Raw genomic sequence first — 57,671 nt, 5'->3', positions numbered from 1 at the left:
ATGTCGTGGCCCGACCAAAGCCGTAGCTGCGTCGAAAGGTTTCGCGTCCCAAGTACTGACACTCCTTGACAGCAGCCAGCACTCCTGCGCGCGTCACTTCCCCAAGTCCCATCCCAGGAAGGTTAATAGGAAGATATGACAGACCTGCTCCACACTGGATTCCCAGGCTCCATCACCTCCCTGCGGCGATGCGGTCCACGCCCGCTGGGGCGGATTGGTCACGCGCCGGGCGTCCTCGGCCGGCCGATTCTTGAGCCCGCGGTCCTCGTGGGTCTCCTCCGAGTCGGTCCACCACTCGCCCACCGAAGACCGGGTCCGGCGGACAAGCCGTTCATGACGCCAGCCCCGCCACCAGCGACTTCCCTGAGGTCATCGCACGCGTAACCGGCAGCAGCGCTGTGATGGCTGAGATCTTGGCATGGCCGCCCTAAGGAGGGGCCTGCTATAGATCGTCGGCATGCATATTTTCGGAGGAACGGTAGCCGAGGCGGCCGCGCGAGTCGCCGATCCAGCCTTCGTGGCCGAGTGCGCCGAGAGGTACGCCGGAAGCTACGGTCGTCTCCCGGGGGAAGCCGAGCAACGCAGTTGGTCGCGGAGCTGGCCCGCGCTGCTCCGGATCCTGTCGGCGGCCGAGCTGGGTGATCTGCACCTCTTGCTGGAGTACGAGCTGCCCGGCACGAGCAAACGCGTCGATGCGCTCCTGCTCGGACACCAGGCCGCTGGTCACCCGGCCGCTGCCAAGGGCTTGACCAGCGTAGTCATCGAACTCAAGCAGTGGACACATGCCCGCCCCCATGCCGCGGGGACCGGGTTGCTCCAGGTCGGGGACAGAGCGGTGCTGCACCCGGCTCGTCAGGTCGGTGGCTATGTGAACTACCTCACCGGTTGGGTACCCGCAGAGCTGGATTTGGAAGTGGAAGGCGTCGCGCTGCTCCACGAAGCACCTCCGGATCTGATAGCTCACCTGCGTAAGCACCTCAGCTCGGGGCCCAGCGCCACCTACCCCGTACTCGGTGCGGAGGATCTTTCCCCGGATGCCGCTCCCCACGTGCTCGCTGAACGCCTGCGCTGCTCGGGTCTGCGCCCAGCAGCACCAGAAGAGATCACCACGTTCCTGGACGCCCGCCACCGCCCGTCCCCGAAGCTTCTGACGAGGGTGGCCGCCAACATCGCCGGCAGCGAATCGTTTCGTCTCATCGGAGAGCAGGACAAGGCGCGCCAGATGATCCGCAAGGCCATCGACACCGGACGTGGCACTTATCGTGGGCACGTCGTCGTTGTCACTGGCGGGCCGGGCACCGGAAAGACCGCCATCGCCTTACGGCTCCTGGGCGATCTCTGCGGAACCCCCAGAGCGAACCCACGCCTTCTGTCCCCCTCAGCCACGCTGACGCAACAACTCAGCCGCGCCGCAGGTGAAATGGCCAAGGGCCTGATCTCCACCTGGACCACCCGTCTTCCAGGCGAACTGGACACGGACAGGAGCGTCGTGCTGCTTGATGAAGCGCATCGGGCGCGCACCGACCGCGCCTGGCGCAGAACCGAGTTCTCTGATGCTTTGGCCAAGCTGCTGAAAAGCTGCGCCGTTCTGGTTCTCTTCCTCGACGAAGGCCAAATCGTCCGTCCCGGCGAGGGCACCACCGTGGACGAGCTGCGGCGTATGGCCGCCCGTGAGGAGTACAGCTTCGCACGCATCGACTTGCCGACCCAGTTCCGGTGCAGCGGTTCCCGGGCCTACATGGACTGGTTGGCTGCCCTCTTCTCTCCGGGAGGACATCCGCCGCGCTGGGGTGGTGCCGACTACGACCTGGCTCTGGCCGACAGTCCCGTACAGCTTGAGGAATGGGTCGCTGGTCACATCCGCCGGGGACACACCGCACGCATCTCCGCAGGGTATTGCTGGCCCTGGGATTCCTCGCCCGAACCTCCCTTGTCGCCTGAGGTGTCCATCTCCTGGAGCGACGCCGCCGGTGAGCACCTGTGGGAACGTCCTTGGAACTCCAAGGCCGACCGGCTCATCGCGGGAGAGGGGGTGCCCGGTCGCGCCTTCTGGGCCACCGACGACGGTGGACAGCATCAGGTCGGATGCGTCTACACCGCCCTGGGGATGGAGTACGACTACAGCGCGGTCATCCTCGGCAAGGACATCACCCGTACCGCCCACGGGTGGCAGGCGCGCCCAGAAGAAAGCCATGATGCGCCTCTCAAAGGGCTCACCGCTCAGGAGTACTTGCCCTACGTGCTGAACACCTATCGGGTCCTCGCCACACGCGGAGCGCGCGGCACACGCTTCTACTCCGACGATCCCGCGACCCAGCAGTACCTCCGGACGGTACTACCGAGCGCCCCGTCCTGACGCACGCGGTCCGATGGCGGTTCCTGACGGCAAACTACACATCCGATCACTCGGATGGCATTTATTGTCACTTCCGAGTCGAGTGCGTACACTTTCTGACGACCTTTTGGCAACGACAAGGCTTCCAGGTTCTGCCCGGACACGCCTTCCCGCCTACTCCCGGAGCGCATACGTGCTTTCTTCCTGGTCCGACGGCCCTCGCGCAGGCATGACTCGCCTCCCTTCTCCGTCGGCAAGCGCACAGCATCCAGGCAGCAGTGGCTGCACCACCTCATCGGTTCACCCGCACCACGCCCCTGCCTGATCCAGCCTCGTCACGTCGCACCTGCGCCCGACCGCGGTGAAACGTTCTTCCCCGTGTGACGGCGCATGCGCTCGAAGGGATTGCTGTGCTCTCCGCCCCTGTCCTTCTCGCTGTCTGTGTAGCTGCGGTAGCTGCTGTGATCTGCTGCGCTGTCGTCTGCACCACCCTTGCCAAGATCGCCAGCTCCGCGCTCCGGGACAGTCACTCCACCGACCGCCCCCGGATCCTCGAGGCGCTCGGCACGGTCTTCCGTCACTTCCTCAGGCCGTGGTGGCGACGCAGATAACCCTCGCCAGTCGGCGCGAGGGGCGCGTGCCGCCGAGCACCGCCCCTCGCGCCCAATCGGCAGAAAGCACCGCACATGACCGAGCTAGAGTTGACGTCGAAATCCACGCGGCCCGCCGGGCTTCCGCTCCTGACGGAAACCACCCGTCGGGGACTCGAAGGACATGCCCCCACCCGCTCCAGCGACTCCGTGCTGCCTGGGGGCCTTCCTTGCTGATCCGCGAATCCGCCGCCTCGGTCGCCGCCGAGATCCTTTCCGGAGGGCTGTACCTCCGCCTGACCGACCGATTCATCCATGTACACGGGTACACGCCCAGTCAGAGTGAGAGGCGCTCATGGGAGCACTCCATTCCGGCCCTCGTGAACGCGGTCATGGATGCGGGCCTCGGCGAGGTCGAGATGATGTTGGAGTACACGCTGCCGCTCACCAGCCAGCGGGCCGACGCCATACTCGCCGGCGTGCATCCGAAGACCGGTGAACCTTCCTACGTGGTCGTCGAGCTCAAGCAGTGGACCGAAGCGCATCCAGACGAGGAAGCGCCCAATCTGTGCCAGATCGCGGGAGTAGGCCGTCCGCGGCTGAACCCGATCGAACAGGTCCGGGGATACTGCGACTATCTGGCCCAGTTCAACGGCGCGTTGGACGGGCACGAGCACCGGATCACCGGTGCCGCGTACCTTCACAACGCGACCGAGTTCGGAGCCGGCGCCCTGGACGTCGCCGGGCAGAGTCCGCGCGGTCGGTTCTTCACCGGGGACAAGCGCGGCGAGTTCATCACGTTCCTCCAGGAACAGCTGGCACCGCAGTCCGGTGCACCGGCGGCCGACGCGCTCCAGGCGGGTCAGATCAAGCCGTCCACCCAACTCATCGCCGTCGCCGCCGACGAGATCCGGAATCGGGAACAGTTCACACTGCTCAGCGAGCAGAAGCTGGCGTACGAGTTGGTACTGAAGGCCGTACGGAACGCCCGGCAGGCGGACAACAAGGAAGTCATTGTCGTCATGGGTGGCCCCGGCAGCGGGAAGAGCGTCATCGCCCTGTCCCTTCTCGGTGAGCTCTATCGCCAGGGACGGTCCGCGCTGCACGCTACCGGGTCGGCGTCCTTCACCAAGACCATGCGGAAGGTCGCGGGAACCCGAAAGCGCGAAGTGCAGGGCCTTTTCAAGTACTTCAATAGTTTCATGACCGCCGAACGCAACGGTCTGGACGTGCTCATCTGCGACGAAGCACACCGCATGCGCAAGACTTCCGCCAACCGTTACACGCCTGCAGCCAACCGTACCGACAGGCCCCAGGTCGAAGAGCTTATCGACGCCGCGCGTGTGCCGGTCTTTCTCCTGGACCAGGATCAGGTCGTTCGCCCTGGCGAAATGGGATCGCTTCGCGAGATCGAAAAGGCGGCGACCGCCAAAGGGCTGCGCGTGAACAGGGTGGATCTCGACGGCCAGTTCCGCTGTGGCGGCAGCGACGCTTATCTGCTGTGGGTGGTACGACTGCTGGGCCTGAAGGACGGCGGACCCATCCGCTGGGAGCCGGACTCCAAGATGGAGCTCATGGTGGCGGAGACTCCTCAGGAGATGGAGGCGTTCCTTGAGGGCCGGCGCGCCCAGGGGTACAGCGCCCGTATGTCCGCCGGCTACTGCTGGAAGTGGACCACCAAAATCGCCCCCGGTCACGCACTCCCGGCGGATGTGGTGATCGGCGACTGGGCACGGCCGTGGAACGTCTTCGGCGAGCGGGCGGTGGCGGGAGCACCTCCGTCCGCGCTGTGGGCCACCGACCCGGCGGGCTTCGGTCAGGTCGGCTGCGTGTACACGGCGCAGGGATTCGAGTACGACTGGAGCGGCGTCATCATCGGCCCGGACCTGGTGTGGCGTGGTGACCGCTGGGTGGTCGACCGCTCGGCATCAAAGGACCCGGTGTTCAAGAAGTCGACCTCCGATGACGATGTGGACCGGCTGATCCTCAACACCTACAAGGTGCTGCTGACCCGAGGCATGAAAGGCACGATCGTCTACTCCACAGACGCCGAGACCCGTGCCAAGCTGCGCGAACTCATCGAGTCCGAGGCCCGGGTCCCGGCTTCCGTGTGACGCCGCGGCCCCTCCCCAAGGGGGGCCTGGCTCGCTCACTCGGGCACGGTGATGCGTCCCTCCGCGCCCACGAACACGCCCTCCGCATACAGCTCGGCGATATCCCCCTGCAGAGCGGCGCGAATGTCCGGCCCAAGCCGCTTCCAGCCGAAGAAATCGCAGGCGAGACGTATGAGCTCCGCGCCGGACACTCCCGGGCACTCCGCAGCGAGTTCTCGAAGAGCCAGTCGTCGCTCCGCGGGCGCTATGTGCATGACCTTGCGCAGCGGCGTGCCGTCGGGCGTCGGATGGCGGGCCGTAAGGTCCGTCCGTCCGGCGATATCGATGAACTCACCGCTCATGCTGACGGATCCCGCCCGCTTGAGGCCGCGCACCACTTGCCGGATGTTCTCGCGAATCCGCGGACCCGCCTTGGTCACACCCCATGCCTCGCGGACACGCTGCACCAGCAGTTCCTCATGGATCGGTCCCTCCGTCTCGACGACCCGGGTCAGGATCCTGCGGATTGCGGGCCGGGCCTCGGGCGTGTGCAGCTCGGCCATCGGCGTTACATACAGCTCGGACGCCTCGTACGGGGCGCTCCAGGGCCGGTCCGGCTCCGTGTCGACCGGCACTCGCTCGTGCTCGACCGCCGACGTGAGGCGTACCGGCTCCCCGGTCGACTCAGCCGGCGGGCCGACGTCGGGGGCCGGAGCCGGCTCCGGCTCCCGCTCGGCCAACGGACCCCTCGCGACTGCCCGCTCGACCGCCTCGCGCAGCCGCTGCTCGGCCGCTGCCCGCCCCCGGTACCAGTCCGTGCCCCAGATGCGGTGCAGCTTCCAGCCCAGCCCCTTCAGAATTTCTTCGCGCAGTCGGTCCCGGTCACGGGCCACCTTCGATGAGTGGTACATCGCCCCGTCGCACTCGATGCCCAAAGCGTAAGAACCTGGTGCGTCCGGATGGCGCAAACCCATGTCGATACGGAAGCCGGCGACGCCGACCTGCGGCTGAACGTCGTACCCCCAGCCCCTCAGCACACTGAGGACCGACTCCTCGAAGGGGCTCTCAGGCTCCGCGTCATCCGACTGCACCACGTCCTGGGCCAGGACGGACGGGCCATCCTTCGCATATTGAAGGTAGCGCTTGAGGTGCTGGACGCTCTTGTTCGGGCTGTCATCCAACGAACCGCCGTGGAAGGAGGCGACTACCTCCATGCGGTATCGGGCGCGGGTGACGGCAACGTTGAGGCGGCGCCAACCCCCGTCCTTGTTGATGGGTCCGAAGTTCTGGGTGAGCTTGCCGTGCTCGTCGGGGCCGTACCCCACCGACATGATCATTACGTCGCGCTCGTCGCCCTGCACCGATTCGAGGTTCTTGACGAAGAAGCCGCCGAGACGGTCTTCGGTGAAGCGGTCGTCGAGGTCCGGGCGCGGCAGACGAGCTTGCTGGACCGCGAGATCGATGGCTGATGCCTGTGCCTGGGAGAGGGCGACGACGCCAAGCGTGCGGTCGGGCCGAGTGTCGAAGTGGTGGATGACCCTCTGCGCGACGAGTTCGGCTTCGATGCGGTTGTCACGCCGCCCGCCCCTGTCGTAAATACCTCCGCCGGCCTGGAAGAAAGCCACGCCGACGTCGTTGCCGTGCTCCAGTGCGCCGGGGAAGGTCACCATGGAGTTGCGGTAGAACTCCCGGTTGCTGAAGGTGATGAGGTTCTCGTGACGGCTGCGGTAATGCCAGCGCAGCGAGAGAAGATTCAGGGCACCGGCCTTGCAGGCGTCCAGTAGCGACTCAAAGGAGTCCGGAACGTCCTCATCGTATTCGTCGCTCTCGTCCTCGACAGTCGAGTCGAAGAAGGAGGTGGGCGGCAGCTGTTTCTCATCACCTGCGACGACCAGCGAGCGCCCCCGATAGATGCAGTTGATCGCGTCGGCGGGGCGAACCTGGGATGCCTCGTCGAAGATGACGACATCGAAGTTGTAGTCGGCGGGCAGGAATTGGCTGACGGTCAGTGGACTCATCATGAAACACGGCTTGATGCTGCGCACGACTTCCCGTGTGCGGCCGAGCAGCTCGCGTACGGGCATATGCCTGCGCTTGAGTTCTGCCTGCCGGATAATCAACCGTCCCGGACCCGTGCTGAAACTCCGCGGCCTCCGCTTGTTGCACGCCTCGATCACCGCGCCGCCCGCGGCTTCGAGCAGCCTCCGGTCGGCTTGCTGGAAATCCGTAACCCGCGCGTCCAGATCCGCCGAACGGGTCGTGCGCAGCCTTTCGTCGGTATCGAGGTGTCCGTCCGCCCAGGACTTGAGCAACGCGTATTCCACAACGTCGGGTAAACGCTCCGCTGAGACGCCGCGTTCCGCCGCGCGGGACACCAGTTCCTCGGCCCCATGGCGCCCCAGTACGGTCAACCCCTCCCGGTACGCATGCCATTCCTCCGGGCCCTGCGGGTCCACCAGGAACGCGTTCACCGCCTGCTGGGCCTGGTCGAGCGTGCCCAAGAGCGCGGGGAGCAGCTGCGTTCGCCTCGCGTCGTCGAAGAGCGCGAGAAGCGCGTTCGCGGCATCAGTCCAGCGGTCGGCGCGCTGCTCTGCGATGTCACACCAATCGCCCAGCATGTCTCGCACACTGCGCGCCAGCAGCGCCGGGAGCGGATTGCCGTCGGAATCCCCATCGGGAGAGCCCTTGTCAGCCAGGTAGGAGATCAGCAGTTCCCGGCGTTCGACACCGCCTGACAGTTCGGCTATGCGATCCGCCGTGGCCAACGCCTTGTCGAGAGCTACAAGATCCCCCTCGGCTCGGGGCGTGTATCGGCCCAGCAGCTCGCTGTGACGATCGGCAAGACGTTTGACGTCGAGGCTGGCACTCTGCCACGCGAGGGCATGGTCGAGCCGCCCCATGCACTTCTTGCTCCACACGCCGTCCCGCGTGAGTGCCGTGATGGTCTTACGGTCCGCCTTGTGCTGCGCGGAGAAGCGGCCCTTGGTGATCCCATGCATGTCGATGAAGCGCCGGACCAGGACTGGCAGCTCTTCCGTTGCGAGAACCTGCTCTCCGAAGACGTCCTCGGCGGCACCGCGTGCCTCAGCCAAGGCGGAGAAGGCGCTGCGCAGTTCCTCAGCCACCTGCTGCGCGCGGCGCAGAGCCTTCTGGTCGAACCAACCGCTCAGTGGGCGGTCAGCGACGGACGCCAGATCAGTGAGTTTCAAGAGTGCGAAGGCGGCCTCGGCCGTGGGCGGTTTGCACGCGCCGAGGTTGTCGGCGAGCTGGGCAAGCACACCCGACACGTCCTCGGGGATGACGGATCCCGCTACCGGAGCCCGGTCCGGCAATCCGTCGCGGAGTGTGCCGACGATCTGCCTGACGTCGTGTACCGTGCGGGGCTCGTCAAACGTGGCTGCGAAGGGCCTTCGCTCCCCCACCGCGCGCAGAGCGTCCAGCGCATCCGCTGCTTCCGACGCCGCCGTCAGCGCCGAAGAACCGGCGGACCCGACGAGTCCGCGCCAGGTGAACGACTCTCCTTCCGCGGCTGGCCGCCAGGCGCGGCTGATGGCCTCGGCGGCACCGACGAGATCCTGAAGTGCCCCGGCGCTAAGGGCACGGATCGCCCTTCGGTTGTCGGCCCGCAGGGTGAACTGCGGTGTGTCAGCCTGTTCGAGCAGCACCAGGCGGCCCAGCACGTCGTGCAGAGTGCGGTCCAGGGGCTCGCGCGGCTGGTTCATCGCCGCGGCGTAGCGGGACAGGTCCTCGCGTAGCCGACGTGCCCGCTCCAGTTCGTGCTCGGCGGCCCCGGTGACCCGCGCCTCGGTTTTGAGTACTCGGGCCAGTTCCGTGGCCACCGCCTTCTTGGTTGTATCGCCGCTGTGCAAGGCCAGGACGAAGTCATGGAGGCCGACGCCGCGCAGCCGGTTGCGCACGACATCGAGAGCCGCCGCCTTCTCGCTCACGAAGAGGACACTGCGGCCCGAGTGCATCAGAGCGGCGATCATGTTGGTGATCGTCTGGCTCTTACCCGTTCCTGGTGGGCCGTTCATCACGAAAGAGTGGCCGTCCAGCGCAGCCGCGACGCACTGCCGCTGGGAAGCGTCAGCGTCGAGGACGAGCGGGGTCTGCTCGGGCAACTGGATCTCGTCGATGCGCTCCAGCTCAGGGGGGTCGAAGCTGATGGCATCAGCGGGGAGTTCGGAGTCGGGCCCGAGGGCGACCGCGCGTATCAGGGGGTGCGCCAGAATGCGGTCCTCGTTCTGCCTCAGGTCCTGGTACATGGCCTCCTTGTACGAGGAGAAGAGGGCCAGGACCACCCTCTCGTCGACCGACCAGCCTGTCCGCCGAGCAGCAATCGCTCGTGCGGCGGAGAGCACGGCCCCGAGGTCGGCCACGTCGGTCTCCAGCACCGGCGACCAGTCGACACCCAGCTGATCCAGCTTCACCTCGAGCGCCGGATTGTGCATACGCTCCTGAGCCTCGGCAGCACGCAACCGGGTGCTGCCCTGGCGGTCCCGGCTCAGTTCCACGGGGACGAGCAACAGCGGAGCCGAGCTGCCTTCGTGGGCGTCCGCCTCCCGCCAGTCGAGCATGCCGACGCCGAGCCACAGCACCCACAGGCCGTAGTCGTTGTACATCTGGGCCGAACTGCGGTGGAGCTGGCGAAGCGCCGCCTCCAGGGCCGACTGCCTGGTCTTCTGAGTGACAAGCCCGAAGGTTCCAGCCGTCGCCTTTGGTTCCTCCGGAGGGAACAGGTCCTCGTGCTCCGACTCTTCGTCCGTACCGCCGTCCTCGACGGGGGCGAAGGCCCAGCCCTTCGCCAGCCCGGCCAGCACCGCGGCGGCGTCAGGTGAGGTGATCTCCAGCGTGGCGGTCCTGGTGTGGCGGAAGTTCAGCAGCCTGTTGCGTCCTCCCATGTCGAGCAGAGAACCGCGCCAGCTGTTCAGAACGGTCTTCAGCCGGTCGAGACCCGGACCGCTGATCGCGGGATGCGCAGCGCCGGTCATATGCCGGTACGTCATACGGACGGTACCTCCAGAGGCAGGAACGCACACGTGGGGACAGTCCGCCGCCGAAACGCCCCCTCACGCTGTACCTATCAGCTCACTAGGCGTAACACAGTGAAATCGACTGCTCCGATACGTAGGCGATACCAATGCGACGCGTTCCCGGCGGATGCCGCCCAGCCGGTCGGTAAGGTCGCGGCGCCACACGCCGCGTATCGTCGACGCCATGGTCGATCTGTTTGGACGGGGCAGACGGCGCAGGGCCGCCGCAGCCCAATGGCAAACGCTCCGCGACACGGCAGCCCTCCATGCCGGCGATGACCTGCACATCGCGTGGGTCGAGTCGATATATCAACGGGCAAGGACCGGTGACAAGGCCTGGATCGTCTGGCAGGGCACCGGCGTTCGCCAGGACACGTGGTTCCAGGGCGGCGCCCCCTGCCCCGCGGGCATGTACGTCCTTCTGGGCGGTTCAGTGGGATTCGGGCCCCACAACAACAACCCGCGGGTGCTTTACGTCAATCCGAGCGACATTCGCGGTACCGCCTCCGCCAAGGCGCTCAAAGCTTGGCAGCGACAGGCCGGACAGCGGTGACTCAGGGGAGCCACCGGCGCGCCTGGTCACGGCTGACGCGTGCCGCGTCGACGTACCACTTTCTCTTTTCTGGGTCCCATCGCGCGCGAAGCTTTTGCTTCACTTCCTCCTTCTCCTCGTAGGAGACCTGAAGGTAGAGCCGCCCATCGACGACATCGCCCGGAGAGACGTCGTCGCTTCGCGACGGTGTTGAAGAATCGGCCGTGGCCCGCCCTCGCCCGGCGTCACCACTCGCTGCCCGCGGGTTCCACGCGGCACGGTCCTTGCGGGCGCGTTCGATGACCCGGCTCACCCTCTCGCAGGACGCCGGATCGGTGAAACGCATCATCAGGTCCGTCGGCCCGGTGTTCGCCAGGAGGTTGAGCGAGCCGTGCCAAAGCACCGAGCCATCAAGGATGAGGACCTTCTCGTGCATGCGCTCCCGGAAGTCCATCTCGCAGCCCACTGACCGGAGCTCGTCAATCCGCTGCTGATGCCGCTGTACCCCGGCGTCATCCCGCTGCTCCTCGGCGGCCCGGGTGTAGATGACCACTTTGACGCCCTCAGCGACGCGCTGTCCCAACAGGGCCGACCATTTGCGGACCGGCTGCGGGTCGAGGAAGGGACAGTAGAGCTCGATGCTGGTGACCGCCCGGGCGATATCCCATTCCACCGCCTCGTAGACCTCGTCTGCCGGGAAGAAAGCGGGCCTCGCCAACTCGTCCTCGGAGAGGGTGGAGAGCTGAGCGGCGTCCCGGGTGGGCACGAGCTGATCGGCCGACATCAGCTGCGCGTGGCTTTCGAGGTGGTCGAGCATGAGGCGAGCCTCGCTGTGAGGGGCGAGGTGCTTCCGCAGATGGTCGACGTCAGCCACTACGATCAGGTGGTCCTGGGCCCGGCTGAGCGCGACATTGAGCAGGCGACATGTGGCGGAGGACAGGCCGGTCCCCTGGTAGAAGAAGCCGGGGTTCTTGCCCGCGCCCACCGCGGTGTCGAACACGACGATCGGCCGCTGGCTCCCCTGGAACCGGTGGATCGTGTCGACCAGGCCCTCGTACTCCTCGCCGAACCGGTACTTGAGGCTGCCTTTCAGCGCGTTGACCTGGGCGCGGTACGGGGCTATGACACCCAGCCTGTCGGTCGCACGCTCTCCCGGTGGGACGTCCCCCCATTTCCGGCCCGGAAGCACGCCCTCGTACTGGAGGCCCCGGACGAGTTCGTGGACGACAGCCTCATTCACCGTGTTGGCCTTGTGGTCGGGCCCTGGGATGCGCTGCTTCGAGGTGTCGATGAGAATGACCGGTGCGTCGACCAGCGGATTGAACGGGATCCGACTACGGCCGTCGCGGCCCGTGGAGAGTGGAGCGTCTGGATAGGCGACGGCGTTCACGACGTCACAGATCGGCTCACGCATCCGGTACTGCGTGTCCAGAGCGACGAGCCGTGGATCCTGTCGGACCGACCCGGACTCGGCCACGAGCCCGGCAGCGTGGAAGGCGTCGCGGGCCGCCCATTGCCGGGAGTGCGCGCGCTCCTGGTCGGTCGCCTTCCGATCGCCTTCCCCCTTGGTCACGGCGGGCAACTGCCTGAAGTCTCCGGCGACGACGACGCGCTTCCCGGCGAGTCCGGCGGCGAGCCAGGCGGAGGGTAGATCGACCATGCCCGCCTCGTCGATGACGACGACGTCCACACGGTCCAGCAGCTTCTTCGACTGAACCGCCTTGGCGACCGTGGCGCCCATGACACGGCACCGGGAACGCACGGTCTCGTGAATCTTTCTGCGCTGCTGATCGAGGTCATCGATCTGTTTCTGCAGGGCCTCGGCCTGCTGGGCCAGCACCGGGCGTGCCGTAACCCCTGCCAGTTTGGCGCGGGCAGCGGCCAGGCGCCCGGTCAGCTCACCAATCTCCGCCGCGGCCTGACCCGCCTCTCGTTCGGCGTCCGCAGCCTGCTTTCCCGCGCCCTGTGCCGTCGCCTCAGCCTGCGCGAGATCGCCACGCAGGGCAGCGAGCTGGGCTTCCTTCCGCTTCGCGAACAGGCCGCTCGGGGTTCCCAACTCGCTGATCTTGAGGCGGAGCCGCGCCGCGTCGGCTTCGGCTCGCAGCCCATCCTTCTCTGCGGCCTCCTTCGACGTCACCGCTGCGGAGCGTGTCGTACGCGCCGAGGTAAGAGCCTGTTCCAACGACGCCAGATCGTCGTGAAGGGTGATGGCGGCGCGGGCGCTCTTCAACGCCTCCGTCGCCTGGGTGATCCTTTCGTCCAGCTGAACCGAGATCCGCGCGGTGATCTGGGCCGGGTCGACGAATTCGCCATACCGATCACGCAGGGAAGGCACTTCGATCTCCCCCGCGCGCTGCACCAGTCCTTCAGCGAAGCCGTCCTGCGCCTTGAGCAGATCACACATGCGCTCCAGCGCCTGATCGACGGCGACCTTTGTCGGCGCGAGGAACAAGATGTTGTGCCCCTGCCGGAAACAGCCCTCCACGATGTGCCCGACGACGTCTGTCTTCCCCGTACCAGGCGGGCCCCAGAGAAAGAGGATCTGGCTCGCGAGAGCCTGTTCGACCGCGAGCCTCTGGCGAGGATTCAACTTCAGGCTCTGCCAGTCGGACACCCACCGGCCGGGGTCGCTAACCCTGGCGATGTCGGGATTCCCGCGCCCGACGATCCATCCGGCGCTCTCGACACGGATCGTGCTGTCGGCCTGCCCCACCGATTCGAGGCGTTCGGCCACCAAGAGCAGACCGGCGCTGTCGTCCGGCCGGATCTGGGCATGGGATACGGACTTCCCCAGGTCCTCGGCAGCGATCAGTCGGACCTTGCCGTCGGGCATACGGGACGCTTCCGCCGTCGCCCAGGGCCCGCGCGAGCGCGAGGCGCGAACGAGCACGGAGTTTCCGTCAAGAGACTCGTTCCACTTCTTGCACACGAAGAGGTACTCGAATCGCCCCGCGGAGGACGACACGAGGCGACCGCCCGAGAGCGACACCTTCTGCCCGTCCTGGCCGTCGCTCCGCCGCTCGGCCCGGATTTCCGCACGGACGGCCGCGAGTAGCTCCGCCACCGGATACGGCTGCTTGGTCTGTGTCATGCGCGGCCCGGTCTCCCCCACCCTGGATGTAGTGACTCCGCGTGCGATACAAACAGCTTTGGGTCATCAGCGGAAGCTGGCGAGCGGCAATTCCCCATAATCAAGACATTCACCCCCGCCCGCGCAGGGCTCGGCGCGCCGATCACACGACTCGTCGCGGCATAGGGCAGGCCCGGCCCCGGGCACATGCCGCGAAGCCCCCGGCGCGAGCCCTGTACCCGATACGATCTGAGCCGGGGATATTGCTGCCGAGCAGCCGCAATCAGGACAGATCGACGTGGACACGAAGCGGGGATGGCGCATGCGGGACGGCCGGTGGGCCACGGTCACCGAATCCGAGTTCCAGCACGAGCGCCGCGGGCTGGAGGCCATCCGCGAGAAGCTCCCCGACAACGATCCCTGGCGTGCCTGGTCGAACTTCACCTTCACGGCACACAGCGGCCACGTGAGAGAGGTGGACCTGCTCGTCGTCGCCCCCGGCGGGGTGTACCTGATCGAGCTGAAGGACTGGCACGGCTCCGTCGAGGCCCGTAATGGCACCTGGCTGCAGACCCAGCCCAGCGGACGGCAGGTCACGCACGGCAACCCGCTCCACCTGGCGAACAAGAAGGCCAAGGAGCTGGCTGGGCTTCTGGCCCAGGAGGGCGAGCGGGTGTGGGTGTCGGAGGCCGTGTGCTTCACCGACTCGTCACTGAAGAACCGGCTGCCCGCCCACGACCAGCACGGCCTCTACACCGTCCATCAGCTCGCCCAGATGCTGGCGGAGCCCCCGCGCGAGGAGCGCCGGCGGATCGACAGGTCACGGTCGCGTCGGATCGCATCCGCCCTGGAGCGAGTGGGCATCGCGCGCAGCGACGCCGAGTACAAGGTCGGCCCCTATCTGCTGCACCGCAAGTCCTTCGACTCCGGCCCGACCTGGGCTGACTATCTGGCCCGGCACAGCGAGCTGCCGGAGGCCGCCCGCATCCGCGTCTATCTGCGCGAGCGCGGCTCGGACGCCGAGCTGCGGGCCTCCGTGGAGCGCGCGGCGCGGCGCGAGGCCTCGGTGCTGCGGCGCTTCCGCCACCCCGGTGTCGTACAGCTGAAGCAGTACGACCCGTCCGGGCACTCGGCCGGGCCGGCGCTGATCTTCGACTTCGATGCGCGAACGCTGCGTCTGGATGAATATCTGGCGCAGTACGGCGAGAAGCTGGACATCCTCAGCCGGATGGCGCTGGTTCGGCAGCTGGCCGAGACCGTACGTTCGGCGCATGGCCGGCGGATCTACCACCGCACCCTCGCGGCCCGCGCCATCCATGTACTCCCCCGCCCTCGGGGCCGCGCGGCGGGCGCGGACGGTGAAGAGGCCGGCTGGCTCAGCCCGTATCTGCAGATCTCGGACTGGCAGGTCGCGGTCCAGCGCGGCCCGGGGACCGGCGCGCCGAGCGACGGTGAGCGTTTCGCGCCGACCACGCTCTCGCGTGCGGGCGCCCATCTCGCGGAGGGCGCGGATCCGTATCTCGCCCCGGAACTGACCGCGCTGAAGGCCGACCCCGTCGCGCTGGACATCTACGGGCTCGGCGTCCTCACCTACCTGCTGGCCACCGGAAAGGCCCCGGCCGCCAGCCAGGCCGAGCTGCTGGCCCGTTACGAGGCGGGCGAAGGACTGCGCCCCAGCTCGGTGGTGGACGGTCTCTCGGAGTACATCGACGAGCTGGTCCAGGCGGCCACCGCCTACCACGTCAATGACCGCCTGGACTCGGTGGACGACTTCCTGGAGATGCTGGAGGTCGTCGAATCGGTCCTGACCGAGCCCGCCGCCCCCGCGGAGCCCATACGGCCGGCCGAGCCCGAGAAGGACCCCCTGGAGGCGGTCGCGGGCGATGTGCTGGCGGGCCGGTGGGAGGTCAGGCGCCGTCTCGGCACGGGGTCGACCAGCCGCGCCTTCCTCGTGCGGGATCTGACGGCAGGCCCGGACGTGCGCTTCTCGAAGACCTTGGCGGTGCTGAAGGTCGCCATCTCCGACAGCCGTGGCGAGATGCTGGCCCGCGAGGCCGAGGTGATGGGGCGGCTGCGCCCCGATTCGCGGATCATCCGTCTCGTCGAGCCGGAGCCGCAGCGCATCGGCGGTCGCACGGTCCTCGTCATGGAGTACGTCGGTGACGAGCGCGAGGCCGACGTCGAATCCGCCGCGCCCGGGGAGCGGAGGAGCAGGCGACGCGAGGAGACCGTCGCCCGGCAGCTGCGGGAGTTCGGCCGCCTGTCGGTGGACCAGCTCGAGGCGTACGGCGACTACCTGTTCGGCGCTGTGGACTTCCTCGAGGGCGAGGGTGTGTGGCATCGCGACATCAAGCCGGACAACATCGCGATCCGCATCCGCCCGAACCGCACCCGTGAGCTGGTGCTGATCGACTTCTCCCTGGCCGGCTACCCCGTACAGGAGACCGGAGCCGGGACGGACGGCTACCTGGATCCTTTCATCGGCACCCTCACCGAGCGCTCGGTCTACGACGGCCACGCCGAGCGGTACGCCCTGGCGGTCACCCTGCACGAGATGGCCTCGCGCGAGCTTCCGGTGTGGGGAGACGGAAGGGTGTCGCCGCGCCAGACCGACCCCAAGAAGGAGCAGTACCCGAAGATCGCGGCGGACGCGTTCGACCCGGCGGTGAAGGACGGCCTGGTCGACTTCTTCCGGCAAGCGCTGCACCGGGACGGGGCACAGCGCTTCCCCGACCTCAAGCCGATGCGGGACGCCTGGAAGAAGATCTTCCTGGCCATGGACGAGGCGAAGCCGTCGTCGCGCCGCTCCCGTCAGCCCGCCGCCCCGACGGAGGGTGCGGGCGACGCCGGAGAGGCGGTGGCGCAGGCCCAGGACGCCCCGATCCCCGCAGCTGAGGAGGAGAGCGCCGAGCAGCAGCGCGACCGGCTGGCGGCCCAAGCCGACCGCACGACCCCCATCTCGGCCTCGGGTCTCAGCCCGGCCGCCGAGTCCTTCGTCTACGGCCTGCGCGTCAACGACGTCGGAGGTCTGCTCGACTACAGCCGCCATCAGCTCGTCAACGCGCCCGGCCTGGGCGCCAAGACCCGCAAGGAAGTCCTCCGCCGGATCAAGGAGTGGCGGCAGCGGCTCGCCGAACAGCCCGCCACCCCGCTCACCCCCGAGGGACGCAAGGCCGCGAAGGAGGAGCTGTCGGCCGCCGAGACCGCGCTCGCGAACGCGATGGCGGAAGGCGGTGGAGCGGAGGGGCTGCCCGAACGTGCCCTGCGCAGGGTCAGCCTCGACACGCTCGCCACGATCTTCGTTCCGGAGCTGAAGAAGGACGAGACGAACCGCAACGAGTGCGAGATGGTGCGGCTGCTCCTGCGGATCCCCGACGACCGGGGCGCGTTGCCCGACATCGGCGTCTGGCCCAAGCAGAAGGACGTCGCGAGCGCCCTGGGACTGTCGACGGGCCGTATCCCCCAGATGCTGAAAACCCAGCGCACGCGCTGGAAGCGGCACCCCGCCGTCCAGGTGCTGCGCGCCGAGATCCTGGAGCTTCTCCGTGGCCTCGGCCGCGTCGCCTCCGCGGCGGAGATCGCCGACGCCCTAGCGCTACGGCGCGGCACCGAGCTTCCCGAGCGCGAGCAGCGCCGGGCGCTGGCGCTGGCCGCCGTGCGGGCGGTAGTGGAGGTCGAACAACTCGTCCCGGACGAGGCCGAGTTCCAGCACGCGCCGAACCGCAACGCGGCCGACGAAGGCATGGGTGCGGGCCTGCTGGCCCTGGAAGTCGGCCCGAACGACGCACCCGAGACTCCGTCCGGGCCCGGTCTGCTCAACTACGCCCAGAAGCTGGGCCGCGTCGCCGACGGGCTGGCCAAACTGGACACCCTGCCGACCGCAGCGACGGTGCTCGCGGAGCTGGGCGCCATCCCCACTCCGAGCACGACTGTGGAGTGGGACGAACGGCGCATCGTCGAGATCGCCGCTGCCGCCTCACGCCGAGCCGCCGCGACGCCTCGCCTGGAGATCTATCCCCGTGATCTCCCCCTCGTGAGAGCGCTGCGTCTCACCCAGGCGGGTCTGGTGCCGCTCATCCCTGGTATGCCGGACGAGCGGCTGCCTGGGCTCACGCCCAAGGACATCCACGAGCGGGTACGGGCCCGCTTCCCGGAGCTGCTGAACGAGCGGCGCGGGCACGCCCTGCCGACCGGCGGCCCACTCACGCGGGCGCTGCGGGACGCCGGGTTCGACCTGGAGCTGAAGACCCGCGAGGGCCACGGCACGCTGCGCTACATCCCGCGCCAGCCCGACGGCGGCTCCTCCTACCTGTCGTCGGACGCCGCCCGCCAGGCCACCGGCACCCTCACCGCGCACCGCTACTCCGACGACCCGCAGCTCGCGGGGGCGGCGGTCGCCGAGGAGCAGTTGCTGGCGTCTGCCCGCCGGGACGGTTTCCGGGTGCTGACGGTACGGACGGGGATGGCGAGCTATGCGGTGCGGGAGCTGGTGACGGACCGCTTCGGTGCTGAAGTGGTGTCGGTGACCGATCTGTTCCTGCGGGCACTGCATGAGCAGGTGGACCCGCGGCCGAAGCCGACGTGGGAGACGATCCTGCGCGCGGACGGGGCGGAGCCGGGGTCGAAGGCGGCCATGCGGTTCGCCGAGTACGCGCGGACGAGTTGGGGTGCGGTGGAGCCCCGGCTGAGGGAGCTGGTGTCGGGGGTACGGGGGTCCGGGTCGCCTGTGCTGCTCACGGACGCGGGCGCGTTCGCGCGGTACGACGCGATGGCGGTACTGGAACGGCTGGCCGAGGTCGCGCGGGGCGGGGGGCGCGGGCTGTGGCTGCTGTGCCCGCAGAGCGATCCGGCGCGACCGCCTCGACTCGGCGCGGTGGCTGTGCCGTACCAGGCGGGGTTGGGAGAATGGATCGAGCTGCCGGAGTCGTGGGTAACGAACGAGCACCGGGCCGAGGGGTCTGCGGCGGGTAGTGGCGCTGGCGGGGGTGTCGGCGCTGGCGCTGTTGAGGCAATGGGGACAACGGGGATTACGGGAGACGAGACGACGTGATTGACGCTGCCGCGCTGCGGGCCGACCTGATCAAGCAGGTCAAGGCGATCGAGGTGGACCTCGCCAAGCAGGTCAAGGACGGAGAGTCGGTCCTCAAGCCGCTGCGGCAGGAGTATGAGAAGGCGAGCAAGGCGGATCCGGCGCCCCCGAGGTGGGGTGCTTGGCTGAATGCGCGTTTGGCTGAGGGTGACCTGTCGGCTGACCGGGTGGACCAGTTGCGGGCGGCGGGCTCGGTTGCCGGTCGGTTGCGGACCGAGTACGACGAGGCGCGCAAGCTGGGGCGTACGGCGGCGACGTGGAACGCGTGGCTGGACGAGCGGGTCACGCAGGTCGCGGTGGCGTGGGTGTTGGGGACGGTGTTCGTACGGTTCTGCGAGGACAACCTGCTCATTGCGGAGCCGTATCTGACGGGACCTGATGCGGAGCGGCGGGACCTGGCGGAGGCGCGGTACGCGCAGTACGTGGAGGAGGACCCGGACCCGACGTACCGGGGGTGGCTGGAGCGGGCGTTTGAGGAACTGGGCGCGGGCCAGGCCGGGAAGCTGCTGTTCGACAAGCGGCGCAATCCGCTGTACCAGATTCCGCTGTCGCACGATGCGGCTCGGGCGCTGGTGGAGTTCTGGCGCGAGCGGGGTGAGGGTGATGACGGTGACAGGCTAGTCCATGACTTCACCGACCCGCTTGATGAGGATGACCCTACGAAGGGGTGGGACACCCGGTTCTTGGGTGACCTTTATCAGGATCTGTCGGAGTCAGCACGGGAAACGTATGCGCTTCTACAGACACCTGAGTTCGTGGAGCAATTCATCCTCGACCGGACAATGAATCCAGTGGTGCGTGAGCTGGGCGGTAAGTTCGGCCAGTTGAAGATGATTGACCCAACGTGCGGGTCGGGTCACTTTGTGCTGGGGGCATTCCGGAGGATGATGCGGCTGTTCGCGGAGCGGGAACCGGGGCGGGATGCGCATGAGCGGGTACAGGATGCACTGAATGCGGTACACGGGGTGGATATCAACCCCTTCGCGGTGGCTATTGCGCGGTTTCGGCTGCTGATCGCCGGGATAGCCGCGGCGAATCTGCGGACCCTGAAGGAAGCCAGTAAATACGACTGGCCAATCCACTTGGCGGTGGGAGATTCACTCATCCAAAGCCGTCAGCTTGAGATCGGCGTACGCGACACGACAGGGCAGAGCGAACTTGAATTTGTCACCGAGCAAAGGGATGAGTTGGCAGACTTTTCCTATGCAACGGAAGACGCACATGAGGAAGACTTTAAAAATATTCTAAAGCGAGGCCAGTACGATGTGGTGGTAGGGAATCCCCCTTACATCACGGTCAAAGATAGGAAACTGAACGCACTGTACCGAAGCCTATACTTGTCTTGCGCAGGAAAATACTCGCTATCCGTACCCTTCGCCGAGCGGTTCTTTCAGTTGGCAAAGACCGGGGACCCTAACGGACGCGGGTATGGCATGGTCGGCCAGATCACTGCGAATACTTTCACAAAGCGAGAGTTCGGAGCAAAGCTGATTGAGGAGTACTTTGCTCACAAGGTAGAGCTGACCGAGGTCATCGACACTTCAGGCGCCCGCATTCCTGGCCACAAAACACCCACAGTTATCCTTGTGGGGCGACGCCGCTCAGGCAATTCCCGCACAGAGATGATTCGAACCGTACGCGGCATTCAAGGCGAGCCAAAATCCTCAGAAAGCGGCATGAAGGGGCCGGTATGGAGCGCAATCGTCAAGCAGATTGACGATCCTCCATCCGTAAGCAAGTGGGTATCCGTAGAGAACCTCAGCCGCGATCAATACTTTCGCAAACACCCCTGGATGCTCACCGATGGGGCTCTCGAACTCAACGCGAGGATTCAGGGAAGTGCAAGGAAGAAACTGAGGAGCCTCCTCTCAAGAGATATTGGGTTCGCCAGCTTCCCCGGACAAGACGATGCATTCATCAGCACTCCGGAATCCCTCCGGCGACAGAGCATTACAGGGGGGATCGCCAAGAAACTTATTGTCGGTGAGGTTGTCAGGGATTGGAACTGCCGCCCCACTGAGAGCGCAATCGCACCTTATGATCAAGAGCTCAGCCCCATCCCTTATGATGCCGGTTCTTCTTGGGCGCGACTCTTGTGGCGGACGAGGACCCATCTGCGCTCAACTACGGATTTTGATGGCCAGACACAACATGATCTCGGAAAAGCTTGGTGGACATGGTATCGCTGGGTCGCCGAACGCTACCGAGCCCCTTTCTCGATCACTTTTGCTGAAGTGGCGACCCACAATCACTTTGTGCTCGACCGGGGCGGGAACGTATTCAAGCAGACGGCACCTGTGATCACACTTCGAGATGATACAGAAGAGGCTGACCATGTACGATTGCTCGGCCTCTTGAACAGCTCCACTGCGTGCTATTGGCTCAAGCAAGTGTGCTTCTGCAAGGGAAATGCCACCGCATCCAGTGGGATGGCCGATCAGCCCTGGTCATGGAACTACCAGTTCAACGGTGCAAATGTAGCAGACTTCCCCCTCCCTCCGGACTTCCCTACCGACTTGGCCACATCCATTAATTCCCTTGCCCAGTCACCGATTAGCACGAACCCTGAATCCTACATTTTCACCAATCATCCCACCACTCGATCTCTTGATGAATGCCGCAAGGCATGGGAATCGAGTCGGGGTCGAATGATCGCACTTCAAGAGGAATTGGACTGGCGGGTTTATTCGCTCTACAACCTGCACTCCGATGACCTTTGCGCACCCGAAGCAGCGGTGCCCGAAATCGCCCTTGGTGAGCGTGCCTTCGAAATTGTGCTCGCCCGGCGCCTCGAAGAGGGTGAGGCTCCCGGCGAGTGGTTCAAACGGCACAACTCCACACCCATTACCGAACTGCCCGACCACTGGTCCGACGCGTACAAGGCCGTCGTTCAGAAACGCATCGACGCCATCGAAACATCCCGCGCCATCGGCATGGTGGAGCGCCCCGAGTACAAGCGCCGTTGGGCGACCGATGGGTGGGACGTGCTCCAGAAGCGCGCCCTTAAGTCCTGGCTGCTGGACCGGATGGAGAACCGCGAGCTGTGGTTCCCGGACGGGCAGCCAACCATCCTCACCCGCGACCAGCTCACCTCGGCCCTCTCCCTCGATGAGGACTTCGTATCCGTCGCGGAGCTGTACGCCCCCCGCATCGAGCTGACGACCGTCGTCGCGGACCTCCTTGCCGACGAGCACGTGCCCTTCCTCGCCGCACTCCGCTACAAGCCCGACGCACTCAAAAAGCGTGCCGACTGGGAGCATGTCTGGGACCTGCAGCGGAAGGAGGACGCAGCGCCGGATGAGCCCACCAAGCGGAAGATCCGGGACTCGATCCCCGTGCCGCCCAAGTACACCTCAGCAGACTTCCTCAAGCCGTCCTACTGGCGTGCCAGAGGCAAGCTGGACGTGCCCAAAGAGCGGTTCATCTCGTATGCGACCGGCACGATCTCCGGGACGCCCAAACTGTTCGGCTGGGCGGGTTGTGACCACCGGGAGCAGGCGCAGGCTCTCGCCACGTACTTCACCAACCACGACGGGCTGTCCTCGGAGGAGATGACACCACTGCTCGCGGGCCTGCTCGAACTGCAGCCGTGGCTCGACCAGTGGCACGACGGCTTCGACCCGCTGTACGGCAGCTCCCCCGCGGCCTTCTTCACGGGCTACCGCGCCACTCAGCAGGGTGAACACGGTCTGACCGACGACGATCTGCGGGCCTGGCGACCCGCCCCAGCCACTCGTGGCCGACGCTCGGCCAAGAGCTGATCGCTATCCCGATGTCTCCTCCCCGTGTCTCTGCGGGGAGGAGACACCAGCGTCCCGCGCAGTCAGCGGCCCAGTGGAATCGATCCGCAGCGCAGAGCCGTCCTCCAGTTCAAGCACGATGGTGTGCCCACCATCCGACGCAGACCGCTCAGTGCCCACGCTCCGGACCACGTGCCACGCGCCCCAAACCCGAACACACTGACCTGCGCGGACCGCTGCCGCAGCGATCTCGATCCCCTCGCGTTCCGACACGAGATGCGGGGCCTTCAGCTCAGCCCAGACGGTCTTCCCGATCCCACACGCGCGTTGCTCGAACCCCCAGCGATGGGCCAGCGCTTCCACGAGCAGCAGTCCACGCCCGCCCGTCTCGTCTTCACAAGGCGCCCGCACCTCGGGCTTTCCTTCGCCCGCGTCGCTGACTTCCAGGCGCAGCAGGCCGTCGTCCGTCAGCCACGCGATCCTCACACCAATCAACCGGTCACGCGGCGCACGCACCCGCATGGCGTTGGTCACCAGTTCCGAGAGAACCAGCTCCCCCGTCTCGGCTGCTTCGGAACCGGCACCCCACTCACCAAGCACAGAATGCAGCAGCGCACGCGCTCTGGGGACGCTGCTCCGCCGACGAGACAGCCGGAACTTCACTTCCCGAGGTTCAGCCATGACAGCTCCCACCGATCCAGCGAGCGGTTCCAACTCCCAGGTGAAAGCGGGAACGTGCTCGGTCGTCAGTCGTCCCACGCATCTCCACCCACGCAGGACTTCGAACACACTCAGCATTCAGTTGAGCGCATTGCGTCACAGGGGCTAAGCTGCACCCCACAATGGGGCACCGTCAAGTCACCTGAAGTGTCAATTGACATGACGGTGAACAATCGATCACCTCTGACGCTTCCTGGATCGAAAATGTCCACCAATGGGCCGGTTACAGGCCAATCGCAAGCCACAAGGAGAAGCCATGAGCAACGGCAACAGCACCCTGCTGATGTCTCGCGTCACTTTCGGGCGGGCCTTGCGTCGGCTGCGGCAGGAGGTCAAGCACTTCACGATCGCCGACGTCGCAACCGCGCTCGACTGCGATGTCTCCTTGATCAGCCGCATCGAGACCGGGAAGCGCGTCTGCTCCCAACAACACTTCGCCCAGCTCATGAATCTTTACGAGGTTCCCCCGGACCAGCGCGACGAACTCGCTGAGCTTCACGCCGCTGCTCGGGAACGGCGACAGCCGTGGTGGGCCGCGTACAGCGAAGTGATCAGCGCGCAGTACGAACGCTTCCTTGGGTTCGAAGCGGCGGCCTCGACCGTGCACGAGTACCAAGTCGGCATCGTCCCCGGCCTGTTGCAGACTGAGGCTTACGCGCAGGCGGTCACTGGCGTGGGCTTCGCCTCGCTGGGCCCGGACCAGATCGAGGCACTTGTCGAAGTACGTAGCCTGCGCCAGCGGCACTGCCTGCATGAGACGGAGTCCCAACTCAAATGCCACTACGTGATCGCGCAGGCGGCACTCGACTTCCAGGTAGGAGGCAAGCGCACGCACCAGGAGCAGCTTGAGCGTCTGCTGGAGGTCTCAACGCACCCGAGTGTGGACCTCCGCGTCATCCCGTACGAGAAGGGCGAACAGGCCGCTCAAATCTCGGCGTTCATGATTCTTCAGTTCTCGGACGAGGACGTTCCCGACGTAGCTTTCGGCGAGTCTGTCGCTGGTAGCTTGACTATGGACGACCCAAGGGATCTGCGTCGCCTACACCGGCTCTTCGGCAGCCTCGCCAATGCGGCCCTCTCTCCGGAGGAGAGTCGCGACGTCATTGCTCACACGAGAAACAGGGACAGCTGACTGATGGAGAAGATAGATCTCTACTCGATCGACCCCGCCACGCTCTCCTGGCAGAAGAGCAGCTTCACCGCCAACAATGGCCAGTGCTTCGAATTGGCCCCCCTCCCCCAGGGAGGCGTGGCCGTCCGGGACTCCAAGAACCCCTCCGGCCCGCACCTCTGCTTCACCTCCGGCGAGTGGAAGGCGTTCAAGGCCGGAATGGCAGCCGGAGACTTCGACAACCTGTAGTCGTTGATCCCACAGCTCACCCCAGCCGCATCCAGCGCACGATGCACGCTGGTTCTCTCCCATACGCAAACCGTTACGATCGGGGACGGGCACACTCGCACGTGCCAGTGTGCCCGGGCACAGTCGCACGCGCGACTGACGACAACGCACCGGGACCGCCTGGAAGCATTCCGTGACCAGCGCGCGCACCCGGCCAGGGGGGGGCACCCTGCTGTCCGGGCCCACGCGATAAGAGGACGCAGGAACCAGGAGAAGCGAGACACAGATGGCCCCGAACGCCACCGGCACGGCCCCACTGCTCCGCGACGTCATCGACATCAAGACGTCGATCTCCACCTCCGACTTCGTTCTGAAGCTCGCTGAGGCCGTCACCGAAGAGGGGGCGGCCCGCGCGCTGCGGGATTACGTCGTCACAGAACGCCTCCTGGAGAACTTCGACGAGGCTCTCAGCCTCATCAAGGCGTCACTCGACGGGCACACCTCGAAGGCCGCCTATCTCCACGGCTCCTTCGGTTCCGGTAAGTCCCACTTCATGGCCGTCCTGCACGCCCTCCTCCGAGGCGCCCCGGCAATCCGCAGCCGCGGGGACTTCGACCCGGTCCTGGCCAAGCACGAGTGGCTGTCCACCGACGGCAAGCGGTTCCTCCTCGTCCCGTACCACATGCTCGGCGCGAAATCCCTGGAGCAGCGGGTCCTCGGCGGCTACGTCAGCCACGTCAAGGCCCTGCATGAGGGTGCCCCCACTCCGCAGGTGTACCGGACCGACGCGCTCTTCGAGGACATCCGCTCCCACCGCCGCCGCGTAGGCGACGAGTCCTTCATCGCCGGCCTGGCCGACGCCCCCACCCCCGGGGCCATCGCCGACGACGAGGATGACGACGAGTGGGGCGAACCGTTCGCCTGGACCCCGGAATTCCTCGACACCGCACTGTCGGCCGAGGAACTGGACGGCGGCGAGGTGAACCTCAACCTCGTCAACCCCAGCACCCCGGCCGAACTACGCGCGAAGCTCGTGCACGACGCGAGCGTCACCTGGTTTCCCGGGTTCGCCAGGAACGCCGCCGAGGATGAGCACGGCTTCATCTCCCTCGACGCCGGCCTCGCCGTCATCGCCGAGCACGCGAAGTCGCTCGGCTACGACGGGCTGATCCTCTTCATGGACGAGCTGATCCTGTGGCTCGCCAACCGGATCCACGACCAGAAGTTCGTCTCCCGCGAAACGGACAAGATCACCAACTTTGTCGAGGGCGCCGACTCACGCCGCGCCATCCCGATCGTCTCCTTCATCGCCCGTCAGCGTGACCTGCGGGAGCTGGTCGGTGAGGAGACCTCCGGCGCGGCCGAGACCGCCATCCAGGACAGTCTGAACCTGGCCTCCGGCCGCTTCGACAAGATCACGCTGGAGGACCGCAACCTCCCCCAGATCGCCCACGCGCGCCTCCTCACCCCCAAGGACACGGAGGCCGCCACCAAGCTCAACGCGGCCTTCGCGAAGATCAAGCGGGTCGGGCCGCAGATCTGGGACGTGCTGCTCGGTTCGGACGAGGCGACGACCGGCGCGGACGAGGAGTCGTTCCGGCTGACATACCCCTTCTCCCCCGCTTTCATGGACACCCTCGTCCATATCTCCTCTGCTCTCCAGCGCTCCCGCACCGGCTTGAAGCTCATGGGCCAGCTGCTCGCCAATCACCGGGACGACGCGACACTGGAGAACCTGATCCCGCTCGGCGACCTCTACCCCGTCATCGCGGACGGCGGCGACAAGCCGTTCGTGGACAGCCTGAAGGTGGAGTTCAAGGTCGCGGACAAGCTGTACCGGACCAAGCTGCGCCCTCACCTCATCGCGACGTACGACATCAGCGAGGAGGACGTCGAGCGCTATCAGCACCGCCGCGAGACCATCTCCGACCAGCAGCTTCTCGGCCGCTGCAGGGGCTTCGTCGGCGACAACCGGCTGATGTGCACGCTGCTGCTGTCCGCCCTCGCCCCCGGCGTTCCCGCCCTCCGTGATCTGACCATCCGGCGGCTCGGCGCGCTGAACCACGGCTCGGTCCTCTCCCCCATCCCCGGGGCGGAAGTCGGCGTCATCCAGGCGAAGGTCGACGAGTGGGCCACGCGCTTTGTCGAGATCAAGTCGACCGGCACCAAGACCAACCCCGGCGTACGGCTCGAACTGGCCGGGGTGGACGTCGACTCCGTCATCGCCAACGCCAACGTGAACAACAACCGCTCCAACCGCCGGGCCCTCGCCAAGCGACTCCTCGCCAAGGAACTGGACCTGGACGAGCACGAGCGGCTGGGCGAGGACGAGCTGACGCTCGTCTGGCGCGGGTCGGACCGCACAGCCGAGGTCGTCATCGGCGATGTCAACGACCAGGAGAACATGGCCGACCATGAGTTCTCCCCGAGCCAGGACGGTCTGTGGCGGCTGGTGGTCGACCTGCCCTACCACGAGAGCGAGCACGGTTCCGTCGAGGCGGTCAACCGCCTGCGTAACCTGCGGGAGCTGTCCGGCACCGGGCCCCGCACCGTGGGCTGGATCCCCACCTACCTGTCGGCGGCCCGCTACAAGGACTTCCAGAAGCTGGTGGTCATCGACTACGCGCTCGCCGACCAGCGTCGCTTCGACACCCACTACGCCCAGCACCTCAACGCCGACAACCGGGCGCGGGCCAGGGTGCTCCTCGAAGAGCAGCGAGAGTCGCTCATCAAGGCGGTGAAGGGCGCGTTCAAGCAGGCGTACGGCTGCGCGGACAAGAAGGCGGCCGACGTCGACGTCTCCTTCGACGAACACTTCCAGTCGCTGCGTGACGTTCCCGAGCTCAAGGTCTCCATCGGCCAGACGCTGTCCGACGGTGCCCGGCATATCGTGAAGAAGCTGCTGGCGCACCAGTTCCCCGCGCACCCCGACCTGGACCCCGAGGGCGCCAACACGGCGGTCACGCCCGCAAACGCCCGTACCGTGTTCGCTCACCTCCGGACGGCGGCGGAATCCGCCGAGCGACAGGTCGAGGTTCCCTCCAAGGACCGGGTGTGGATGCGGCGGATCGCGGCGCCCCTCGGGCTCGGCCAGCAGAAGGAGGTCTACTTCCGGCTCTCCAGCCGCTGGGTGGACCACTTCAACCTGCAGGCTCGCACCGACGGGGGCCCGGGCGACCTGAGCGTGGTCAAGCTCGCCGAATGGATCGACCGGCCCGAGCCGATGGGCCTCGACTCCTTCCTCGCCAACCTGGTCATCGCCTCCTACGCGGAGATGGACGACCGGGTATGGGTGCGCGCCGGTTCCCTGCTCGACCCCGCGCCCGAACTCTCGGCGATCAAGCCCCAGGACGCCCTGCGTTCCCAGCCGCTGCCGGAGGAATCCGTCTGGGAGGAGGCGGGACGCCGGTTCTGGGACATCTTCGGGGAGCAGCCTCCAAAGCTGCGCCGAGGCCGGCTGGTCAGCCACTTCGCCCGGCAGATCACGAGCAAGGCACGCGACTACAAGCCGCATGTGGACACCCTCGTCGAGGAGCTGGAGAAGCACGCGGCGCTGCTCGGCCTGGACGGGGCCGACGAACCCGCTACTGGCAGGCTCACCCTTGCCCGTCGCTCGCGTGACCTGCTGGGCGAGCTGTACGGCATCTCCCAGGGCTCGGTCGGGGGTACGGCGGCGGCCAAGCAGGTCATCACCGCCTTCGCCGCCTTCGACCTGGGCGAGGCGTCCGCCGGCCGCTACGGGGCCTCAATCAAGCAGGCGAAGGCCGTCGCCGACGCGCTGGTCGTCGCGGCCTGGGACATGCTGAAGCTCGCGCCCAACTACGGGCCGCAGGGCGAGGCGGTGCTGGAGGCGCTGCGCGGCGCGGCGCGTGCGGATCAGCGCACGATGCGGCTCGAGGACGCCTTGCGGGACGCGCGGAAGTCCATTGTCACCGTCATCGAGCGCAGCCAGGCACCCGCCCGGCCGCAGCCGCCCGCCGCCACGCCCACGCCCGCCCCCGCGTCCCCGGCTGCCCAGCTCACCACGCCCAATGAGGTGAGCCTGAACAACGACACCGCCCGGCCGCCCGTGTCCACCAAGCACCCACTGCCCGGCCAGCGCGCCGCGCGCCGCTCAGGCGGCGGACGGACGAGGGCGTCCCAGGCGATCGCCCAGCTCCGGGCGGAGCTGGACGAACTGACCGCCACCGAGCCCGATGCGACGATCGAGATCACCTGGCGGGTCGTGGAATGAGCGGAATGAGGCGTGTGCGGTGACCACCACGACCAGCACGAGCACCAGCACGAGCGCGGAGACGACCACGAGTGCGGTACGGCTCAACTCCGCCACCATCACCCAGTACCTGGCCTCGCAGCAGCGCGGTCTGACCCCGGACAAGCGCCGGGCCGTGCTGCTGCGCGCCGCACCGAGCTGGGACGGACCGGCCGAGCTGACGTGGGGCGAGCGGCGGCAGGTGTCCGTCGCCGTCGCGCCCTCGCCGCTCGCCGCGTACGAGCTGGTGCTGACGCACCAGGCACCCTCGGCGCCCGGCCCGGACGTGCTGGTGGTGCTCACCGACCGGGAGGAGGCCGAACTCGGCCCCGATCTGCTGGCCAAGGTGCACCGGCACCGTGTCAACGCGGTGGACACATGGGACGTCGTCCGGGAGACCTTCCGCGCGGTCAGCACCGACCGCCGGCTGCTCCACGAGAACTGGGCCGCCGAGGCGCTGCTGGACGCAACTCCGCCGGGCGGCTGGCCGCAGCTGCCGGGCGGGGTGCTGTCGTGGGACAAGGCGCTCAGCGAACTCACGCTCCGCAGGCTCGGCATCGGCCGCTACGACCCGGACCGTGACCAGCACCCCCATTCGGCGAACGGCGACGCGCTCGACATCCACACCCTGCTGAGGTGGTCGCTGGCGTCGGGCGGCCCGGACCGCTATCTGGCGCTGCGCGCGCCCGAGCGTGCCGGTATCCGGGAGTTCCTCGGCGAGTCGGATCAGGCGGGGCAGGCCGGGCGGGCGCTGCTCGCCCTGGTCGCGGCCGAGCACGGGCCGGACGCCGTCGCCTTCGGCCTCGTCTGCGCCTCGCTGTGGGGGCATGACGACGCTGCGGCGGGCGCGGAGAACTACCGGGCCCGGGGGCGTGCGGAACGCTGGTTCGGGGAAGAGCCGCCCGCTCATGGCCAAGATCTCGACGCGCTCGTGGCGGCCTTCGGTCGGTCCTGCGAGGAGTTCGTCTCCGGACTGCTGCTGACGGGGCGTTCGGCCCACGAAGAGTCGGCGGCGACCGCGCGCCGTCTGTCCGGTTCCGTAGGCGATCGTGCGGCCACCCTGGCACGGCAGTTCGGCGCGGAGCGGGCCATCCGTACGAGCCCTCTGCTGGCCGCGGGTCTCGAAGCCCGTTTCACCGCCGTCGGGGAGGCGCTCCTGGCCGGCCACCCGGCGCGGCCGTCGCAGGCGGTGCAGGCACTGGACGACCACCGGCTGGCACCCGATCCTGCTGCCCGCCCCCGCATCGAGCGCACGCGCATGGCGCAGCGGCTCACCCAGTGGCTCGCGACGAAACCAGCGGTGGAGAGCGAGGTGGAGAGCGAGAGTGTGCGGGCCGTCATCGGCCGGCATGTCGCCGACACCGGCTGGGTGGACCTCGCACTCGATCACATCGAGTCGGGCGGGGACCCGGATCCGACGCTGAAGTCCGCCTACGACGCCCTCTGCGGCTCCGTACGCGCCCTCCGTCGGGATATCGACCGGCACTTCGCCCGGTCCCTCGCCGCATGGACGGCGGGTGGCAGGCCCCCGGAGGACATGCTGACGGTGGAGACCTTCCTGCCCAAGGTCGTCGCTCCGGTCGTGAAGGCGGGGAAGCGCCGGGTCCTGCTCCTGGTCCTCGACGGGATGAGCGCCGCTATCGCCACCCAGCTCGGCGAGGAACTGCGCGACCACTGGGTGGAGTACGACCCGCTGCCCAAGGCGAAGGACACTCCACGGCGCCGGGCGATGGCCGCCGCGCTGCCCACTGTCACGGCCGTGTCGCGGACCTCCCTGTTCGCCGCCCGGCTCATGAGGGGCGCCCAGGCCGATGAGAAAAGGCTCTTCCCGGAGCACCGTTTCTGGGGCGAAGAGGAGGCCGCCGTCTTCCACAAGGACGACCTGCGCGGCGAGACCAGTGGCGCTCCCTTCGGGCCCGAGTTGCACGAGGCCCTGGTCGGTGACCGTACGCATGTCGCCGTGGTGCTCAACACCATCGACGACCGGCTTGCCACGGAGCAGAAGCTCGGTGACGGCGCCTGGCGGCTGGGAGAGATAGGAGGATTCCTGGACCTGCTGCGTTTCGCCGCCGCCCAAGGCCGGGCGGTGATTCTCACCAGCGACCACGGCCATGTCATCGACCGGCACGGGGTGCGGGTCAACACCGACCCCGACCGGGTGGAATCGGCCCGGCATCGTGCCGTGGGGGGCCCGCTCACGGAGACGGAGATCGCGCTCTCGGGACCGCGCGTAGCCGCCCCGGAGCCTGACGGCGAGATCGTCGCGCTCTGGGACGCCGACTCCCGTTACACCTCGCAGAAGGCCGGATACCACGGCGGGGCCGCCTTGGCGGAGGTCGCCATCCCGGTGCTCGCCTTCCTCCCCTTCGGCGCCGAGCCGCCGAACGGCTGGCGGGAGCTGGGCAGTCAGCAGCCGCCGTGGTGGTCGCTCACCCCGACTGCTGCCGAGTCGGCACCCACCCGGCCTGCCCCAGCCGCCGCCCCCGCGAAGAAACCGTCCAACCGGGCCAAGAAAGAAGCCGAGCTGGCCAAGAACCACGACTCGCTCTTCGACATGGTGCTGGTCCCCGCGGAAGGGGATGACGCCCTGCTCTCCGCCAGGCCGGTCTCGCCGGACGAAGCGTTGGTGAGCAGCCTAATGGCGTCCGAGATCTTCGAAGCCCAGATCGAGCTGCTTGCCCGCCGGCCCCGTCCGCCGGAGCTGGCCCGCGTGGAGAAGGCCGTACGGGCGCTGCTGGACGCGGGGGGCACGCTCCCGGTGACGGCTCTGGCCCAGCGCATCGGCCTGCCCGCCACCAGGGCGGCCGACGGCTTCGCCGCCGTGCTGCGTCAGCTGCTGAACCACGACGGCGTGCAGGTCCTGGAGACCTTGCCGGACGGGCGGACGCTGCGGCTGCACGCGGGCCTGCTGCGGGACCAGTTCGAACTGGCGTAACGGGTCCCGCGGCGGCCGGCGTCAGGCGAGCTGCCGGAGCAGCCCCACGAACTGGCGCAGTTCGTCACTCAACCTCTTCGACAGCGGATCGGGGTCGAAGTGCGCGATCATGTTGCGGACCACACGCACCCGGTCGAGCTGGTGCACGAACTGGATGCGGTCCACCCCGGTCCAGCCTAGGGCCTGCCAATTCTGGTCGGCGAGGGGGCAGAGGGCCGGGTTCTGCTGGTCACCGTCGAGAAGCTTGACGTAGCCGTTGAACATCAGATCGGTTATCTGACCGGTCTTCTTGTTCTTCGGCTGCACCGCGCGGATGTTGTCAGGGTCGAGGGCCGCACCCAGGCACTTGCGGAGCCGGAACTCGATCTCTCCCACCACGAAGAAGGGCCATGCCGTCGCATCGAAACGCTCGGTGATATCAGCGCCTGTGACGATTCCGGTGAACTGCCCGCTGTTGTCCCTCACAAGCACATAGCCGTACTCGCTGATGATCGGCAGAAGAGAGAAGAAGTCCTGGGGGGAGGCGGCGATCGGCGGATCGTCCACTAAGGCGTTGGCCAGGCTGATCGCTCCGTTGGTCTCATACATCTTGGCCACCGAGCTCCAGGTGACGACGCCATGCAGAGTCGTCCTGCCGTCGATGACGGGCACCTGCGAGTAATTCTTGGTACGCATGAGATAGGTGGCCGTGGTGACCTGCGCGTTCGACGGCACGCAGTCGACCCCGCCATACGCGGCCGGGAGATCCCCGATCCGGAAGGAGTGCGGAGGCAGTGCTCCAGACGTCAGGCCATCCGTCTCCTCCTCTTCCTCCTCGCCGTCCGACTCCTCCTCCGGGGCCACGACGGATTCGAGGGGCACGATGTGGACATCGGCCCGGCCGTTGCAGTTGGCGAAGTAGGGAACGGTGGAGAGGCCGGCGTCCTTCAGCCTCTGCGTGATGACCAGCACGGCCTGGTCACTTCTCACGCGCGTCCCGAAGAGCGCGAGGAGGTCTTTCACCGGGATCTTCTCGCCCTTGAGCGCGTGAAGCTGTTCCTCGGACGGCGTCTGCGACATGGCCTCGCTCACCAGCCCGCCGTGTCACGGAAGACGGTGCGCTTGCCCATAGCGGACTTCACCAGGTCGAGGAGTTGCCGGGCGCGGTTCTCGTAGAAGCGCTCGAAGTCCGCCTCATGCAGCGCCGTCGGATCGACGAGATGGGTGGCGAGGACGTCGTCGAACCACTCGGGGCGCATCCCCGACTCCAGCGTGAGCGACTTCAGGTAGACGGCGGGGGAACCGACGATGCTCCGGCCCGCTCGGAAGGACAGCGGCGTCTTGTTGACGATCGAGTTCGCCTTCGCGGCGCGGTTGGAAGCGTTCTTGGCGATCCATCCCTTGGGAAAGATCTGCCGTACTTCCACGTTGTGCTCGATCAGTCGACCCGCGGTGAGTGGTGCCTCGGTGAAGTACCAGTCCACCGCGCCCTGCTTGACCAGCAGCGCGTAGATGCCCTTGTAGGCGGCGCTGTTGCGCGTGGTCAGGCTGTCCAGCCGGTCGTCCAGGAAGGCGGCTTCGGTGACCGTGTCGGGGATGATCTCTCGAGCGTCCCCGACCCAGCCGATGAGCTGTTCCACGTCGCGGGTGAACCGGCTCTCCGTCGATCCGCCATACATCTCGCCGAGCACACCGCACCAGTACCACTGAGCGATTCGCTCGTCCGCTCCGGGAGTGTCCGTCGCCTCGCCGAGGACGGCCCGGACAGCGGCCAAGGGGACGAGCTGGGTGCGGTACGGAAGGTCAGCCGCGCGCACGATGCACTGCTGCTCCAGGAACGCGCCCACCCACTTGAAAGCTTCTGCCACCCGCGGTGCCAGGCGCCGGAAGTCCGCCAGCGGCAGACGCAGCAGATCACGGCGTTTGCACGACACCGAGCTGCGGAGCCTGGCCTGCTTCTCCTCCCAGGTGCGCACCAGGGCGACGGCCTGCAGGAAGTCGCTGCTGCTCAGGCCGTCCTCGACACCGGCCTCCATACGTCCGAACACCGGGTAGGAAGCGGTCAGGTCCTTCTTGATCTGCTCCCATTCGACGGGAAGCCGGTAATAGTCGCCGTACTCCGCGACATGCTCCTGATTGCCCGCGTACGTGGCCGTGAGCAGTTCGAAAACGTTGAGCGACACACCACCGGTGTTCACCCGCTCGAACACGGCGCACACGGCGTCCATGGTGGTAGAGGCCGGGAGCTTGATCATCGGTACCTGGAACTGCTGCACATGGTTGAGGACATGCTGCTGGAACTCGCTCCAGACGCCCCAGTTCGCCGGATCGGCCTTCACGAACTCCTGGAGCCACTGGTTCACACGATGCGGGTCGAACGCGATGTGGAGCGGGAAGAAGCCGGCCGCACACTCCTGCTCGGTCGTGCTCAGGTCGAGCACGACCTTGCGAGCGAAGCCAGACCTGAGGATCCGGTCCTCGGGGACGGAGACGACGGCGTCGTCGCGATCCGCGGGCGCCCCGATGGCCTTGGCGATGTCGATGTAGTACCAGCGCTCGAGCGGCTTACCGCGCCCGTCGACCGTCTCCACCGGATGGTCCCGGTACAGCGCCTGGAAGAGGGAGGTCATACGCTGCTGCCCGTCGAGGAGCAGTAACTCGGGGACGGTGCCTTCCGCGCTCTCCGCGCCGCTGAGCGTGCGAGGCTTGAACTTGGGGGTGCCGCCGGTCTGCAGCGCCATCACGACGCCGAGCGGGTAGTCGAGCGTCACCGTGGCGACCAGGGCCCTGATGCGTTCGTCATCCCATACCCATTCGCGTTGGAAATCGGGTAGCTGCAAAGCTCCGGATGCGACGTCTTTGAGAACATTGCCTAGATTGAGGCCGTCGAGCGCCACGCTGGGTCTTCTCCCGGATTGAGGCTGAACGGTGAACAGACGATTGCACCAAGTAACCACTCGTGCGTCAAGTGCCATAGCGCAACGGTCAGATGTATCCCTCGCAGTGCGAGACTGACGGGGTGAGTACAGACAGCCCCGGCCGAACCGGACCCGTCAGTGCCGCCCGACGCCGTGATGTGATCGACGCCCTTCGACGCGGAGCCGTTCCCGAAAGCGGACTCGGCCTCCTGGCGACTGGCCTCGAGCGGTTCGAGCAGGCACTCGACGCGGAGCTGGACGCCGTCGCTTCAGGTGCTTCGGTCTTCAAGGCGGTCCGCGGCGAGTACGGTTCCGGCAAGACGTTCTTCACCCGGTGGCTGGGCGAACGCGCCAAGCGACGTCGTTTCGCTGTCGCCGAGATCCAGATCTCGGAGAACGAGACACCGCTGCACAAACTGGAGACCGTCTACCGTCGGCTCACCGAGCGGTTGACCACTCCCGGATTCCCCCCGAGCGCCCTGCGGCCCGTGGTGGACGCATGGTCCTACGCCCTGGAAGAGGACGCTCTCGCCGCCGGAACCCCGGAGGATGAGCTGCCCAACGAGGTCGAACGGCTGATGACGGCCCGGCTTGCCGAGGTCTCACGGCACGCTCCGTCGTTCGCCATCGCGCTGCGGGGGTACCGGGCCGCTCTCGCGGCCGGTGACGAGGTCACCGCGTCTGCGGTCATGGCCTGGCTGGGCGGACAACCGCACGTGGCAGCCGCTGCCCGTAAGGCCGCCGGAGTGCGCGGCGATCTGGACCACTTCGGCGCCCTTGGATTTCTGCAGGGCCTTCTGACCGTGCTGCGGGACTCCGGGCATGCGGGGCTCTTCGTCGTACTGGATGAGGTGGAGACGCTCCAGCGGGTTCGCTCCGACGCACGTGACAAGGCGCTGAACGCACTGCGCCAGCTCATTGACGAGGTGCATTCGGGGCGCTTCCCCGGGCTCTATCTGTTGGTCACCGGGACGCCCGCGTTCTACGACGGCCAGCAGGGCGTCCAGCGGCTGGCCCCCCTGGCTCAACGGCTGGCCACCGACTTCACCACCGATCCCCGCTTCGACAATCCGCGCGCGGTGCAGCTGCGGCTCTCCGGCTTCGATCTTGACTCGCTCATCGGCCTGGGGCTGACCATCCGTGATCTGTACGCCAGCGGCTCTTCGAACCCGGACCGTGTCACGAGCGTCGCGGACGAGACCTACATCGGCGACCTCGCCAAAGCCGTGGGCGGGGCACTGGGCGGAAAGGTAGGGGTCGCGCCCAGGCTGTTCCTGAAGAAACTCGTCGGCGACGTTCTCGACCGTATCGATCAGTTCGAGGACTTCGACCCGCGAAAGCACTATGCGCTCACCGTGAACGCGGCCGAGCTGAGCGAGGTCGAACGCAATGCCGCGGCAGCCACAAGCGCCGATGACATCGCACTGGACCTTCCATGACGGAGGCGCCGGAGGCCGCCGAGCCACTGGACCGGCTGCACCGAGGTCTGATCCACCACATCGTGAACTCTCTGGGCTGGCCCGGTCTGCGGCCCCTCCAACAGGAAGCGATCGCGCCGCTCATGGACGGTTCGGATGCCATCCTGCTCGCGCCCACCGCAGGTGGAAAGACTGAGGCTGCGTGTTTCCCTCTACTGTCGAGGATGGCCGAAGAGAACTGGACCGGCACCTCGGTGCTCTACGTCTGTCCGCTCAAGGCACTGCTGAATAATCTGCTGCCCCGGCTCGAGACCTACACATCATGGTTGGGACGCACCGCCGCACTTTGGCATGGTGATGTCCCCCATACCCGCCGCAAGCGCATCCTGCGCGAGCGGCCGGATGTACTGCTGACCACTCCGGAGTCTCTGGAGGCCATGCTGGTTAGCGCGAACGTGGACCATCGGGCGTTCTTCTCGGGGCTGCGGACCATCGTCGTCGACGAGGTGCACGCCTTCGCGGGTGACGACCGGGGCTGGCACCTGCTGGCTGTGCTGGAGCGGCTGGAGCGCGTGGCCGGCCGGCCGGTCCAGCGGGTCGGGCTCTCCGCGACAGTGGGAAACCCCCATGAGCTACTGACATGGCTGCAGGGATCCGGAGCGGGCAAGCGCACGGCGCGGGTCGTCGCCCCACACCTACGGGAGAAGGCTCCGACTGTGCCTCCTCCTGGGGACATAGAGCTCGACTACGTGGGATCCCTGGCCAATGCCGCGACGGTGATCGCCGCCCTGCACCGGGGAGAGAAGCGCCTGGTCTTCTGCGAGTCACGCCAATACGTCGAGAAGCTCGGCGAATCTCTGCGCGCGAAAGGTGTGACCACCTTCCTCTCGCACGCGTCGCTGTCCGTCGACGAGCGGCGCCGGGCGGAGGAAGCCTTCGCCGAGGCCCGTGACTGTGTCATCGTCTCCACTAGCACGCTGGAGCTTGGCATCGATGTCGGTGACCTGGACCGGGTCATCCAGATCGATGCGCCCGGCACCGTCGCCTCTTTCCTGCAACGCCTTGGGCGCACCGGGCGACGGCCCGGCTCAAGGCGAAACTGCCTCTTTCTGACGGTGGACGAGGCGGGCCTGCTGTCGGCGACCGCGCTCCTCCTGCTCTGGTCCCGCGGCTGGGTGGAACCCGTCATCGCGCCTCCGGAACCCCGTCACATCGCGGCCCAGCAGATCCTCGCTCTCTGCCTGCAAGAACACCGTGTGGGTGACCGGTTGTGGCAGGAATGGTGGCGTGGACTCGGCCCGTTCGGCGCTTCGGCGGAGCCGATCGTGCGCCACCTGATCGACGAAGGCTATCTGGACGTGGACGGCGGGCTCATGTTCATCGGCCCTGAAGCGGAACAGCGTTTTGGCTTCCGGCACTTCATGGACCTCACCGCGGTGTTCACCGCGGCGCCCGAGTTCACCGTGCTGTCCGGCCGCACCCTGATCGGCACCACGGACCCCGCGCTGCTCACCGACGAGATCGTCGGACCGCGACGCCTGCTGCTCGCCGGACGCAGCTGGCAAGTGACCTACATCGACTGGTCGCGGCGCCGCTGTTTCGTCGAGCCGGTGGACGGTGGCGGAAGGGCTCGCTGGGGCGGGGTCGGCTTCATCCGCACCGCTTCGTACGAGCTGATGCAAGCAGCGCGAGAAGTGCTGCTCGGCACGACACCACCGGTCACACTGACCCGGCGCGCCGAGGGTGCCCTCGCTCAGGCCCGTGAGGGAAGCACCGAGCTGGTACACCCCGGCGGCACCGTGATCGTCCGGGGCGGGCGCGACACGAACGTGCGCTGGTGGACCTGGGCCGGATATCGGGCCAATGCCACGCTGGCCGCCACGCTCACCTCCGTCGCCGACCCTTTCCAGCGGCCCACGGACGCGTACGTCCGGCTACGTGAGGACATCACCCCGCAGGAGTGGAAGAAGGCGGTTGCGGAGGGCGCGGAGCATCTGTGTCTTCCCGCTGTGGACCCTCGTGCCCTGGCCGGGCTGAAGTTCAGCGCGGCTCTGCCACAGCGCCTGGCAGAAGCGACGCTTGCCTCCCGGCTGGCCGATCTCGACGGGGCGGCCGCGTCGCTTCGCGAACCCACCAGGTTCACGACGGTTCGGTCGCCCCTGGCCTGACTAAGGATCCTGTACACAGCACTTTCGCTGAGTACAGCGTCTTCGCGTATGTGCAGCCGAGTGCAACGCTGAGCCGCTGTTCGCCGGCGGTCGTGGCGTATTCGTGGCAGGGATCTTGGGTCGTTTCCGCGTCTGAGAACGCCGAGGCCTCGGATAACGCTGGGGCCTCTTGCATTGGCTGATCCCCAGGCTCAGGTCGGGCCAGTGAGGGCAGAGCCATCGACCAGTCGATCAGCAAGCGAGCCGAGGAAGTCCGCAGCTGCCTCCGGATGACCTTCGAAGACGCCTTCCAAGCGCGCTGCACTGATATAGGCGCCGACCAGCGATTGAGGTCTATAGAGCATGACCTCCGCCGTTTCGCGGGGCGGCAGTGGCGACGGGAGGTGCATGATCTCGGACTTCTTGAGCCAAGTGCTGATCTCCACTGCTCGCCCAACGCTTAAGCGTCCCCACTCCGGCTCGTAGTGCTCACGGAGCCATCCCATGGAGACAGCGGTAACCCCATGGTCCTCATCAACCCTGCTCCGGATGGCATCGCGCTGGTTTGGCATGTCCCCCCTCGGATCTTGCAGTGGGGGGATTCTGACACTACGGCCATAGTTCCGCCACATGCTCCCTATCTACCCCTGAGTGCGACGAGCGCGCAACAGGCCAAAGCAAAGGCCCCGAGACCCGAGTTTGTTACCCGCCCGACCGCTATCTCGATGGAGGCCACTCCCGCGTTAGCCAGGTGGCCAGCACCGAGCGCCGAAAGCCATACGGGCTGTCGATCAGCGATGGCGACCTCCGCCTCAGCCGCTACTTCAGCTTGTTTGCCGCTCGTCGTCCACCGGCCGGTACCCAGCGGTGACGGCCCGCAGCAGGGCGACCGCTTCCGGCTCCGGCAGCACACCGAGCGTGAGGCGGCGGGCCCCGTCACGGACGGCGAGGCCCGACAGGCGGCTGCGGCTGGTGACCAGCACCAGGCTGTGCGCGTTCCCAGGCAGCAACGGCCGGACCTGGCCGACGGTGGCCGCGTTGTCCAGGACGACCAGTACCCGGCGGTCGGCCAGCAACGAGCGGTACAACGCGGCAGCGGCGTCGAGGTCCTGCGGTACGGCATTGGTTGCGAGGCCGAGAGAGGTGAGGAAGCGGTGCAGGGCCTCACGCGCCGCTACCGGCTCCCCAGGGGCGTAGCCGCGGAGATTGGCGTACAGCTGGCCATCCGGGAAACGCTCCCGGACCTGGTGCGCCCAGCGCAGTGCCAGCGATGTCTTTCCGGCGCCGGCGGTGCCGGCTATCACGTATACCGAGACGACGAGCGGACCGCGGTCCTCGCTGGTGAGAACGGCGTTCAGCTCGCCGAGCTCATCGGTGCGGTTGACGAATCCGCGTACGTCAGCCGGTAACTGGCGTGGGGTGGGGCTGGCGGAACTTCCCGGGTCCGGCTTGTCCTGCGTGTGGAAGTGGATGCCTCCGTGGACATTCCTCGCCTGGACGACGTCACGTGAGGATCCCGACAGCTCGGAATGGGTGCTGCCGGACTGCTCGTCCCCTCCGCCTGGCGCTGCGATCGGCCTACTCCCTTTCTGCGCTCAGCGTCGGCGGGTCAAGGTGTGCCACCTCACGGTCGAAGTAGGAGATCACATCTTCACCTACCGCGTAGAGCGCCTTGATGTAGTTCTCCCAGCGCGCCACAAGATCACGGTCGGTGTAGCGGATCGCACCGTTCGCAACTCCTGTCTCGGTGTACAGGACCTGGAAGAGGGTGAGACCTCCGACCACGACCACTTCAGGGAGCGGGAAAGTGCTCTCCGAAGCAGCCACCCGTTCAGCAGGGACGACCCTGATCCTCTGCCCGTACTGCGCACGCTGCCGCTGGGAGTGGAGTTCCCACTGCACATACGGTGTCAGCGGCTTCTCGACCACCCGCACACGATGAAAGGCATAACCCCTGCGTGCCTCCTCCTGAGCGGCCGCGGCCAGGGTGTCGCGCCGGTCGGCGAGAAGCCGCAGCGCCTCATCCCAGTCGCCCCGGCGCAGGGCGTCGCGGCTCGGACTGCCCTGCTCCTCGAAGTGTTGCCGGCGTTCCAGCTTCCAGGAACTCCCGTCACGGATCGCGTCCTCCCGTTCCCGGAAGTCCTGCTTGTAAGCGGGCCGGGTGAGCCGTTCGCCCTGCTCAGGGGTGAGGGCAGGGGCAAGGAGATCAAGCATCGGGGATGTCCTTCTTTGCCGCGCTGAGCATGTTCCCTGGGATGACGACCAACCGCTCGTCCGGAGCGAGGTTCACGCCTTGAGGCAGACGGGTGCGGTAGACGGCTGTCAGATCTCTGCCGATCACGGCAACATCGCCATTGTTGAGCTGCCAGATGTCCGGGCACTCGTCATTGCCATCGGAGTTCCCCAGCTCTTCGGCCGATCTCCCCAGCCGACGCTCGAATAACGCGGACGGGTCAGCCTCCCAGGCACGGGCCACGTCTGCCTCCGGTCGAGGTGGTCGAGCGCGCTGTTGCTACACAGTGTATCCAGGGCTGTACCCAAAGGTGAGAGAGTCGCCCCATGGCTGTCACGCCGGCGATCACCACCGGCAGCGGCGGCCCCTCCGACGGTGACAGCCGGTCCCGGCGCCACACCTGACCATGAGGAGGCTCCGGCAAACCAAGTAGGTGGTGAAGCAGCCTGGTTCCCTCACCACCCGGCAGCTGTCCCGCGGCAGAACACCGGGGCGCGGCAGGGGGCCGCGAAGGGCGGCCCCATCCGCAGCGGCCGAAGGCCCGATTTCCGATTGACCTTGGCGATGCTGCGCGCTATGCCCGGCCGGGGTTCAAGGCAGTGGCTGCGTCTTGGCCGGCCCAGCCGTCCGCAGTTCGCCAGAGGACGTGAACGCCGAAGACCTCGCGCACGGTGGCAGCTGACCAGTCCTCGGCGGGTGGTTCGGAGAGAACCAGGTAGAGCCGGTCCGCAGTGGACGGCAGAGCGTGGTTGATCTCCATGAGTCGTACCGCCCCGGCACGCAGATCGGCGTACGACGAGTGTCCGGACCCGAGAACCTCGTACAGGAGGTGGCCATCGTCAGCCACGCAACTGACGTCCGCGATCGGGGAATCCTCGGGCTGCAGGTCCGCCCAGAGCAAAGCCGCCTTCAGCGTGTGCCGTACCGCTTCGTGCTTCTTGCATGTCCGGTCGGCTGCCGCTTGGGTCTCCAATGCCAGCAGGAGCGGCTTCTCGACAGGTGCTGTCGGACCGGGCATGTCGACGGTGGTCATGGGTTCGTTTTCCTTCTGCTCAGGCTGCTGGCCGGCGGGGGATACAGTCGTCCCCGACGGCGGTTCGGCCGTTGAGGCCAGGCGACGCTGGAGTTCCTCGCGGGCTTCGGCCAAGGCGGGCAGCCAGCCAGAGTTCGTCAAGTCGTCCCGAAGCCGGCTGACGTCGAAATTGTCGTCCTTGAGAGCCCGGTGCGTGCTGGTCGCGAGGTTGCGCAGCAGGCCAAGGCGGTTCCTGTCAGGGGATCCGAGCACGCGCCGTACGTCCACCCAGTCCGCCTGGTCGCGGCGGAGGACGCGGTTGGCCATGCCCTTCAGTTCGGACAGGCGGTCACGGGCGTCTTGCGGCGCCGCACCTTCGATCAGCTCGTGGAGGACCCCGAGCGCAGCCACGTACCGCTCCGCCATGCGGGGCGAGATCGGATGACGCCCCCTCTGGTCTGCGGTGACCAGGCAGTGGCTCGTCTCGTGGGCGAACACCCAGCAGTCCAGCTCCTCGCCCCGACGGGGCGGAACCGACCCGTGCCGCACGGTCAGGACGAGGGGTATGTCCATCGTGGGGGACAGGGCCCGGACCTTGTAGCGCCCGCCGGGTCCCGGCTCCAGCACCCGGACCCGGACGTCGGTGCCGATCTCGGGGAGGCCGGTGCTCGGCTCCGGTTCCGCCGTGGCGCCGGAAGATCCGGCGTCGACCGTGTTCGTGAGGGCCGCGGGAAGCGGAGAAGCGTGCAGGACGGTCAGACTCTGGGTACTGCGGGTCAGGGCGACGTACAACTGGCGCAACCCTGCCGGCCCCCGATCCGCGATGGTCGCCGGCTCGATGACGAGAACGTGGTCGTACTCCATGCCCTTGGCCTGAGCTGCGGGCAGAACGGACACCACCTCGCGTTGAAGCTCGCTGACGCTCTCGGCCTGGTCGAGCTGGCGGCTGATCTCACCGAGCCAGCCGGAGTCGTCAGGGACGATGACAGCCACGGAGCGCAGGGTGCGCCCGTCGTTCGTGCCGACGAGGCGGGTGGCCTGGGCCACGGTCTCTTCCAAGAGCCGCCACGGCTCGGTCTCCACGATCTGCACGGCGGCAGCGCCCGCCGCGCGCACCGCCCGCGGCCGGGGAGACGCGGGTGCGATCGTGTGGGCCAGCGGGGAGACGAAGTCCATGATTTCGGTCGGCACGCGGTAGCTCGTGCTCAGCTCGTCGACCCGCCAGTCTCCGTGGTCGGAGAGTAGGTCGCCGACCCGGTTCCAGTCCGTGTACGCGTGGGGGCCGGTCGCCTGGGCGAGGTCTCCCAGGACCGTCATGGATCCGTTCGCCGCCGACCGGCGCCGCAGTGAGCGGGCCTGCATGGGCGTCAGGTCCTGGGCCTCGTCGATGACGATGTGCCCGTAACGCTGCGGGGTCTCCCCGCTGATCAGGTGGCGGAGCTCTTCGAGGCACACGTGGTCGTCGAGCGTCCAGGGTTCCGCGTCGGCTGTTTCGGCGCGGGGCCGGCGCAGCGCACCCTGTTCCTCGTCGTCGATAATCCCGTCGGCGCAGGAACGCAGGAGATCAGGCGAGTGGTAGAGGGTCCGCAGCGCCTCTCTGGCGCCGGGCGACGGCCACACCCGCTCGATGAGGCGCTCGACCTGCCGATTGCGCTGCAGATCGCGGCGGATCGTGTCGTCGCGGCTGCGGCGCGGAGCCTGCGTGAACAGTTCGCTCAGCAAGCGGTCGACGACCAGGCTCCGGAACCGTTCACGACGCTCCCGGTATGAGCCGTCATCACCGCGAGCCTCGTCCAGGAGCTCGAGCACCTCCGAACGCGGCACGCGCAGCGTCGTCCGGCCGATGGCAATGGTGAGTTCGGGCTTGGCGTCCTTGTACGTGGCGGTGGTGGTGAACTCGTCGATGGCCGCCGGGCGGCATTCCTGCTCCACTCGACGCCGCAGCACGGCGGCCATACGCTCGTCGGACTTCACCAGCCGAGCTTTGGCAGTGTCGCTCCCCACGGTCTCGCCCCCGTCCCACAGGTGACGCACCTGCACGGCGTTCACGTTGCGGGTGCCGAGCGTCGGCAGCACCCGGCTGACGTACTCGAGGAACTGTTGGTGTGGGCCGATGACGAGGATGTCCTGGGCCTTGAAGTGCTCGTTGTTGACGAGCCAGGTCACGCGATGCAGACCGACAGCCGACTTACCCGTACCCGGGCCACCTTGCACGACGAGGACGTCCGATGGAGATCCGGAGACCAGGGCCATCTGGTCCCGTCGGATGGTTTCGACGATGTCCCGCATGCCGCCACCGCGCGAGCGCTGGAGTTCGCGCAGCAGGAAGTCATCGAGCGGCTGGGGCTTCCGGCGCTGGATGCGGGTGACATTGGCGGGAGCAGGAACGGGCGGGTGTGCTTTCCCCTGTTGCTGTACGTCGGCGGGCGCCGGCTTCGGGTCGGCATCCTCCGCCGACGGCCCGGTCGGCACCGCGATTTCGTCGAGGAAATCCTGGACGACGTGCTGTGCACAGTGCAGCTTGCGGCGCAGAAGCACGTCGCCCGGAGCATCAGGGAGCGCCTCGATCCACTTCTTCGCCATTGCGTTGGTCCACTCCACGACGACGATGTCGCGGGTGAGGACGTCGGAGACGGCACGCCTGCCGACGTACCACGTCTCGGCTTCGTCGCCAGGTCCCTCCTGCGCGTCGATGCGGCCGATGACCAGCGACTCCTCGCCTAGACCGCCATATGACGCAGCCCGCGCCTCGGCCTCCAGCCGGTTGGCGACACTGTCCTTGCCACTGGCAGAGGCCGAGGCGACCGAGAAGCCGGAAAGTTCCTTCAGCCGCTCGGAGTAGCAGTGGTAGGCGCGGTCGACTGCCTTCTGCTCAATGGCGATGACCTCGTCGCGCGTCATGACGCCCATGCAGATCCCCCCTCCCCTGCAGCGCTCGGAAGGCGCTGCGCCGGGCATGAAGCCCGGTCCTCGATCAAGACAACTATCAGAGACCAGCTGGTAACAAACGGTAAATGCTCAACAGATCCACCGCTGCTGGTGGGCCGATCTCGTAGTGGTGCTGGTGGCACCCCAGGCAGAGGTGCGACCAGACCTGCGTCCGCACAACGGGCGGTCTGCGCCTCGGTGTGGCAAGGCAGAGGGATTTAGGTAAAATAGATTTACGTAAACTGATTCTACTTGGGAGCGGACCTTCATGACCGCACCGTCCCCCGCACCTTTCATCGGCCGTTCTGCCGAGCTCAAGCTGCTCCACAAACGACTCGACCGCGTCACCCAAACGGGTACGGGCATCGCTGTCGCCATAAGAGGACGGCGACAGGTCGGCAAATCGCGGCTGGTTCAGGAGTTCTGCGACCAGGCGCAGGCGCCCTATGTCTTCTTCTCCGCGATCAAGGGTGCCTCACCTGTCGAAGGGGTGACGGCTTTCCTCGACGAGCTTCGCGAGTCGACGCTGCCGCCGGACCGTGAGCTGGTTCCGGTGCATTCCTCCGCGAGCTGGGCCGACGCGTTCCGGGTACTCACTTCGGTACTGCCCGCGGAACCGTCCATCGTGGTACTCGACGAGCTCCCCTGGCTCGCCGAGCAGGATCCGGTCTTCGACGGGACGCTGCAGACCGCGTGGGACCGCCTGCTGTCCAGTCGGCCTGTGCTGTTGATATTGCTGGGCAGCGACCTGCACATGATGGAACGGCTCACCGCCTACGACCGCCCGTTCTACGGCCGTGCCGACAACTTGGTGCTGGGGCCGCTCAACCCGGCCGAGACGGGGAGGGCATTGGGCCTGCCCCCTTCGGAAGCCATCGACGCGCACCTCGTGTCCGGTGGCCTTCCCGGTATCATCCGCGCCTGGCCGCACGGTCAACCCGCCCTGACGTTCATCGAGGCCGAATGCGCCGATCCCGCCTCACCGCTGTTCAGCATCCCGGATTCGGCCCTCATGGCCGAGTTCCCCGCTCCGGACCAGGCACGCCGTGTACTGGAGGCGGTCGGGAGCGGCGACCGCACACATGCCAACATCGCCGCCACGGCGGGCAGCCAGAGCGGAGCCCTGCCATCCGGCGCTCTCTCGCCCCTCCTGCGCCGCCTCACGGATGAGAAGCGCGTGCTCGCCGCCGACAGTCCACTGTCCACCAAGGCCGGCAAGCCGGCCCTCTATCGAGTGGCGGACAGCAACCTTCGGCTGTACTTCGCTGTCTTGCGCACCGCACAGCAGCTGGCTCTGCGCGGACGCCCGGAAGCCGGTTTCCAGCTGGTGCAGCGTCGCTGGAACGCCTGGCGGGGACGTGCCGTCGAGCCCCTCATCCGCGAGTCGCTGGAAATCGCCGCGGCGAGCGGTGCTCTGCCGTGGCCCGAAGTGGAAGCGGTGGGCGGCTGGTGGAATCGTCAGTTCAACCCCGAAATCGACCTGATCGGCGCGGACAGGTCGCCCGTCGCTGAACGACTCTTCTTCACCGGGTCGATCAAATGGTTGGCGTCGCCGTTCGACCAGCACGATCTCGTGGCCCTCCAGAAGGGCACGGGACACGTGCCCGGCTTCATTCCAGGCAGTACCGGGCTGGCTGTCGTTTCGCTGTCCGGTGCTGCCGAACAGCTGGACACCTCGACGATCGATCTGCTCTGGGGAGCAGCGGATGTCGTCGCCTCCTGGCAGCCATGACATGGGCCCTTGGCGGCAGGGCAGCTTGCGATAGCCGCTGCCCTGCCCCATGCCCGTACGGCGGTGGCCCACTCACTCCGCCACGGTCATGCGCCCCTCCGCACTCCACGCCCCGCGGCAGCTGCCCACGCCCCGCTCCGGCTCCGGTCGTACAGGCGCCGCTTCCGGGGACCGGCCGCGCTTCACAGCCCGTGCTGGTCCGCCGCCGCGCCGTTGCCGGGCGCCGGCGAGTGCCTCCCGTTCTCGTCAACAACGACATCCCGGCCCGGCAGGTGCCTCCCGCAGCCGTGAACAACTGCTGTCGTGAGTCGTCGATAAAGCCAGAGGTACACCGCAAGAAGGCCCAACAGCATCCCACCACCGGACAGTATCCCCGCCGTCTTCCTGCCGAAGTTCACGGGTCAGGCTCATCGTTGCCGGTCATACCCCGTGATGCGGGGCCCGCGGTGGGACGAGGAGCAGGAGCGCTCTGCTCTTCCGGCTCGGTTGTCGGTTCGCGGAGGACGCCGGCCTTCGCTGAGATGTCGCGCAGGAGTGCGTCCCGCAGGGTGTGCAGTGTCGCGATCTTGGTGACCAGGAGTCGCACCATGGCGTGCAGGGGATCGGCCGTCGTGTGGAAGTTGGTGCGCGTGAACCGGTCGGGCCAGGCGACCTCCAGGCGCTTGAGGGCGCGGGCGGAGATTTCCCTGCCGTTCTGGCCCTGCGCAAGCCGCGTGATGTCGCTGCTCCTACTCCTGAGTTCGTGGAGCAGCCACCAACCGTCCTCGTCCTCCATAGGTCGTACGGCCACGACGCCTCTGAGAGGTGTTGCTGGTCGGCTCGGCACAGCGATGTGCGCGCCGTCGGAACGGGTGCTCAGCATCAAGGTGCCGGGAGGATGTACCTCGCCGTCGTTCGCTGGACTGCTCAGGCGGAACCTCGGGACGTGGGGCACGGGGAGGTCGTAGAGATCTTTGGGGGCGATTACATCGGTCACATCGGTGGTGGGGTCTGTGGGCAACGGGGGAAGCGAGCGTTCGGAACCTTTGCCCGTCTTCGGTTTGGCGACCTTCGCGAGCGGTCGTGTCTCCCACGGTGGAATCGTCGACGCCCAGTCGTCATGGAGTGCGTCGGCCAGTTCCACCGCCTTGCGCGCGGTCTCTTGGTAGAGGGCGCTCATCTCCTCGATGAGGCCGAAGGCCCGGTGGTACGCGGTGATGACGTCTGGCGGGGGTAGCGGAAACAGCATGCGGCGGAGGGTGTCGAGGCTGATGGTGGGCTCGACATGTGCCGTCACGTCCTCGTCGATGCGGGCCTTCGCCGTGGGTGTCTGTAGCCAGATACGCAGCCACCGCACGATGTGCGGCTCCGCGCGAATGATGCCGATCGACCTGGTCGCTGTACACCCCGCGTGCTCGGCGGTGACCAGCGCGGAAGCGCCCACCCGCCGGACGAGTACGACGGCCAGGTCGCCCTCCCTGAGGGTTGCCCTGCTGGGCGCGGAATTGCCCGGCCGACACTCCTTGATCCTGGGCGAGAGGATCCTGCCGTCCTGGACGAACGTCGAGCTGACAACTCCTGCGGTCTGTTCGGCAGCCGCGTCGTCGAGGAAACCGGAGGTGGTGTAGATGTCCCTGCGGAGCCGCTCGATTTCGATGGAGATCGTCTGCCAAGCCGCTCTGCCCGAGGCGACCTGGTCGGCATTGGCTTCCATCAGATCTCCTCCAAGACGTCCAGCAGTCGGAGTTCCAGGTCGCGCATCTGGTCCAACTGATCGGCCAGTTCGAGCTTGAGCTGCTCGACCCGGCTCCGTGTGTCTCGTTCGGGGCTAGGAGGCTCAACAGCGTACGAGGTCGGCATCAGGCTGTACTCACGGTCGGTGATCTCCTCGGTGGAGCAGCTTCGGGACCAGCCGGCCACGTCGTTGTACGGCGAGGCCGCAGCGCCGTTCTCGGAGAGGCCACGCCAGGCCGCCAAGGTGGTCACGATCAATGCCGTGTTCTTGTCGCCCAGCCTCCGTGATCTCGAATCCGGGACCGGTTCGAAGGCTCGCCGCGCGTTGACGAAAAGCACCTGCCGCCGACGGTCCAGGGCACCCCAGCCGGGACGCGCGCTCTTGTCCCTGTTGAGCACCCAGAGACAGGCCGTGGCTTTGCCGTGACCGAACACGCGAGGTGGCAGAGCGATCACGCACTCGACGAGATCGTCACGCAGGAGGCGTTCGCGGAGCCTTCGGGTGACGGGTTGTCTGCTGTTGGCCACGCTGTCGGCCATCAGGAAGACAGCACGTCCGGCCGGAGCCAGCGCGTGCGCGATGTGCTGAATCCACGCGGAGTTGGCGGACCCTCGGGACGGCGGTTCATCCGGCCACCGGGGATCGACAGGGAGCGGGGGACCCGACCGGCGGGCGCCCTGCTCCATCTTGTCCTCCGGCGCCCAGTCGCGTTGGTTGAAGGGAAGGTTGGCCAGGATAATGTCGTGGGACTCGGGCTCGGGCTCCGCGAGGCTGTCCCCGGGCGGGAAGACGTGAGCCGTGATCCCCCGCACCGCCAAGTTCATGCGGGCCACCTGCGAGGTGTGGGCGTGCTGTTCCTTTCCATACAAGGACATGGCCGGGTTCAGCTCGACGCGTTCGCGGACATAGCGGTGACTCTCGACGAGCAGTCCCCCTGAACCGCAAACCGGGTCCAGCACTCTGTGCCCGTCGCGGGGGACGGCCGCACCGACCATCAGACGCGCCATGTCACCCGGCGTGAAGTAGTGGCTGCCGTCTGCCTGGTCCGCCGAGAGATCACGGAGGCACTGGTCGAGCAGGGGCCCGATCCGCTGGGTGGAGCCGATGGCTTGGACGAGAGCGTGTAGTGGTCCTTCGGAACCAGAGGGCGGAACGGGCATCAGGCTCCTCGTGCCCACGTCGGCGCCCTGTCCGTCGACTGCGGGAAGCCAGCGGCTCAGACACTTGATCACGGCAGCGCGGATACCCGAACCGCGTCCTGCTGGCTGACCCAGCAACCACGACCATGTCGGTACGCCGGTGCCGGGAGCGGCGTGCGCGGTCCGGCTCAGGTACAGCAGCCCAATGACGAGGCGAGTCGCGTCGTGGGCGTTCATCAGCCGCGAGAGGTGCGTGCGGTGTCGGCGCACCTTCGCGAGCGCCTCGTCGAGCGAGGAGGCACCCTCGGCCTGCATGTGTCCTCCAAGGGCACTCATGTCGCTCACGAGCCCACCACACCCAGGGCGCCCATGACCACGATGAGGAGCGTCAGGGAGCCGGCGAAGGTCAATGCCCCGGTCTTGAAGGCCGCCGTGGGACGCCCTCCCTCGACGACGGTCACGACGCTGCCGGCCAGAGCGGCGACAAGCGCCGTGAGGACCGCGATGATCACGTACATCAGCCTCAGCTGCACGTGGTTCCTTCCTGAGGTCGGGGGATCTCCCAGTGGACGAGTGAGCCGATGATCCCTGGCTTCAGGAAGGACAGTAGAAGACGTAGGCCACGCGCTGATGGGTGCACGCCGTTTGGGATTTTCTTAAGCGCGCGCTTGGAGTTCAAGCACTTTCGTCGAGTGCACGTCGTTTGGGAGTCAAGACAGCGAGTCGGCGAGGCGGTGTGTCTCCGGGCCTTCGACTCACGATCCGAATGGGTAGGCGAAAAAGTCTTGACCCAGATCAGTCGGCGCTCTGCGCAGGTACTGCGTCCAGGACACCTCGACGATGCCGTCCATGACCACCAAGGCGGCCTGGTGCGAGCCGGATCTCACCTGCGCCGCCTACGCCGCGTCAGCTGCCTCCGTCGCATCCGCAATCTGAAGCAGCCGAGCCAACTCTTCCCGCCCGCGCCTGATCAAATCGAACGCCACCGCCGGGTCCGTGTCCGGCGACAGCGGGGTATCGGTGAAGACATCCGTAAGGGTGTACGGGCCGAGCAGCCACCGCTGCAGTGCGCGCCAGTCGGCACCCCGGTCAAGCGGTAGGCCGTCCGCCCACGGCAATGCCTCGTACCGGGTGCCGTCGATGCCGTTGGCGTGGAGTAGTCCGGAGCGGCGCACGAGACACGGGAAGCAAACGCCACAGTTGGCGATGGGAGGACCGCCGCTTCGGCGGGTTGGAGGCTTGCCGCAGCTCAGGGTGGACTCCAGGTCGGACGGGGTGAGGCCCGCATCACGTCCGGCCTTGCACACCTCACCCTTCGTCAGCTGTGCCAAGGGGTTGACCACCTGCACCGTGCTCTCCGTGTCGCTCACGGCAGTTACCAAGGCGTTCAGACTGCCCAGCGTCCGCGGGTGCACGGAACGCGTAGAGCAAGCAGCCGAACGCGCGGGTGTCAGAGGCGGATTGAGGGCGAGCTGGCCGTTCTCAGGGATGTGGACGGTACCCACCCCGTGCGCGGTGGCGGCGCGGATCGCGCCCGCCGCGTACAGCAGACCACGCGTGCGGGAGGAGGTCTCCAGCCGTGCCCCCGAGCCGTCGCCCGCCGGGGTCTGGCTCATCGGTAACAGCAGCACCGGCCGTGCTCCGGGCAGTCGTTCGACGGCCTTGTACACCTGCTGCTGGAGACGCAGCAGGCCGATCTCACGGAACATCACGAGCAGCAGCGGGCGGGAGTCGTCGGCGCGCGAACGGATGGCGGCCCAGCTGAGGGAATCCAGTCCGCCGGAGAACAACGCGACTTCCGAGGCACGCGGCTCGTCCGGAGATACGAGCGCCTCCTCGACGTAGTGACCGGTGAGAGGCCGGAAGTCCACATTCCATAGGTCCCCAGTGAGGACTTGGAGGAGCGCGGTGAGGTGGGTACGGACAGCTGCGCTTCCCCACCGCTCGTGTTCCGTGACGGGTACGGCGAGGCTGATGCGGCGGGTCCACCGGTCCCGTACTCCGGTCCGGCGTACGTACTTGTCGGCGATGAAGGCAGCCCTGGCGACGCGGAACAGATCCTCGGCCCAGTCGGGGACAGGACCGGGCAGATGGTGCCGGCCGGTGATGCGGCGTTCCCTTTCCTGGAAGGCTTCCACGCCTATCTCCGTCCAGCGGTCGCCACAAGGTCGGTCACCCCGGAGGCCGCGCCACCACAGGAAGTGGTCGGAATCGGTCACGCCGCAGCTCCCTCTTCTCCGGCGATCTCCTCACTGATCAAGCCAAGCACCTTTCCGACCGCCCGCGGTACCAGTAACTCGGCAATCTTGGGCAGTGCGGCCGACGGATCCTGCACAGCGCCCACCACCGACTGCGCGGTATCCACAGCCTGTGCAAGGTCCGTCGCTTCGGCGGACTCCTTGCAGGGGTTCGGCGCCAGGTCCACCACCTTCTCCGCGACCCAGTCGGCGATCCTGCTTTCCGGATCGGTCGCGATGAGCACCGGTACGGCCAGTTTGACGTGCTCGGCGACAACAGCCCTGAGGAACTCCCCCACCATGTCGGCGAAGAACACCTGGTAGAGATCGCACAGGATGTCCCAGGCAAAGCCGCCGCCCGCGCCACCCCCGTTCATGGCGTCGTCCATCTCGGGATGCATGTCCCGGACATCGCGGACCGCCGCGGCCATCCCCCTGCGCACCGCGGCGTCGGCGAGTGTGCCGCCATCCCCACCGACCTCCGAGACGAGACGTGCGACGAGCGCGACCTCCGACTCCGCGCCCTCGGCGGCCAGCGACCCCAGGGCCCCGGCGAGCCGTTCACCGGCCGCACAGGCCGTGTCGTACAACCCGAAAGCCGATCGATCGGCACGGAGCGTCTCGTGCAGGGCGCTCAGGTGGTCCGCCGCAATCTCCTCCAGCCGCTGATCCGCGTTTCGTGAGTCCTCCCGCCAGCGTGCCAGCCGCCTCCCGGCAGAGCTCCACCGATCGCCGTTCGGTCCCTTCCATCGCGTGGATGTCCCCACATCGCCCCCAACGATGGTGTCCCAACCTGCGCTTCCTCCATGGCATCAGACCGGACGATCCCCAGGTAGGGCGGGACTCGGCCAGGGCCCCGCGGACCAGCCAGGTGCTGAAACAACCAGGGGTATCACTTCCCGTGACGCCTACGCCCAGATGTGTGACCAGTCGTAGCGTTGAGTCACAGACGCCCCGCAAGTCCCGGTTCGGGGCAGGTCACGGGCTGGCAAGATTGGCCCTTGCGTCGTGTGTCCTGTTGCCCATGCGCTCTGCGGAGCACCGGGCCGACTCGGCGAGGCTCAGCGGAGGGGCAGTCTTGCCGACGGCCCGATAGGGACTCACTGACGGCGTCTCAAAAACAGCAACATCTGACCGCCTGCACCAGACGACATCAGTCGTCTGAAGGCCGATTGCGATCCAACTCCGGTCAAAAGTCATCATCCGGCACACGGGCCGCCGACACACGGGGCGGCCACGCCAGCATGGATTCCGCGGTCGTACACGAGAACCCGATGCAGCGGAGGGTAAAGCCCATGGCCAAGCTCACGGAGGAGCAGAAGCACCAACGAGCGGCCAAGCGTGCTCTGTGCTCAGCCCTCGATGCCGAAGCGGATGACCGGCGGCGCCGTGAGCAGGATGAGCGGTGGAAGCGAGAAGGTACGTGCCTCAGCTGGGTGGAGTACGTGGCCGGTGAGCCCTGTCGGGGCTGCGGAGAGCCCATGCAAGACGGGCAGGGGGACTGGTATCCCCTCATGAAGTTGTCCGAGTCGGAGAAGCGTGAGTACGAGGAAACCGACCGGAGGTTCCGCGAGCGGCATGCCGACTGCCGGGGTGCTCGGTGGAGCATCAGTGGTTCTCGGGTGACGCATTGCGGCTTCTGTTGCCCACCACCGCCGATGGGGCCGAAGCAGATGGAGAAGCTCGCCAGGTTGTTCGCTTCCTGACCCTCACGGGAGGAACGCAAGAAGGACCTCGATACTTGGGACCTCACCCTCCGTTGCGACCATGTGGTGCCCTACATTCAGCATCGCGAGCACAGCCACGTTTCCGCCCGCGTCGTCGACTGCCCGGAATGCGGAGAGCGTCGCGGGGTAATGAGCAGTGAGCGGGTAGGGCCCGCGTACCGCGATGACGGGACCATCCGTGAGCGGGCGGCAGCTGATCGAGAGCGGCTCGCCCGGGAACTGGCAACCGCCGAAGCGAAACTGACCCGTCAGCAGAAGAACGCGGAGGCGACCCAACGGCGCATCGCCGAACTCCAGGAAGAGCTCGGCAGTGAGCCCTGATGAGACGAAGCCAGTCAGCGACACCGGGTCGTGTCCCGGCCTCGCTTGCAAGGGGTTGCCGGCCGGGAGCCCCGCGTGCCTCCTTCCGCCCCTGTCCATACCGGCCTGAACGTACCCCATTCGCCTTGAAGCCACTCGGCACAGCGGCCGAAGGGCCCCCCTTCAGGGTGGGCCTGGCACGCTCCCTTGCCGCACAGCCCGCTGCCGCAGGAGTCACTACGGGAATCGCTACGGGCCGGCACACGTCCGTGGCAGTTTCGGCCACCCACCGGCGGCGCCCGTATGCGCCGCGTAACCTCACGGGCATGGGAGCATCAGCATCCGGTGCAGGTCAGGACGGTGACGAGGAGGCGCGGCGGCGGCTGGACGCGTATACGTACCTCAGCGCGCCCGAGCGGCTGGAGCACGTCGCGATCATGCGGGTCTTCTGCGGAACGCTGCTGGCGGATCTGGCCGTCCCGGACATCATGGCGAAGCTGCGCCAGAGCGGTGGTTCCGCCGCGGGGCTCGACGCCGACACTCTCACGGTCCGGCTGGAACAGCTGGTGGCCTGGGGAAACCTGCTGCGCAGCAGCCACACCGTGAAGGCGTCCAGCATCAGCGAGTACCAGCGTTCCCGCTCGCGCTACCAGCTGTCGAAACTGGGCGAACGCATCCAGCGGGACGCCGACGGGGTCCTGGCCGAGGCCGACGCCGCCCGCGAGGTGAGCAACGAACTGCTGGCCCTGGTCGAGCGCGGCCTGCGGGAGCTGGCCGGCCTCGTGACCGCGCCGGGCGGCATCGAGCCGCAGGACGGGCTGGAGCGGATCAGCACGTTGTTCGTGCAGTTCACCGAGTTCGCGGACTCCATACGTGACTTCTACGCCTACCTCGGCCAGGTGCTGTCCCGCTATGACCTGGACAGCGCCGAGTACCAGGGCTTCAAGGAGCTGCTCCTGGACTACGTCGAGGCGATCACCGAGGACGTGGCGTTCCGCGCGCCCCGGATCTCGGCGGCGCTGGGCACCCTGTGGCCGCACATCCCGGCTCTGCTGGACCGACTGGACGCCCACGCCCAGGGGCTCACCGGGCTGTCGGCGCAGGGCGAAGGCCGCCTGGAGGTCCGGGTGCAGCGCAGCCGGGGCCGCGAGCTCGCGGACTGGGAGGGACTGCGCGGCTGGTTCAGCGACACCGACGGTCAGGGCAGCCAGGTCGACCAGTTGCGGGACGCCACGCTGCGCGCGTTGCAGTCGCTGCTGGCCAACGCCAAGCGGATGCTGCGGTCGGCGACCGGGGAGATGTCCCGGCGCAAGGACCTGCTGCGGCTGGCCCGCTGGTTCGACGAAGCGGCACCGCAGGACGCGCACGACATCGCCGTCGCCGCCTTCGGACTGTACGGCGCCCGCCATCTGGGCATACCCCCGGCCACCGACGAGGTGGTACCCGCCTACACGAGCTGGTGGACCGGTCCGGTGGTCGAGGTGCCGGTGGCCCTGCGGGAGAGGGGCAGCCGCGCGCAGCGGGGCCGGGCCTCCGCGGTGGAGGACCACTCCGCGCAGAAGGAGCGGCTGCGGGAGGCCGCCCGTCAGCGGGCGGCGGCCAGGGCAGCGGCGGCGGACGAACTGCGCAGCGCATCGGGTCGGTTCGCCGATGTACGACTCACCTCGGCTGCGCTCGGGCTGCTCCTGGAGCTGCTGGCCACGGCACTCGGAAACGCATCGCTCAGGAGGCGCGCCGGCGCGGACGGGGAGGGGACAGCGGAGTTCGACCTGGACTCGGCGAGCAGCGAGGATGCGGAACTGGGTATCCGGCTCACCGTGCGCCGGACGGAGGGCACCCGGACGGTGCTGGACTCGGCAGACGGCGACCTGCTGCTGGACGACTTGGAGCTGAATATCGGTCGTATCTCGGCGGCGGCCGACGGTGAAGCGGAGGCAGAGGCGGAGGCGAGCGTGTCATGACCCTTCCCTCCACTCACGACGTAGCCCTGGCAGCCGAGCGTCGAACCGCCGCCCGGCTGCTGCTCGCCCATCCCCTGGTCGCGGCCGACGGCCCGCATGCCGAGCTCTTCCCTCTGATCCGCAGGCACGCCGGCTGGCTGGGCAAACGGTTCCAGCAGGTGCTCGGCTACCGCCTGCTGGTCGACAGCTCCTTCGCCCGGCTGTTCAAGGCGGGGCTGGGGGCCGGCTCGGGACACCGGCTGGAGCGCTCCACCGGCACACCCTTCACCCCGCACACGTACGCCTGCCTCGCACTGGCCCTGTCCGTGCTGGTGACCGCGCCCGAGCAAATGCTGCTGTCGCACCTGGTCGCCGACATCAGAGCCGCTGCCGCCGACGCTGGGATCGAGCTGGAGGAGACGGGCCGGGCGGCCGGGAAACGGAAGCTGGTCGCGGCTCTGCGCCAGCTCGTCGAGTGGGGCGTCCTCATCGAGACCGAGGGCCAGGTGGCCGCGATCGCGCAGGAGGCGGGCGGGGAGGCCCTGATCACGGTGGACCGGGAGCTGGCGCGCGTGGTCGTCGCCGGCCCGCTCGCACAGGCCCGGGACGGCGCCGACCTGGTCCGACGGGCAGCGGACCCGGGGTTCAGCGGGCCGCGCACCTATGTGCGCCGCATGCTTGTCGAGACACCCGTCGTCCACCTCGACGAGCTGACCGACGCCGAGCGCGACTGGCTGCGCACCCGGCAGCGCCGGGAAGGCCAGGCTTTCTCCGAACTCCTGGGCCTGGAGATGGAGATCCGCGCCGAAGGCGTAGCGCTGGTGGACCCCGAGGAGGAGCTGACGGATCTGCACCTACCGGGCACCGGGACCGTCGCACAGGCCGCGCTACTGCTGGTGGAACGGCTCGTGGAGCGGCTTCGGCCCCAGGAACCGGGGCATCCGGCGACCGGCGGAACGCTCGTCATCGGGGTGGCCGTCCCGGACGGCCTGGTGGACGAGGTGCTCGCCGGGCTCATCGCCGAGTACGGGCAGCGCAGCAACTGGCAGCGCGGCTACCTGGAGGACCTCCCCGCCCTGCGGGAGGCCGTGCTGGACATGCTGGTCCGCATGCGGCTGATGGCCCGCGCCGGGCGGCTGCGCGCCGAGGGCGAAGGGCTGCCGGAGGGGTACGTCGAAGATGTGTCGGAAGGACGCACGGTGACCGATGTCCATGGCGCACGGCCCGGCGGCGACGGCTGGGTGCTGCTGGCCGCGGCGGCGCGTTACGCCACCCTCGTGACCGTGCGCCCGGCTGCGACAGCGCGCCAGGGAACCGACGTGCAAGAGGAGTTGCCGCTATGACCACCGACGCGCGTGGCCTCGTTCCGCTGCCGCGTTCCGGCCCCGCGACAACCGGCGGCCCCGCGACAACCGCCGCCCCCGCGACGACCACCGGCACCCGTTTCCGGCTGCACCGGGCGGGCATCCAGAACGTCTGGCAGTACGACACTCAGGAGTTCTCCTTCGGCGACGGACGGCTGCTCCTGCGCGGCAAGAACGGCGCGGGCAAGTCCAAGGCCCTGGAGATGCTGCTCCCGTATGTTCTGGACGGCGACTCCCGGGCACTGGACGCGACCGGCACCGGCCGCACCACTCTCGCCTGGCTGATGCTGGACGGGTTCGAGCAGACCAACCGTCTCGGGTACCTGTGGGTGGAGTTCCAGGGCACGACCGACGACGGCAGCCACCGTTTTCTGACGCTCGGTGTCGCCATCCGTGCCTCGAAGTCGACGCAGAGGGCGCTGCCGACGTTCTTCGTCACCTCCCTGCGGGTCGGTGAGGACCTGCACCTGGTCGAGGGCGGAAAGCCGCTGCCGGTCGACCGGCTCAAGGAGATCGTCGGCTCCGACAACGCGACCGAGCGGGCGGTCATGCACCGCTCCCGGGTAGCCCGGGATCTGTTCGGCATCACCGACGCGACGCGCTACCGCAACCTCACCCAGCTCCTCCACCGGCTGCGGCGCCCCACGGTCGGGGACCGCATCGAGCACGGGGGCCTGGCCTCCCTGCTCAGCGAGACCCTGCCGGGGCTCGACGAGGACGTGGTCGAGCAGGTGGCGCGCAACCTCCACGACCTCGACGCCGTACGAGACGAACTCGGCCGCCTGGAACGCACCGACACAGCACTGCGCACGTTCCTCACCAGTTACCGCGGCTACCTGGCCGGCGTCCTGCGCGCCTCCGCGCAGCGAGTGCGCCACGAGCTGGGCGTCCTCACACAGCGGCGCCGGGCGGCCGGAGACGCCGCACAGCGGACGAGCGACCTGCGGACGCAGGAGCACGAGTCGGAGGGCCGGTTGGAGACCCTGCGCGACGAGGAACAGGCCGCCCGGACCGACCTGGCCGCCCTGCACGCCAGTCACGCCTACCGCAGCCTGCGCGAACTGTCGGAGCGCCGCGGCACGGTGGAGGCGCTGCACACCGCCGCCGTGGCCGCGTTCACCACCCTGCGCAACGCCCACGACGCGGAGGAGAGCA

33 protein-coding genes (2 of these 33 cut by a window edge) are annotated in these 57,671 nt (G+C 67.5%); 16 read left to right on the top strand and 17 right to left on the bottom strand.

The genetic code is table 11. From position 1 onward, the window contains the following. Nucleotides 1-52, bottom strand: the start of a protein-coding gene (locus ACWDSL_RS05350; protein ID WP_450481920.1) for an HNH endonuclease. The gene continues 1,694 nt to the left of window position 1, outside the view; only the first 52 of its 1,746 coding nucleotides appear in the window; its start codon is at nt 50-52; its stop codon lies off the left edge, out of view. A 405-nt stretch (nt 53-457) separates the two neighbouring features. Here ACWDSL_RS05350 and ACWDSL_RS05345 point away from each other — a divergent pair, with 405 nt between their 5' ends. Both ACWDSL_RS05345 and ACWDSL_RS05340 read left to right on the top strand, forming a co-directional pair. Next, on the top strand, nt 458-2,356 hold the full coding sequence (locus ACWDSL_RS05345; RefSeq protein WP_450481918.1) for a DNA/RNA helicase domain-containing protein: 1,899 nt from the start codon (nt 458-460) through the stop codon (nt 2,354-2,356). A gap of 799 nt (nt 2,357-3,155) precedes the next feature. Next, complete coding sequence (locus tag ACWDSL_RS05340) at nt 3,156-5,039, top strand: DNA/RNA helicase domain-containing protein (RefSeq protein WP_450481917.1); 1,884 nt, start codon at nt 3,156-3,158, stop codon at nt 5,037-5,039. A gap of 35 nt (nt 5,040-5,074) precedes the next feature. On the opposite strand, the gene ACWDSL_RS05335 is transcribed toward ACWDSL_RS05340, so the two are convergent. Beyond that, the gene (locus ACWDSL_RS05335; protein WP_450481915.1) at nt 5,075-10,009 is read right to left on the bottom strand and encodes a DUF3320 domain-containing protein; all 4,935 of its coding nucleotides are present in this window, start codon (nt 10,007-10,009) and stop codon (nt 5,075-5,077) included. A gap of 226 nt (nt 10,010-10,235) precedes the next feature. Here ACWDSL_RS05335 and ACWDSL_RS05330 point away from each other — a divergent pair, with 226 nt between their 5' ends. Then, nucleotides 10,236-10,604: a hypothetical protein gene (locus ACWDSL_RS05330; protein WP_450481913.1), complete on the top strand. Its 369-nt coding sequence runs from the start codon at nt 10,236-10,238 to the stop codon at nt 10,602-10,604. Nucleotide 10,605: 1 nt separating this feature from the next. Here the strand turns inward: ACWDSL_RS05330 and ACWDSL_RS05325 are convergent, their stop codons facing one another. Beyond that, entirely contained in the window at nt 10,606-13,674 is a 3,069-nt protein-coding gene (locus ACWDSL_RS05325) for an AAA domain-containing protein (RefSeq protein ID WP_450481911.1), read from the bottom strand. A gap of 301 nt (nt 13,675-13,975) precedes the next feature. Here ACWDSL_RS05325 and pglW point away from each other — a divergent pair, with 301 nt between their 5' ends. Next, nucleotides 13,976-18,703: a BREX system serine/threonine kinase PglW gene (gene pglW / locus ACWDSL_RS05320; RefSeq protein ID WP_450481936.1), complete on the top strand. Its 4,728-nt coding sequence runs from the start codon at nt 13,976-13,978 to the stop codon at nt 18,701-18,703. Nucleotides 18,704-18,867: 164 nt separating this feature from the next. Further along, complete coding sequence (gene pglX / locus ACWDSL_RS05315) at nt 18,868-22,503, top strand: BREX-2 system adenine-specific DNA-methyltransferase PglX (RefSeq protein ID WP_450481934.1); 3,636 nt, start codon at nt 18,868-18,870, stop codon at nt 22,501-22,503. Nucleotides 22,504-22,506: 3 nt separating this feature from the next. On the opposite strand, the gene ACWDSL_RS05310 is transcribed toward pglX, so the two are convergent. Continuing rightward, complete coding sequence (locus ACWDSL_RS05310; protein ID WP_450481909.1) at nt 22,507-23,163, bottom strand: ATP-binding protein; 657 nt, start codon at nt 23,161-23,163, stop codon at nt 22,507-22,509. A 295-nt stretch (nt 23,164-23,458) separates the two neighbouring features. Here ACWDSL_RS05310 and ACWDSL_RS05305 point away from each other — a divergent pair, with 295 nt between their 5' ends. The 4 genes from ACWDSL_RS05305 (at nt 23,459) to pglZ (ending at nt 31,728) form a co-directional block, all read left to right on the top strand. Then, nucleotides 23,459-24,334: a helix-turn-helix domain-containing protein gene (locus ACWDSL_RS05305; RefSeq protein ID WP_450481907.1), complete on the top strand. Its 876-nt coding sequence runs from the start codon at nt 23,459-23,461 to the stop codon at nt 24,332-24,334. Between the two features lie 3 nt (nt 24,335-24,337). Continuing rightward, nucleotides 24,338-24,562 (top strand): DUF397 domain-containing protein, encoded by a 225-nt coding sequence (locus ACWDSL_RS05300; protein ID WP_450481906.1) that lies wholly within the window; start codon nt 24,338-24,340, stop codon nt 24,560-24,562. Between the two features lie 265 nt (nt 24,563-24,827). Beyond that, nucleotides 24,828-28,775, top strand: a complete 3,948-nt coding sequence (pglY, locus tag ACWDSL_RS05295) for a BREX-2 system ATPase PglY (protein ID WP_450481904.1) — start codon at nt 24,828-24,830, stop codon at nt 28,773-28,775. Between the two features lie 19 nt (nt 28,776-28,794). Next, on the top strand, nt 28,795-31,728 hold the full coding sequence (gene pglZ, locus ACWDSL_RS05290; protein ID WP_450481902.1) for a BREX-2 system phosphatase PglZ: 2,934 nt from the start codon (nt 28,795-28,797) through the stop codon (nt 31,726-31,728). Between the two features lie 21 nt (nt 31,729-31,749). On the opposite strand, the gene ACWDSL_RS05285 is transcribed toward pglZ, so the two are convergent. Together ACWDSL_RS05285 and ACWDSL_RS05280 are read right to left on the bottom strand one after the other, a co-directional pair. After that, nucleotides 31,750-32,787: a CBS domain-containing protein gene (locus ACWDSL_RS05285; RefSeq protein WP_450481900.1), complete on the bottom strand. Its 1,038-nt coding sequence runs from the start codon at nt 32,785-32,787 to the stop codon at nt 31,750-31,752. A gap of 8 nt (nt 32,788-32,795) precedes the next feature. Then, nucleotides 32,796-34,604, bottom strand: coding sequence for a GmrSD restriction endonuclease domain-containing protein (locus ACWDSL_RS05280; RefSeq protein ID WP_450481898.1), 1,809 nt, complete (start codon nt 34,602-34,604; stop codon nt 32,796-32,798). Between the two features lie 122 nt (nt 34,605-34,726). Between ACWDSL_RS05280 and brxD the strand changes: the two genes are divergently transcribed. Both brxD and ACWDSL_RS05270 read left to right on the top strand, forming a co-directional pair. Beyond that, nucleotides 34,727-36,064 (top strand): BREX system ATP-binding protein BrxD, encoded by a 1,338-nt coding sequence (gene brxD / locus ACWDSL_RS05275; protein ID WP_450481896.1) that lies wholly within the window; start codon nt 34,727-34,729, stop codon nt 36,062-36,064. Further along, a complete protein-coding gene (locus tag ACWDSL_RS05270) occupies nt 36,061-38,211 on the top strand; it encodes a DEAD/DEAH box helicase (RefSeq protein WP_450481894.1) in 2,151 nt (716 codons plus the stop codon). The genes brxD and ACWDSL_RS05270 overlap by 4 nt, the downstream gene beginning before the upstream one ends. 191 nt (nt 38,212-38,402) lie before the next feature. Here the strand turns inward: ACWDSL_RS05270 and ACWDSL_RS05265 are convergent, their stop codons facing one another. The 5 genes from ACWDSL_RS05265 to ACWDSL_RS05245 all read right to left on the bottom strand — a co-directional run bounded on the left by ACWDSL_RS05265 (nt 38,403) and on the right by ACWDSL_RS05245 (nt 44,345). Then, entirely contained in the window at nt 38,403-38,636 is a 234-nt protein-coding gene (locus tag ACWDSL_RS05265; protein ID WP_450481892.1) for a hypothetical protein, read from the bottom strand. Between the two features lie 378 nt (nt 38,637-39,014). Continuing rightward, nucleotides 39,015-39,494, bottom strand: a complete 480-nt coding sequence (locus ACWDSL_RS05260; RefSeq protein ID WP_450481890.1) for a hypothetical protein — start codon at nt 39,492-39,494, stop codon at nt 39,015-39,017. A gap of 274 nt (nt 39,495-39,768) precedes the next feature. Then, the gene (locus ACWDSL_RS05255) at nt 39,769-40,404 is read right to left on the bottom strand and encodes a DUF6879 family protein (protein WP_450481888.1); all 636 of its coding nucleotides are present in this window, start codon (nt 40,402-40,404) and stop codon (nt 39,769-39,771) included. Further along, a complete protein-coding gene (locus tag ACWDSL_RS05250; protein WP_450481886.1) occupies nt 40,397-40,666 on the bottom strand; it encodes a hypothetical protein in 270 nt (89 codons plus the stop codon). The genes ACWDSL_RS05255 and ACWDSL_RS05250 overlap by 8 nt, the downstream gene beginning before the upstream one ends. Before the next feature lie 331 nt (nt 40,667-40,997). Further along, nucleotides 40,998-44,345, bottom strand: a complete 3,348-nt coding sequence (locus tag ACWDSL_RS05245) for a HelD family protein (RefSeq protein ID WP_450481884.1) — start codon at nt 44,343-44,345, stop codon at nt 40,998-41,000. 286 nt (nt 44,346-44,631) lie between these two features. Here ACWDSL_RS05245 and ACWDSL_RS05240 point away from each other — a divergent pair, with 286 nt between their 5' ends. Further along, nucleotides 44,632-46,095 carry an ATP-binding protein gene (locus tag ACWDSL_RS05240; protein ID WP_450481882.1) on the top strand — a complete coding sequence of 488 codons (1,464 nt, stop codon included), beginning with the start codon at nt 44,632-44,634 and terminating at the stop codon, nt 46,093-46,095. Between the two features lie 182 nt (nt 46,096-46,277). Here ACWDSL_RS05240 and ACWDSL_RS05235 read toward each other — a convergent pair whose 3' ends face one another. From ACWDSL_RS05235 to ACWDSL_RS05210, 6 genes are all read right to left on the bottom strand, one after another. Continuing rightward, nucleotides 46,278-46,493 carry a hypothetical protein gene (locus tag ACWDSL_RS05235; protein ID WP_450481880.1) on the bottom strand — a complete coding sequence of 72 codons (216 nt, stop codon included), beginning with the start codon at nt 46,491-46,493 and terminating at the stop codon, nt 46,278-46,280. Then, nucleotides 46,490-47,788, bottom strand: a complete 1,299-nt coding sequence (locus ACWDSL_RS05230) for a hypothetical protein (RefSeq protein ID WP_450481878.1) — start codon at nt 47,786-47,788, stop codon at nt 46,490-46,492. The genes ACWDSL_RS05235 and ACWDSL_RS05230 overlap by 4 nt, the downstream gene beginning before the upstream one ends. Continuing rightward, nucleotides 47,788-49,185, bottom strand: a complete 1,398-nt coding sequence (locus ACWDSL_RS05225) for an N-6 DNA methylase (RefSeq protein WP_450481876.1) — start codon at nt 49,183-49,185, stop codon at nt 47,788-47,790. The genes ACWDSL_RS05230 and ACWDSL_RS05225 overlap by 1 nt, the downstream gene beginning before the upstream one ends. 104 nt (nt 49,186-49,289) lie before the next feature. After that, entirely contained in the window at nt 49,290-49,481 is a 192-nt protein-coding gene (locus ACWDSL_RS05220) for a hypothetical protein (protein ID WP_311728816.1), read from the bottom strand. 363 nt (nt 49,482-49,844) lie between these two features. After that, nucleotides 49,845-51,167 (bottom strand): 7-cyano-7-deazaguanine synthase, encoded by a 1,323-nt coding sequence (locus tag ACWDSL_RS05215; protein ID WP_450481874.1) that lies wholly within the window; start codon nt 51,165-51,167, stop codon nt 49,845-49,847. Continuing rightward, the gene (locus ACWDSL_RS05210) at nt 51,164-51,952 is read right to left on the bottom strand and encodes a hypothetical protein (RefSeq protein WP_450481872.1); all 789 of its coding nucleotides are present in this window, start codon (nt 51,950-51,952) and stop codon (nt 51,164-51,166) included. The genes ACWDSL_RS05215 and ACWDSL_RS05210 overlap by 4 nt, the downstream gene beginning before the upstream one ends. 1,002 nt (nt 51,953-52,954) lie before the next feature. On the opposite strand from ACWDSL_RS05210, the gene ACWDSL_RS05205 reads away from it, so the two are divergent. From ACWDSL_RS05205 to ACWDSL_RS05190, 4 genes are all read left to right on the top strand, one after another. Beyond that, entirely contained in the window at nt 52,955-53,233 is a 279-nt protein-coding gene (locus tag ACWDSL_RS05205) for a hypothetical protein (protein ID WP_450481870.1), read from the top strand. 305 nt (nt 53,234-53,538) lie between these two features. After that, nucleotides 53,539-55,173 carry a TIGR02677 family protein gene (locus ACWDSL_RS05200; protein WP_450481868.1) on the top strand — a complete coding sequence of 545 codons (1,635 nt, stop codon included), beginning with the start codon at nt 53,539-53,541 and terminating at the stop codon, nt 55,171-55,173. After that, a complete protein-coding gene (locus ACWDSL_RS05195) occupies nt 55,170-56,495 on the top strand; it encodes a TIGR02678 family protein (protein WP_450481866.1) in 1,326 nt (441 codons plus the stop codon). The genes ACWDSL_RS05200 and ACWDSL_RS05195 overlap by 4 nt, the downstream gene beginning before the upstream one ends. Then, nucleotides 56,492-57,671, top strand: partial view of a TIGR02680 family protein gene (locus ACWDSL_RS05190; protein ID WP_450481864.1) — the beginning only. Its footprint extends 3,095 nt past the window's final position; only the first 1,180 of its 4,275 coding nucleotides appear in the window; it begins with the start codon at nt 56,492-56,494; the stop codon falls past the right edge of the window. Before ACWDSL_RS05195 ends, ACWDSL_RS05190 begins: the two co-directional genes overlap by 4 nt.

The sequence above is a fragment of the Streptomyces sp. NPDC000941 genome, from assembly GCF_053599555.1.
Note: the sequence above shows the minus strand (reverse complement) of the source record. Positions and strands in the feature narration are given on the sequence as shown.

Coding starts and splice junctions, on each gene's coding strand:
- ACWDSL_RS05200 (WP_450481868.1), top strand. CDS start 53,539: ATGGGAGCATCAGCATCCGGTGCAGGTCAGGACGGTGACGAGGAGGCG.
- pglW (WP_450481936.1), top strand. CDS start 13,976: ATGCGGGACGGCCGGTGGGCCACGGTCACCGAATCCGAGTTCCAGCAC.
- ACWDSL_RS05240 (WP_450481882.1), top strand. CDS start 44,632: ATGACCGCACCGTCCCCCGCACCTTTCATCGGCCGTTCTGCCGAGCTC.
- ACWDSL_RS05225 (WP_450481876.1), bottom strand. CDS start 49,185: ATGAACGCCCACGACGCGACTCGCCTCGTCATTGGGCTGCTGTACCTG.
- ACWDSL_RS05300 (WP_450481906.1), top strand. CDS start 24,338: ATGGAGAAGATAGATCTCTACTCGATCGACCCCGCCACGCTCTCCTGG.
- ACWDSL_RS05305 (WP_450481907.1), top strand. CDS start 23,459: ATGAGCAACGGCAACAGCACCCTGCTGATGTCTCGCGTCACTTTCGGG.
- ACWDSL_RS05345 (WP_450481918.1), top strand. CDS start 458: ATGCATATTTTCGGAGGAACGGTAGCCGAGGCGGCCGCGCGAGTCGCC.
- pglY (WP_450481904.1), top strand. CDS start 24,828: ATGGCCCCGAACGCCACCGGCACGGCCCCACTGCTCCGCGACGTCATC.
- ACWDSL_RS05285 (WP_450481900.1), bottom strand. CDS start 32,787: ATGTCGCAGACGCCGTCCGAGGAACAGCTTCACGCGCTCAAGGGCGAG.
- ACWDSL_RS05270 (WP_450481894.1), top strand. CDS start 36,061: ATGACGGAGGCGCCGGAGGCCGCCGAGCCACTGGACCGGCTGCACCGA.
- ACWDSL_RS05195 (WP_450481866.1), top strand. CDS start 55,170: ATGACCCTTCCCTCCACTCACGACGTAGCCCTGGCAGCCGAGCGTCGA.
- ACWDSL_RS05310 (WP_450481909.1), bottom strand. CDS start 23,163: ATGGCTGAACCTCGGGAAGTGAAGTTCCGGCTGTCTCGTCGGCGGAGC.
- ACWDSL_RS05335 (WP_450481915.1), bottom strand. CDS start 10,009: ATGACCGGCGCTGCGCATCCCGCGATCAGCGGTCCGGGTCTCGACCGG.
- ACWDSL_RS05245 (WP_450481884.1), bottom strand. CDS start 44,345: ATGGGCGTCATGACGCGCGACGAGGTCATCGCCATTGAGCAGAAGGCA.
- ACWDSL_RS05255 (WP_450481888.1), bottom strand. CDS start 40,404: ATGCTTGATCTCCTTGCCCCTGCCCTCACCCCTGAGCAGGGCGAACGG.
- ACWDSL_RS05325 (WP_450481911.1), bottom strand. CDS start 13,674: ATGACACAGACCAAGCAGCCGTATCCGGTGGCGGAGCTACTCGCGGCC.
- ACWDSL_RS05230 (WP_450481878.1), bottom strand. CDS start 47,788: ATGGAAGCCAATGCCGACCAGGTCGCCTCGGGCAGAGCGGCTTGGCAG.
- ACWDSL_RS05330 (WP_450481913.1), top strand. CDS start 10,236: ATGGTCGATCTGTTTGGACGGGGCAGACGGCGCAGGGCCGCCGCAGCC.